Raw genomic sequence first — 49,073 nt, 5'->3', positions numbered from 1 at the left:
CGTTCGCTCGGCGGGGCTTCGACCCTTTGGATTACTCCGCGGGCCGCCCGCTCCGCTACCTGCTGAACGAGCAATTAACAGGGTAACCTCCTTTCAGGTTACAAGATCAGCCAGGCTTAGCCTGGCGCACCAAAGACACAGAGAAAAACGAAAATAATTCATTTTAAGGCCCTAAAATAAAACCCCTTTGTGGCTTCGTGGCTTTGTGTGAGTCCCGCCTGGGCGGGATTGGTTGCGGGTATCCGCGTTAGAATCTTTGTTTGCAGTGCCGCCTTGGGGGACACCATGCGGAGAGGTCGGCGCCTTATGGATTAAGATCCGGGGCGTCTTTGTGAGAGAACTTATGGCTTGCGGCCATGCTGCTCCAGGTTAATCCTCACCGTCCTGTGAAAACGGGTTTCCGGTTTTCGAGAAGTGCGCGGATGCCTTCCTTTGCATCATCCATTTCAAAGGTGCGGGACTGGTAGAGGGTATCGATCTCCGCCCGGTTTCGAGGGTCCCACCCGATGCCGCGACGGATGGCGCGTTTGATCATTCTGACGGCCACTGGGGCGCAGGTCGTGATCTCCTCTGCCAGTTCCCAGGCCTTTTTCAGGACCTGATCTCCCTCCAGGACATAGTTGGCCACTCCCATGTCACCGGCCGCTTCACCGGTGATAAGCCGGCCGGTAAAGAGGAGTTCATTGGCCAAGGGAAGCCCTACAATCTGGGGGAGCATGTAGGAGACGGCCATCCCCGAATGGAGGCCCAGCCGGGCAAAATTGGCCCCGTACTTCGAGTATCGATCGGCAATCCGCAGGTCGCAGATGAGCGCCAGTCCGAATCCGCCGCCGATGGCATGGCCGTTCATGGCCGCGATGGTTGGGATTTCAAGGTCCCCAACGGCCAGAAACGGCCCATAGGCATCCATGAGTATCTGATGGGGCAGCCGGTCCTTTTTGTCAAAAATGCCACTCTTGAAATCGGCGCCCGAACAGAAGGACGTGCCGCTTCCGGTGATGATCAGGCATCTCAGGTCCTTATTTTTCGCCACCTCTTCCACCGCATCACAAAAGGGAGGGAGGGTTTCCTCATCCATGCTGTTCCGATTATCGGGTCGGTTCAGGGTGATCTGGGCGACGCTCCCTTTTACTTCATAGAGAATAGGTGCATCCGACATGGTAGACTCCTTGGGCCGCAGACATTCAATAATTTCAGGACGCCTGGCATAGGCCGAGGAGTTCCCGGTGAAACCGGTCCCGGGCCTCGGCTGAGTAGCTGATCCAATCCGGATCGGCCTTTAGATTCGGGACAAGGGCGGAACCCCATATGCCTCGGGTCTTCAGCTGTTCCCTCAAGGCCGCTTGCCGGTCGGCACGCTTCTCATCCAGATCCCCTTGATATGTCAGTAGGAGTTTTTCAACGGGCGTGGGATCAAACCGGGCAACACGCGACAGGATATCCAGAAGCCCCTGGTTGTCCCCCTCCAGGACCATCCGTTCCAGGCATTCTCGCCTCAGAGCCGACATAGCCATCTCATTCCGATCAGGGCCAAGGGCCTCAATCTCCGATTGAAAACCTTCCACGTCCATAAACCCCTCCAGGGCCTTTTGCAGAAGTCCTCTTATCTTTTTTTCCACCTCATGTTTCACAAAGGCCGCCTTGTCTTCGTCCGTCACCTCCACCTCTTTGGCCTTTTCCATGATGATGTCCAAAGTGCTCCGGATCTCTCCCATAGGATAATTTACCTCCTTGATCTTCCTTTATCCAGTATAGCCGCAAACAGGCGCAAAAGCAAAATCCGCGGGATGCGGATTTTGTTTGATGAGGAACCCATGAACCGCAAATGCAGCCGCGTTTAACTCCATGACGACCCGCTCTTCCCACAACACGCCCTATTGGATCAGCCCGAACGCCTCCATCACCCGATCGTGCAGCAGAGGGCGGAAGGCCCGGATCTTTTGGTTTTTTCGCGTCGGATGTATCCGATTGGTCAGCAGAATAACAATAACATCCTGCTCCAGGTCCATCCAGAGGGACGTACCGGTAAATCCAAGATGCCCCACGCTGAAGGGTGAAAAATGCCTTCCCGCGCTTGAAGCCTCAGCAGACGGGGTGTCCCATCCCAGGGCCCACGTACTCCCTTTGACAATATCCTGCCGGGTGAAAAATGTCCTCACGGTCCCGGGTCCGAGATAGTCATCCCCCTCCCCCCGCCAGCGCTCTCTCAGGAGATTCGCAAGCCGATACACCTCTTCTGCTGTGCCGAAGAGCCCTGCATGGCCCGAATACCCGCCGAGGGCACAGGCGTTTTCGTCGTGGACGGCCCCTTGAATGATCCGCTTTCGCCAGGGACACGCTTCTGTGGCCGCAAACCCATCCTGAGTGAACCGGCTGGGAGGCCCGGCGCTGAAAAAGCCGGTGTGCTCGAGGGCAAGAGGGGTATAGAACTCCTGATTCAGAAACCGGGGGAGATCCAGGCCGGCAGTCGCCTCGATCACCCACTCCAGCAGCATGAATCCCAGGTCGCTGTAAAGCGACCGTCTACCCGGCGGAGATACAAGGGGGAGGGTCAGCAGCCGGTTTCTCGATATCGCCTTTCTATCTTTCGGGGCCGCACGATCCAGTTCGAGATAAAAGGGCATCCAGTCGACAAACCCGGCGGCATGGCTCAACAGGAGGCGTGGAGTGATTCCCCTCTTGTCATCCGGCAGGGTACAGGGGAGAAGTGCCTGAAGGGGGGTATCCAGCCCGATCCTGCCGTCATTCACCAGTTTCATCATGGCCATGGTCGTGGCCAAAGGCTTGGTCAGGGAGGCCAGGTCGAACAGGGTCTCCTTTTCCATCGGAAGAGAACGGGGGGCGAGGGCCCGCTTCCCGACCGCGAGAAAAATGCGGATCACACCTTGTGAGGCCGCCAGAAGGACGGCCCCCGGGTAAATCCCTTCTTCCCTCCCCTTTTCAAGGAGGGTCTCTATGCCCGACATGGTCTCATGTTTCATCTGTTGAGTCCGGGTGATCATTACCGGTTGCCGTCGTTTTACAGAAGAAAACGAAGGAAACGAAGAATAGTTTTTTCACAAAAGGCAAATTTTTGTGTCTCTCCCACCCTGCCTGCCCTATGGAATCTTTGTGCACACAATCATAAACAGGGCAATCCACGACCATGGCAGGATGGGTTTGTGAGCCGTTTGCAGAAGGCATCACGGATTGTTGCGGCCATACGGCGTCAAGGCCTCATTTCCTGAATCTTCTTTCACAAAAACAAGGAAGTTAATTTTTTATCTCTTTGTGTCTCCGTGTCTTTGTGTGAGTCATTTTCCTGGTTGTGAACTTTTGGGTACTTCTCCGGCCGGCCGGTCGAATTGGAAAAAATTAGTTGACCATTCAGCCGGAATCGGGTATACGTTCACATTAAAATTTCTTTTCAATTCCGATTCAAGAGTCCATTCGAACGCTAACATAAATCCTGACGGGAGTAAACGCTCATCCATCCTCTGTCAGGGTCATTATATGATGTCTCATGTTTTGATTTCGGGGTACCGTGTGCCCCTGATCTACCAAACCCTTACCATCAATAAGGAGGTCGACATGGGAAAAGGAAGACTTTGGATTGGAATCCTGCTGGCGCTCATCTTAATCATTCCCTCAACATTGTTTGCAAAAGAAGCGGTCCCCGGCGTGACAGACACCGAGGTAGTGGTCGGTTGGACCACCCCCCTCTCCGGACCGGCCGCCCTTTGGGGCGTTACCGGCTTGGGCGCGAAGGCATGGGCCGATTACATCAATGACCAGGGCGGCATTCACGGTCGGAAGATCAAGGTGGACGTGATGGACGACGGCTATAATCCCACCCGCGCCATGGTCAACCTGCAGCAGATGAAGGGGAAGGTCTTTGCTGTCTGCGGTCTGCTGGGAACAGCGGTACTGCACGCAGCCAAAAACTTTTTCCCTGAGAACAAGATCCCGCTGATCACCGCTTACGGCGACATCCGCATCTGGGCTCGAATGCCCAAGGACCAGTTGCGCTATATCTTTATCGCCTATCCGGACTATGAGGATGAGGCCATTTACATCACAAATTACGCCGCCAACACCCTCAACGCAAAGAAGATCGGCCTCTTTTACCAGAATGACGATTATGGAAAGATGGCCATGGTCGGTGTCAAAAACGCCTTGGCCGCAACCCAGGGCAAGGCAGAGCTGGTGGCCGCGGTTCCCTATGAAGTGACGGAAAGATCCCTCGGGACCCATGCCCTCAAGCTCAAGGAGTCGGGGGCTGAAGCGGTCATCATCTATGCAACCCCCAGTCACGGGGCCCTCATATTGAAGGAGATGGCCAAGGCCGACTATCGGCCTCAGGCCCTGACCACCTTTACCCTGGGCGATCCCATCATGTACAAGATCGCCGGCGACGCCTGGGAAGGGACCTACATCGCCCTCCCCGGCAATTCAGGGGTTCCCGGCTCCGAGCCCGCGGCAGACCGGGTAGTTGAAATCCTCAAGAAGTACAATCCCAAGCTGGAGGGGAAGGAATACCTGGCCCTGTTCGGCGCCATGTCCATGATGCACCTGGTGGAAGGGCTGAAAAACGCCGGTCGTGATCTGACCCCAGAGACCATGATCCAGGGAATGGAAAAAATCAAGGACTGGAAACCCGAAGGCATCGGCGCGCCGGTGACCTACAGCCCGGAGAGGCGGCACGGCAACAATGCCTCGCGCATGGGCCGGGCTGAAAAGGGGAAACATGTGCCCCTCGAGCAGTTCACCATCCATCCATCCCACTTCTAATACCGTCTTATTACGTTGAGACTGTAATATGGTTCGGCAGGGAGCGGGCCACGCATCCCTCTCCCTGCCTTGAACACGGTGCAGGCGATCAAGGATTCCAAGGCATCCTATGGCATTATTGGAAATCAGCGGTCTCTCCATCAGCTTCGGCGGCATTCAGGCCCTGATGAATTTCGACCTGGGTATGGAAGAGAAGGAGATCCTGACCATCATCGGTCCCAACGGTTCCGGAAAAACCACCCTTTTCAACTGCGTGTCCGGTGTTTACCATCCCAATAGCGGCGACATCCTGTTTCAGGGGAAACGGCTCATCGGACTCTCGCCGGATTTCATCGCCCGGAGGGGGGTGGCCCGGACCTTTCAGAATCTCCGCCTGTTCCTCCACATGACCGTGCTGGACAATCTCCTCCTGGGACGGCATATCAAATTTCATAAAAATCCATTCAATGCCTTTCTGCGGTTGCGAAAAGAGGAACTCCGCCACAGGGAGGTTGTGGAAGAGATCATCGAGTTTCTGGATCTTCAGGCCTATCGGCAGGCCCGGGTCTCGGATTGTCCCTACGGGGTCCAGAAGCGGGTCGAGGTGGGACGCGCCCTGGCAACGGAGCCGAAACTGCTCCTCTTGGATGAACCGATCGCCGGTCTCACCTCCGAAGAAAAGGAGGAGACGGCCTACCGGATCACTGAGATCCGCGGCAGATACGAGACCGCCATACTTCTGGTGGAGCACGATCTCAGAATCGCATCGAAACTTGCGGACCGGATGGTGGCCCTCGATTTCGGTCAGAAGATCGCCGAGGGGAGTCCGGAAGCGGTTCAAAAGACCCCGGAGGTGATCAGGGCCTACCTGGGGGATGAGGCGGACCACAAGATGGATCATTGACGATTGTCGATTGATGATTACCGGAGACCGGCGCCTTGACAGTGGAAAGCCAGGATAACCATTTGAAGCTTATATTGAAAGAGACCCCATGGCCCCGTTGTTGAAGATCCAGAGCATCGAGACCCTTTATTACGATCGGATATATGCCCTGCACGGACTCTCCCTGGAGGTGAAGGAGCGGGAGATATTTGCCGTGCTGGGGCCGAACGGGGCAGGAAAAACCACCCTGCTCAAGACCATTGCAGGGCTGTTGAAGGATCAGCCCAAGAAGGGGAGCATTGAATTTGCCGGAAAGCGGATACACCGCCTGGCCCCTGAACGGATCGCGGCCCTCGGCATCGTGTACGTCCCTGAAGACAGGGGTCTTTTCCGGGAATTGACGGTCAGTGAAAACCTGGATCTGGGCTGCTGGGGGAGAAAAGACAAGGGAATCCAGGAGGACATGGCCTTTGTGTTCGGGCTTTTTCCCATACTGAAGTCCCGGGCCCATCAGCAGGCCGAAACCCTTTCCGGCGGAGAGCAGCAGATGCTCGCGGTGGCCAGGGCCATGCTTCGCCGTCCCAGGCTCCTGATGCTGGATGAGCCCTCCCTGGGCCTCGCCCCCAAGGTCTCCCGGCATGTATATGACGCCCTGTCCCAGATCAGCCAAAAAGAGACCACCCTCCTGCTGGTGGAACAGAACGCCAAAATGGCCCTCAGCATCGCCACCTTCGGGTATATCATGGAATCGGGGAGGATCGTGCTGGAAGGAAGCGCAACCGAGCTGAAACAAAACGAGGATGTGCAGGAACTTTACCTCGGCATCGGCGGGGAGACCGCTTCGCCCAAGGGGTGGCGTCTCTACAAGAAAAGGAGGACCTGGTAGTGGCGAACCCGCCTGCAAACTTCCCGGCACTCTTTTTCGAGCAGGTATCCGCCCGTAAGGACCGTGTGGCCCTCCGGCGGAAAGAACACGGCATCTGGAACCGGATCTCATGGAAGGAATATGGGGAAAAGGTCCTGGAGACAGGAGCGGCCATGCTCGCGCTGGATATCCAGCCCGGAGAACGGGTGGCCATCCTGGGGGACAACCGGCCTGAGTGGCTCTTCTGTCACCTGGCCGCCATGGCCATCGGATGCGTAACCTGCGGGGTCTACTCCACGTCCGCTCCGGATCAGGTCAACTATGTGGTGGGCCATTCGGAATCAAAGATCCTCTTTGTTGAAAACGAGGAGCAGGTGGACAAGGTCCTCCAGATCCTCCCGGACCTCTCCGTGAAACAGATCGTGGTCTGGGACCCCAAAGGCCTCTGGGGATTTGCCCACGAGGCGATTCTCTTTTTTGATGAATTTCTGAAAACAGGCGCCGCCTATCTGGCCGCCCGCCCCGATGCCGTCTTCCGTCGCATGGAGGGGATCCATCCCCACGATACCGCCATGATGATCTATACCTCCGGGACCACGGGCCGGCCCAAGGGGGCCATGATCACCCATCAAAACATCCTGAGCATCACCGAATCTTTCACGGAAGCCACCCCGATGTACCCTACGGATGAACTCCTCTCCTACCTCCCCCTGGCCCATATCTATGAGAACCTCATCTCCCTGTTCCAGGCCATACGGGCCGGGGCCACGGTCAATTTTGTGGAGAGCATGGACACCCTCCCCCAGAATCTTCGGGAGGTCTCCCCAACGGTCTTTGCCAGCGTCCCCCGGATCTGGGAAAAGTTCGCCTCCATGGTGGAGATCCGGATGTCCGACTCCACATTGGTGAAACGGGCGTGTTATCGCCTCGGGGTCGGGGCCGGCCTGGCCTATGTCCGGTCCGCGGCACAGGGGAAAGGGGAACGGTTCCTCCGCTCCCTTGTGTACTGGCCCTTTTACTGGCTGGTCCTCTATCATCTCAAGCGACAGATGGGCCTGGAGCGGGTCCGCTGGGCAGTATGTGCGGCCGCTCCCGCCTCTCCGGATCTTTTTCAGTACTTCAATGCCCTCGGCGTACCGCTGCGGGAGGGGTATGGCCAGACCGAATCCACCGGGGTGATCGCGGTCCAGAGGATCGACCGGCCCCGCTGGGGATATGTGGGAGAACCGCTCCCGGGGGTGGAGGTCCGGATTGCAGAAGACGGCGAGATCCTGTGCCGGGGGGAAGGCGTCTTCAAGGGATATTTCAAGAACCCCGAACTAACGGCCGAGACCGTTATTGACGGATGGCTCCACACAGGGGATGTGGGGGTCATGGAAGACGGTTTTCTCAAGATACTGGACCGCAAAAAGGACATTATTATCACCGGCGGCGGCAAAAACATCACTCCCGCCTTCATAGAGAACAAGCTGAAATTCGGCCAGTACATCCAGGACGCGGTGGTCATCGGAGACGGCCGCAAATATCTGACCGCCCTCATCCTGATTGACGAAGACAACGTGACCAAGTATGCCCAGGACAACCGGGTCCCATTTACTACCTTTGCCGACCTGACCCAGAACCCGGAGATACGAAAGTTGATTGAGGGCGAAGTTCAGAAAGTCAACAAAACCCTCTCCAAGGTGGAGACCATCAAGAAGTTTGAACTCCTCCCCCGGCGGTTTTACGAAGAGGACGGCGACGTCACGCCCACCAAGAAGGTCAAACGACGTTTCCTGGAAGAACGTTACAAGGATCTGATAAATAAGATGTACGGGAAGTAGGCGCAAGGCACAAGGCAAGCAGGGAGCAGGGAGCAGGGGGCAGGGAGCAGAGGTCGGAAGTCGGAAGTCGGAAGTCGGAAGTCAGAGGTCAGCAAAAACCGGACGGATTCAATAAACCCCAAAAACGGGCAAGCAGGAATCGCTACGAGTAAGCAGTAAACAGTAGGCAATAAGCAGTGAACGGCAACGAGTAATTAGTAACGGCATCCAGCAACGAGCAAAAGGTGCGCCCAATACCCAGTACCCAACCAAAGGTATTCAGGAATTCTGGAATTCAGGGATTTGGGAATTCCTCAATCCCTAAATTCGCAATCCCTAAATTGGTTTACATCACATGGACCTGATCGAAAGTTACCGGGAAGAACTCCAGCTCATCCGAAAGACATGGACCCGTGTCTGGGTGGGGCTTTTTGTCCTTTGTCTCCTCTTTCTCCCCTGGTTCGTCCCGGAGCATGTCACCTACATCACCACCATTATCTTCATCTACGCCATCGGTGTCCAGGGACAGAACCTCCTCATCGGGTATACGGGTCAGATTTCTTTCGGGCAGGCTGGATTTCTCTGTATCGGGGCCTTTACCTTCGGTCACCTCAACCTGATGGGAGTCCCCTGGCCCATAGGGCTTTTCGCCGCAGGCCTGACAGCAGGGGTGTTCGGGATACTGGTGGGCTTTCCCTCGCTGAGGCTCAAAGGCCCTTATCTGGCCATTGCCACCATGGGATTCGGCATCGCGGTCTACCAGGTCTTTGTCAATTCAGAGCTGCTTTCAGGCGGCCGGATGGGCATTATTGTGAACAAGCTTACCCCTGTGTTCGGTCTCTCGGATATCGCCTTCAACTACTACTTCAATTTTGTGATCGCCCTTGTCTTCACCCTGTTAAGCTACAACATCGTGTCGTCCTACATCGGCCGCGCCTTTATTGCCATCAGGGACAATGATATTGCCGCCGAGGTGATCGGGGTGAGCCTCACCCGTTACAAGCTGTTGTCCTTTGCGGTCAGCTCCTTTTATACCGGGGTCCAGGGGGGGCTGTACGGTCTTTTCCTGGGATATCTGGAACCCAACATGTTCACCTTCATGGAATCTATCACCCTGTTTGTGGCCGTGATCATCGGGGGTCTGGCCTCTGTGGAAGGATCCATCATGGGGGCCGCATTCGTGATCCTGGTACCCCAATTCTTCAGCGCCTACAAGGAGATGGTCCCGGTCGTCTACGGCGTCACCATACTCATCGTCCTGATTTTCGAGCCGATGGGGCTGTATGGCAGATGGTTCAAGATGCGGCTGTATTTCAGGAACTGGCCATTCCGCTAAGAGCAGAGGAGCACATCCCATGACCCAGTTTCTTCAATATGCGGTTTCAGGTCTCTCCACAGGCGCCATCTACGCCCTGGTGGCACTGGGACTGGCCCTGATCTACCGCTCCACGCGCATCCTCAATTTTGCCCACGGCGATATGACAACCGCCGGCACCTTTGTTGCCTTCATGTTCCTGGGATTCAATCTGCCCTACGGCATCGCCTTCCCCCTGGCCATCCTCTCCGGGGCAGGCCTGGCCATGGCCTTTTATTTCTGCGTCCTGGTGCCGGCCCAGCGCCGCGAGGCCACCCAGCTGGGCCAGATCATCCTGACCCTGGGACTGGGACTGATCATCCAGGGGCTGGTTTCCTACTTTGGGGGTACGGAAACCCAGGCATTTCCCTTTCCCCTCTCAGACACAAAGATCTACCGGGTGGGCGGCATTGTGATCAGCCAATTGAGCCTGGGCACCCTGGGCATCGGTCTGGCCGCAAGCCTCCTCCTGTTTCTTCTGGTCCAGAAGACTCGGCTGGGACTGGCCATGCGGGCCACTTCTGAAAACCTTCCTGCGGCCCAGACCATGGGTATCCCCACTCGCAGGATCCTCGCCCTGAGCTGGGGCCTGGCCGCATCTCTGGGGGTCCTGGCCGGACTCTTTCTGGCGCCATCCCTGCTCCTCGATCCTTTCTTTATGCTGGAGCCCTTCCTCAAAGGATTTGCCGCAGCCATCTTAGGGGGCCTCAACAGTCTCCCCGGGGCCATTGTGGGGGGTCTGATCATCGGTGTGGCAGAAAGCCTGGCAGGGGGCTTCATCTCCGTGGCGTTCAAGAACACCCTGGCCTTCCTCATTATCATTCTGGTCCTGCTGATCCGGCCGGAAGGCCTCTTGGGCACCGAATTCAAGGAACGAGTGTAGAGAATCACTCCCTCGTCATCCGTCCCTTCTGTGGCCTAAGGGTCAAAGGGATCTTCTCCCGGAATATTTCGGTTGCGGGTTGACACGCTCTTTTCCTTTGCCTATAGTCCCCTGACGCAAGGCCCGATGGACGACTTCCTGTGCGCACCGGGGAAGTAATTTTGGAGAACGTCTGGGTTGTCCTGCAAACCATAACGCTGTAAGGCGGATAACAACAAAAAATAGATATACCAATCATTGGGCGCCTTTGCCAAAGGCCATTTTTTTTTGTCCCAGGCGTGTCCGGCATGGAAATACAAGGGGCCTCCGCTGATTTTGTTGGAGGACATCCCTGCAGAAAGGGGAGAGGGGATAATGGACAGCGGTCACATTCGATTCAACCAGAACGTAAGCGGTAAAAGAGAGGTATGGCCAAGACGAATCCGGAAACGCATAAGAGGCAGCGTGTCAGTGGTGTCCGCCGGTCTTCTGTTCTTCTTGTTTGTGGGCATGGCCGGCGCAGATGAACTGATGATGAAAAACGGCGACCGTCTCCAGGGGAGCGTGGTTTCCATGTCTTTAGGCAAGCTGGTGTTCAAGACCTCCTATGCAGGAAAGATCACCATCAAATGGGAAGAGGTGAAAAGCCTTACCACAGAAACGTCGCTGGAGGCCTATCTGCGAAACGAAGAGACACTCATCGGCAAAATTAAAGCAGGAGAGGATAACGTCCTGATCCTGGAGCCGGCCGACGGCAGCCCTCCGGTCCCTGTCTCCACGGCCCAGGTCAAGAGTCTGGAACAGCCCAAGCCGCCGGCCGGGTGGGAATTCACCGGCAACATCTCGGCCGGGGCCGGCAAGGAAACCGGGAATACCAATACTGAAAAGTACAGTCTGATGGGGAACCTGATGGTTTCCAAACTGCCTCATGAGATTAAACTCTACGGGGAATTCCACAAGGAATGGAGCAACGACAAGCTCAGCAAGGACAATGCCCTGGGTTCGGCTACCTACAGTCGTTTTCTCGACAAGAAGTGGTTTGTATTCGGCAACGCCACGGCCCAGACCGACAAATTCAAGGATTTGGACCTTCTTGCCAATGTTGCGGCAGGGGCCGGCTACCAGTTCTGGAGATCGGAAATGAAAAATCTCTCCGCCAAATTGGGACCCGCCTATGCATATGAAAAGTACAGCAGGCCCATGCGATTTTTGAATAACGAAACGCAGCGGGACTATTTTGCCGGCTACTGGGCCCTTGATTTTGATATGTGGTTCTTTGACAAGTTCTTCCAGATTTATCACCATGATGATATTTTATACAGTTTTCAGGACAGCGAAAACTGGGTGGCCCGCACCCGTACCGGGATTCGCATCCCGATGGTCCTGAAGCTTTTTGCCTCTTTTCAATTCAATTATGACTATGACAACCAGCCGGCGGACGGAAAAACCAATTACGACCAGTCCTGGAACTTCGGCCTGGGATGGGCGTTTTAAAAAGAATTGGGAAATTGGGGGATTGAGGGAATGAGGGATTGGGGATGGTGACTTTCCCCTTTGAGCTTTCAGCTTTGAGCTTTCAGCTTCGAGCTTCGAGCTTCTTCCCCCCACCAGGCCTTACCCGATAGTACCGGATTGCGGGTTTAAGGGCCTCCAGGGAGTGCCGGGCCACGGCCTCTTTCCAGTCTGCAGCCGTAGCGTCCTCCCGGGCGAATCGAATCCATGCCTGGCGGGAGTAAAAGGTCCTGAACCGGCCTGCCATGACCGCATCGATTTCCAGCTTCCCAGCCAGGGCCTCGAATTCCCGGGCGTCGGCCTCCCTCACAAAGACAAACCCGTCCAGGTGCTTCAGCCTGTTTTGATCCTCCTCGACCCATGACTGGATCCGTATTGCGCTTTTTTTCATACGGATGGAGAGCATGGAGGGCTGTGAGCTGTTGTATGCGGCGACCGGTCTTGAACCGATGATTTCATCGAGGTCTTCAGGCAGCGCGTTCACCCCCAGGGACGGATAGAGACCGCCCATAATAAGACAGAAGAGGACGGCTACAGAACCTGCCACCATTTGAACATCTCTTTTTGTAAAGGTGAGCCACAGCATCAGGCCCACCACGGCCAAGGCCATCACCGCCGTCGGAACCCCGCGTTCGAACCATATGAAAAAGATGCTGAAGGGAACCGCCACCATGGCCATTAATGACACGGATATGCCCAGCAGCCGGGTTTTCCAGGGGCCTTTCACCTGTTCCAGCCAATAAGCGCAGAGGACGGCTGCCGCGGGAATCAGCGGCGTCATATAACGGGCAAAGGACCTGATGAAGAAAAAAGGGATGACGCACCCGAAAAACCAGGTGAAAAGCCAGAGATCTTTTCGGGCCGAATCGTTTCCTGCCGGGTAGATGGACCGGATCAATGCGGCAAGCAATATCAGAGACCAGGGGAAAACAAGGCCGAACGCCCCGCCCAAGGTGGAAAAGGGGGACTTCACATGCACGGTCCCGATCCCCCTGGCAGCGACCTCGCCGTCAATGATCTTGAGGAAATCGGGCCACAGCCAGGCCATGACGATGGGCCAGGGGAGAGAGACCGCCACAAGGAGGAGGCATGCCCACAGGACGTGACGCCAGTTTGACGCAAGAAAGTGCCACCTCCTGAAAACGATTATTGCACCGGCAGCGGCCACGGCGAAAAGGATGATTCCGACCGGTCCTTTTACCAGAAAAGAGAGGCCCAATGAAAAGGCCGCCCACAGTATCCAGGCCGGGCGGCCCGATCTGCCCCATCGGACGGCAAAGTAGACGGCCAGGGCCGTAAAAAAGGCCAGGGGGAGATCCAGCATGGCCCTGCGGCCCTCAATGGCAACGGAAATGGTGCCCAGGGTGATCAGGCCTGCCAGGATCCCGCTCCGCTTGAACAGCTCCCGGTACAGAAGGGCGGAACAGGCGGCCAGACCCGCCCCTGCGAGCACCCCCCAGATGCGGGCCGCAAAAAGGCTGATGCCGAAGACCTTATAGCTCAACAGCATGGCCCAGTAAAGGAGCGGGGGCTTCTTGAGACGGGGCTCCCCGTTCACCCACGGGGTGAACCAGTCGCCGCGCTCCAGTGTCTCCATGGGTGTTCGAAAGGAGAGCCAGTATTCGTCCTGACCGGTGATGCTGGTTTCACACCAGATACAGGGCATCAAAAGAAGAACCCCCAGGACAAATATGAGGAGTACGTCATGTCGCTGAAGCATCCCTTCCACGAAAGCCGATGCAATATCTTTTATTGCGATAGGTCTGTTCCCCCTATGGCGGCCTACCGGCCGCACACAAAACCATTCTCACACAAAGCCAGTAGAGACACAAAGGTTCTCTTACTGGATGTTCACAAGTGCGCCAATAGGTCGCACAGACTCCCCTGCAAGCTACAGAAAGGGTATGGGGTCGTATTATATGGGAAACCCGATGAAAATCAAGCCGTTTCAAACCAAAGGACCGAGGCTTTTGATTGACCCGGCGTCGACAAGTCGGTATAAACATACAGACTCACAACCCTATGGATGAGTATTTGTATATGACCGCGGAGAAACCCACCATCAGCGTGGCTGTTATAGCCAAGAATGAGGCGGATCGGATCGCTCGCCTGCTGACAAGCGTGGGGTTTGCGGACGAGATCGTGGTGGTGGATTCAGGAAGCAGCGACGATACAGAGGCTGTCTGTGAAGCCCATGGCGCCAGGGTCATCCACCACCGATGGGCGGGTTATGTCGCCCAGAAGCAATTTGCAATGGCGCAGGCGACATCGGAGTGGATCCTGTGCCTCGATGCCGATGAGGAGATATCGGACGGCCTTGCTGAAGAGATTCAATACCGCCTGAATAATGCGGCCTTGGACATATGCGGCTTTTCAATGCCCAGATTGTCCAGATACCTGGGAAGATGGATCAGGCACGGCGGGTGGTATCCGGACCGCAAGGTACGTCTGGTCCGAAGGGGAAAGGCAGCCTGGGGCGGCATCGATCCCCATGACAGGCTCGACGTCGATGGGAAGGTGGCCGCCCTGTCAGAGCCGATCTTTCATTATGTCTATCGCTCCATCAGCGATCAGGTGGATACCATAAACAGCTTTTCCAATATCTATGCCCAGCAGCACGGCCCTGCAGGCAGCCTCTTCATTTTGACGGGCGCGGCGCATCTGGCGGGCAAATTTCTGGAATGCTATCTGTGGAAATTAGGGTTTCTCGACGGCCTCCCCGGGTTTATCATTGCCGTCAATTCTGCATGGTACGTCTTTCTCAAACACGCCAAGGCATGGGAATTAAGGATAAGGTAAATATCCGGGTTCAGAAGACCCGGCATCCGACGCCCCGAAAGGGGCTGCTTGAAAAATAATTTCATCTCTGTGCCTCTGTGCCTCTGTGTGAGACATCTTTGCCCCCTGCCCCCCGCTCCCTGCTACACTGTAATCCTTTCGCTCTTAAATCAACCACTTGTGGCATTGTCCTGCCGGACGGCAAGGCTTGCAAATCTTCCGAACTTATCCCTTGTAAATCCACGGAGGGAGTAAAGATCGAGGCCTGATTCCCTAACGGTTTTCTTGGCGATCGGCGCATATTCGGTGATATGGACGTCGTCCAGGATCACCCATCCCCCTGGATTGGCGAGGCTCAATACATAGGGAAGGGTTTTTGCCCTTGTTTCCATGGATCCGAGGTCATGGAGGATCAGGTCAAACCCGCCGTGGCCTTGTGCCACAAAATCGTCCCACGTCAGGACGTTTTCATGATCCAAACCGTGCCGGTTCAGAAACTCCAGTGTCTTCCCCAGCCATTCAGTGGAATCATCCACAGACCATACGCAGGCATTCGGACCGGCTTCCCGGGCATACCGGCGTAACACGAAAGAGCTGAACCCGGTTCCCAGATCTGCAATCGTGACAGGCCGGTTGACATCGCAGAACACCGCAAGCAAGGAAGACAGTTCAAGGGAAATGGCCATGTAATCGCGAGAAACCTCAGAGATATATCGCTCATAATACGGCAACAGCTCCTGCTGCTTTGCCTGCGCGTGCCTGCCGGGATCGCGAAACAACGAAATTTCGGTTTTCAGGGAGCGGGTGTCCCTGAGCATTTCGTAAAAATAGTAGCACGCGCATCCCTTTCGGTACATTCGGCGGAAAAATTTCATGGATTCCTCCCATATTCACGCAGCATCTGCATAAAGGGTCGGATCTCCTCGATTTCGGGGGTTTCCCGCGATCAGGATCTTTTCAGTCCCTGTTCACAAAAATAAGGGACTTCCTTTCTCTTGAAATAGTCTATATTAGGGCCTTCCCTCCAGTGTTTATCGCCCAATTCCCTCGGGTGGTAAAGGTGCAGGACCCGGGCATAACGGATGGCTGACCGGCAATAGATCCCCGCCGTGACCAGGCGAATCCCTAAATCCTCATCTTCGCCTCCCCACCCCTCAAAGTTTTCATCATACCCGTTGACACGCTCCATGTCTTTACGGTGGATGGAGTAGTGGCCCCCCATGCTCTGTTTCCTCGGGCTTGCCAGGCGCAATCGCATCAGGAGGGTCCGTTTGATAAATCTTCGATGCGTCTTTACGACCTCTCTTTTTGGGAGTTGTCGGTCGATGTCCAGCAATACATCCCTGGAGAGTGCGGAACCCAGTAATCGGGAGGTGATTCCTTCATCGAGATTGATGTACCCCCCTGCGATAAACCGACCGGGCTTCGCCGCTTTCAAATGGGCGTTGAGGGTGTCCGGGAGAACGACGAAATCACAATCAAGAAAAATCAGGTAGTCTCCCCGTGCATGCCGGATGCCGTTGTTGCGGGCTGCCGCCACCCTGAATCCTCTATTCGGCTGCCACACATGACGTATTGAAAACCCATACCCGGCAATACATTCCCTGACCTTATCCACTGTCTCATGGCAGGAGCCGTCGTCCGTGACGATGACTTCATCAAAGGCACTCGAGCACAATGATAATGCGTCCAGACAACACCTCAGGTGTTGGAGTCTTTCGTAAAAACTGATGATGACACTGACCATAATGCCTCATCCGGCCGGCAACGGCGGGATGGCCCCGGAAGGGTCAGAGCGCTTTTTGACCACCTGGTAAAGGATCAGTCTTCCGGCATCGGCATGATGCCAGGACCCCATCTCTTTGAGATGGTCAGGGTGTTTTTTGTCCAAAAAATTGAATCCCCCTTGAGGCCAGGCCGTCTCTTCCCAAAGGAAGTACCCGATGTCGCCTTTTCTCAGATAATGGACAAATGCGTCATAGTCTTTGAATACCGTCTCCTCAAATTGGGGCGCCTCCATGCCGAAGTCGATCATGGGGCACGACACCCCCTCATACCCGAGATTGGCATAAAAAGGGGTCCAGTTGGGCGTTCGCAGAGATTTCAGGATCCGGATCTCTTTGCCTCCGCCTTCTCTCTCGGCAATATGCTCGCCGATCCGCTTGTATACCATCTTGTCCGCCTCCCTCCCCCTCAGATCCTTGGGCAATGCGGAGACCAAGATCAGGACGCACATTATGAAGAAGGCGATGGACGGTTTCAAGTGCCATTTCCCGGTCATGATGAGGCGGGCCTTGTGCACGCCGAACCCGATGACCACGAAGGCGGGAAGGATGAAAATCGCCCAGAACCGGTCGAACATCATCCATGTCTGCAGGACATGCACATAAAAGAGGATAACCACCGAAAGAGAGAGGACACAGAGATATAAGATTCGCCGATCCTCCCGTAACCGATGCCACATCCCTCCCAGGCCCAGAACAAAAAAGATAAAAAAGACATAAAAGTACGCCCTGATCATATACCTCACAACGGTCCCGAGGGCCACCAGCCAGACCATGTTGCGGGCCTTGTGGAGGAAATGGGGGATGACGCCCTCCAGCGGCTGTTTCATCAATTCCGCCAAATCCGTCCTGAGGACCTCATAAGAAATGATCGGGGCCCACAGCTTATGGACCATGTCATGCACCCGCAAGGTGTGGAGGAGCGGTTGGTCCAGGAATACGACGGCGCAGAAAATAAGGATCAGAGCGCTGATCAGGGGCATGGCAAACCATGCCAGCCTCCTGATCCTCTGTTCCTGGGGAACCAGCAGCAGAAAGATGAAACTGACCAGGATGAACAGAAAAGACTCGACCCTGGCCCAGGTGGCCATCAGAAAAGAAAGGCACGAAAAGAGAAGGAGAAGCCGGAACTTCTTCTCATATGAGGCGACAAAAAAATAGAGGCCGAACGATAGGAAAAACCAGCATACAGGATCCCGGATCACCTCTCCGCTCCCGATAACAAAGAGCGGAAGGAGGGCGACTACCAGGAGGGTCAAGGCACTGACATCTCTGGTGAAAAAGCGCCTGCACAGAAGATAGAGGGGGACCAGGGTCATGGAACCGAAAAGGAGCGAGACCAACTGGGCCGCGGCCACCCAATCATGAATCAGGGGATATGCCCCGGCAATAAAGAACGGATAGCTGGATACGAAACTGAGGCAGCACGAGGTCAGGTTATGCCATTCGCCGTAATAAATGGCCCTGGCCTGGTGGATGTAATAGACCCCGTCGGGACTGATGATATAGGTGTGCCCGCATGCAAATAGCCGTATGGCAACCCCCAGCAGGAATATCAGGACGATGCCCGCTCCTGCCGCGCGGCCGGGGGTATGGGGATCGTGGTTCGAAGATGTGGCGCGAAAAAGCGATTGGGGCACGATCAAACCTTATCAAGGGGTTTTTTGACAACGGCAAAAGGATTATGCCCGGTTTTCATCCACCATTGTTGGCGCGTGGCACGCCCGGGCATTGAGAGACCTCCAGCCGGAAGCGAGTATATGGAAACCGTGAGGATGTGTCAATGACACAGGTTCCGGTCCGGCCGTTTGAAATTTCATCAGCAGAAATGGCGGGTTTGTGGGGTCTTGCCTGACATGGAACCGGATGAACCAAGGATCGGCGTGGGCCGGCCCCTCGGCCCCCGCCAAAAGGCCTCAGCCGGACTTGACCTGGATCCGGGAAAGTAATACAGTGCCCGGGTAAGACAGGATACGGCCCGGCGAAAGCAACACGGAAAGCACCTGAAAAGAACCCGGGTCTGCCCGGACAAACGTGCAGGCCCTTTGGAGGACCATCTCCTTGAAACTGAGGTTTTTTCTCTCCACAGACACCAAAGCGCCCATCAGACAAAAAAATTATCTATGGACTTGAAGACGTTTCATTTCCGGAAGGTTTCGTGGTGGGTGCGGGCGGCCCGTTGCGGGCGGCAAGGTATCGGTGGCGGCTTCCGGGGTGTGAGAGATGACCTCTCATAATGAACATGCAGGAATCCACGAGTCGCTATCGGCCGGAGGCGATCCTCACATGAAAATTGCCGTTGTCATCCCTAAATACGGCCTGGTGGGGGGGGCCGAGGGCTTTTCATATGAACTGACGGAACGGCTGGCCATGCGGAAGCGGTTCGAGATGCATCTCTTTGCCAATCAATTTCGCCGGGGAACGGCGCCCATCATCTTCCATAAGGTCCCGATACTCCCTTTTCCACGATCCCTGCGGCAGATCAGCTTCGCCTATTGGGCCGAGCGCCGGATTAGGCGGGGCGGATTTGATCTGATCCACAGCCACGACCGGATATTTCGAATGCACCTCCTGACCATGCACGGCATCCCCCATAAAACATGGATCCGGAAGGTGAGAAACAAACGGATGACCCTTTTTGACAGGGCCATGGCATGGGTGGAGCAGAGGGGAGTGACCGGCCCCAACCTGCGGATGGTGCTCCCGGTTTCCGGGCTGGTAGCGGAGGAACTCCTCCGGATGTACCCGATCCCGTCCTCCCGAATGGCCGTGATCCACCCCGGGATCTCCCAGGAGCGTTTCGCTTCCCTTGACAGGACGGCCTGCAGGCGACAGATCCGGAATCGCCACGGCCTGTCTGAATCGGATGTGGTGGTCCTCTTCGTGGGGATGAACTTTGAGATCAAACAGCTCGGTCTGGTCATTGAGGGGATTGCCCACCTCGTCCAAAAGGAAAAGGGGGCATCGGGACTGAGGCTGTTGGTGGCAGGCAAGGGAAACCCGGCCCCCTACCAGGCCCTGGCACAGCGTCTGGGGATAGGGGACAGGATTATCTTTGCCGGCGTCACCCGTGAGGTGGAAACCCACTACCTGGCCTCTGACATCTTTGTCATGCCGTCCCTCTTCGACGCCTTCGGCATGGCCGTCCTCGAGGCCATGGCCGCCGGGCTTCCGGTGATCATCACCCGGAACGTGGGGGCCAGGGACCTCGTGACAGACGGCGTTCAGGGCTTTGTCCTGGGTGAGCCCCCTGAGCCCGCAGACCTCGGCAGAAAGATCGCCGTTCTTCTGGATCCGGAACAAAGGATCAAGATGGGCGATCAGGCCCGGTCCATGGCCCTCCGGCATACCTGGGACAGGGTGGCGGATCAGGTGGAAGCGGTCTATCTGATGCAAAGAGGGCTTGACTTTGCCGGGGAAGATTGACTATTGACTATTGTCAGCTCTCGACGGATGGTAGGAGACGGCCTGGACACCCCAAACGCCACACTTCAGGCACCCTTGTTCACATTAGTCTTTTCGAGGAGACCTTGACCATGAACCGATATCTGCCCCTGATCCTCCTGGGGGTGTTCCTGAATGCCTTTGCCCAGATCGCACTCAAGCAGGGGATGCGGACCATAGGTCATTTCGCCTTTTCCCTGGAGAATATCCTCCCGGTGGGGACCCGGGTGATGCTGAACCCGTTCATATTTGCCGGGCTCCTCTGCTACGTCATCAGCGTGGTTGTCTGGCTTCTGGCCCTGTCGCGGGTGGAGGTGAGCTATGCCTATCCCCTCCTCAGCGTCGGCTACATCGTGGCCGCCTTTGCCGGGCAGACCCTTTTTCACGAGGCCTTGACCCCTGTGCGCTGGGCCGGCATCCTGGTCATCTGCTTCGGGGTCTTTCTGGTCACCAGGAGCGCCTCATGAGGCCGGAGTTTCTCCCATTTTCCAGGCCCTCCATCTCCGAAGCGGATATCGCCGCCGTGGGAGAGGTCCTCCGTTCGGGATGGATCACCACCGGTCCCCGGACAGCGGCCTTTGAAGAGGCTTTCAGCAGATATGTCGGCTGTTCAAGGGCCATCGGCCTCTGCTCGGCCACGGCCGGAATGCATCTGGTCCTGAAGGCCCTGGGAATCGGGCCCGGAGATGAGGTGATCACCCCCTCCATGACCTGGGTCTCCACCATCAACCTGATCGTCCTGGCCGGGGCGAAACCGGTATTCGCGGATATCGACAGGGATACGTTGACGATCCTCCCCGATGCAGTAGCGGATGCAGTATCCCCCAGGACCCGGCTGATCGTACCGGTCCATTTTGCCGGCGCCGCGGCCGACATGGCGGCCCTGAAGCGGATCGCCGCGCAGAGCGGCGTCCCGATAGTGGAAGATGCGGCCCATGCCCTGGGGACCCACTATTCCGGGAGGCATGTGGGGGGAGAAGGGACGTCGATCTTCTCCTTTCATCCCATCAAGAACATCACCACCGGCGAGGGCGGGATGTTCTGCACCGATGACCCTCAACTGGCGGAACGAGTCAACCGGCTGAAGTTTCACGGGCTGGGGATGGATGCCTATGATCGGGAGGCACAGGGACGGGCCCCCCAGGCCGAGGTATGGGAGCCGGGGTATAAGTACAACCTGACGGACATGGCCGCTGTGCTGGGGCTGGGACAGCTGGGCCGTGTGGATGAATTCAACAGGAAGCGGGAAACCCTTGCCATGATATACCGGGAACGTCTTTCCGAGGTGGATGAGATCCTTCCCCTTGTGGTCCCGTCCCATACCACCCGGCACGCCTGGCATCTCTTCATTGTACGCCTGGATACAAACAAGGCAGGGCTCAGCCGGGATGATTTCATGGCCGGACTCAAACAACGAAACATCGGAACAGGGCTCCATTTCCGTGCCGTTCACCTCCAGAAATACTACAGAGAATCCATGGGCATGCACCAGGGCATGCTCCCCAACACGGAATGGAACTCAGACCGGATATGCTCCCTCCCCCTCTTCCCGGACATGACAGAGGACGACGTGGACGATGTGGTGGAGGCCATCAAGGACGTGTTGAGCAACCGATGAAACCAGAACAGGCCACACTCTCCGTTGTCATCCCCGTGTTCAATGAGGAAGAAAACCTCACGGAACTCATGGACCGGTGCCTGAAGACCTGTGAGGGGATCAATAGGAATTTTGAGATCATTCTGGTGGATGACGGGAGTTCGGACGAATCCCGGAACATGATCAAGGCCGGGGCCGCCCGATACCCCGGCAAGATTATCGCGCTGCTCCTGAACAGAAATTACGGGCAGCACTCGGCCATCATGGCCGGATTCGCGCAGGCAAAAGGCGATATCGTGGTGACCCTGGATGCCGATCTTCAGAACCCGCCCGAGGAAATCGCCCGGCTGGTGGCCAAGGCAGAGGAGGGGTTCGATGTGGTGGGCACGGTCCGAATGAACCGGCGCGACACCTTTTTCAGGAAGGTGGCCTCCCATATGGTCAACAGGGTTGTGCAGATGTCCACCGGTGTGGACATGCATGACTACGGCTGCATGCTCAGGGCCTACCGTCGTCCCATTGTGGACGCCATGCTGAAGTGTCATGAACGGAGCACCTTCATCCCTGTCCTGGCCAACAGCTTTGCCGCACGTACGGCCGAAATCGACGTTCACCATGCACCGCGGTCTGCCGGCGACTCCAAGTATGGACTCTGGAAACTCATCAATCTCCAGTTCGACCTGTTGACCGGCATGACCACCTTTCCCCTGCGCCTTCTGAATGTGCTGGGCGTGCTCATCTCCGCCCTCGGGGTGGGTTTCGGCATATTTCTATTTGTCATGAGATTGATTTACGGTCCTGACTGGGCCGCTGCCGGGGTCTTCACCCTCTTTGCCATCCTCTTCATCTTTGTCGGTGCCCAGTTCCTCGCCATGGGACTGCTCGGAGAATATATCGGCCGGATATACAGCGATGTGAGGGCCCGTCCCAGATACTTTGTGGAGGAAATCGTCGGAAAAAGCGGGCTGGAAAACAGACAGTGAACGTCACTTACGAAACATTTCTTTGATGAGGATAATCACAATAAACATATTTTTTTTACAATATCTCCGTGCCTTCGTGTCTCCGTGTGAGATTATTTCAATTCCGGCTTGTCCGGGCAGAATATTTAAGACAAGGATATACAGATGAAAGCAGTCGTCTTGGCCTATCACACCATCGGATGCAGGGGGATTGAAGCCCTCCTCCGAAACGGTTTTGAAATTGTATCGGTCTTCACCCACAAGGATGTCCCGGGGGAAACCATCTGGTTTGAATCGGTCGCCCAACTGGCTGCATTCAAAAACATCCCGGTATATGCCCCCGAAGACATCAACCATCCCCTCTGGGTCAAAAAGATCCGGGAGATGGAACCGGATATCCTCTTCTCCTTTTACTACCGTCATCTGGTGCAGTCGCCCATACTGGAGATCCCGCCCGGAGGGTGCCTGAATCTCCATGGGTCCCTCCTCCCCAGATACCGGGGACGGGTCCCGATCAACTGGGTCCTGGTGAACGGTGAAACAGAGACCGGGGTGACCCTCCATTATATGACGCCCCGTCCTGACGACGGCGACATTGTCCATCAGAAACAGATCCCCATATCCGGGGAGGACACGGCAAAAACCCTTCATGAAAAGGCGGCAACCGCTACCTCAGAGATGCTGGATGAGATTCTCCCCCGGATCGTGGCGGGCACGGCCCCGAGGACGCCCCAGAATCACGCGGCCGCCACCTATTTCGGAGGCCGGTCTCCCCGGGACGGCGAGATCGACTGGACCCGGTCTGCAACCCAAGTCCGGGACCTGGTCCGGGCCGTAACGCTCCCCTACCCCGGCGCCTTCAGCCATGTGGGTGACCGGAAATGCCTGTTCTGGGCGGTTTCCGAGGAGGAGGGGAGTGACCGGGGCGCACGGCCGGGAACCATCGTGTCCACTGATCCCCTGGTGATTGCCTGCGGAGAGGGCGCCATTGCCGTCGATTTCGGCCAGACAGAGGGCGGGGTCTACATGAGCGGGTCCCAGTTGGCTGCGGAACTGGGTCTGGTGGAAGGGATGTCCTTTGGAGAACATGCAGCCAGCCGGGCCGAGGCCATGAGGAAAAAGAGCGTCCTCATCCTGGGGGTGGACGGGTTCATCGGAAATGCATTGAGCGAGCGGCTCTTGGAGAGCGGAAGATACGAGGTGCATGGGATGGACCTGCGGTCCGACTATATCCAGCGGCTCCTCAAGAATCCGCAGTTTCATTTCGACGAAGGGGACATCTCCATCCATCGGGAGTGGATCGAGTACCACATTCGAAAATGCGACATCGTTATCCCCCTGGTGGCCATCGCCACGCCCATAGAATACACCCGAAACCCCCTGAGGGTGTTTGAACTCGATTTCGAAGAAAATCTGAGGGTGGTGAGGTATTGCGTCAAATACGGGAAACGGATCATCTTTCCCTCCACTTCCGAGGTCTACGGGATGTGCGACGACGCGGATTTTGACGAAGATGATTCCAGACTGATCCTGGGTCCCATCCGGATGCAGCGATGGATCTATTCCTGCTGCAAGCAGCTGCTGGACAGGGTCATCTGGGCATATGGGGCACAGAAAGGTCTCCAGTTCACCCTGTTTCGGCCCTTCAACTGGATCGGTCCCCGGCTGGACAGCCTGATGTCGGCACGCATCGGCAGTTCACGGGCCATTACCCAGTTGATCCTGAATCTGGTGGAGGGCTCCCCCATCCAGTTGATCGATTCCGGCAATCAGAAGCGATGCTTCACGGACGTGTCCGACGGTGTGGAATGCCTCTTCAGGATTATCGAAAACAAAGGGGAGGTCTGCGACGGCCGGATCATCAATATCGGGAATCCGGACAATGAGGCCAGCATTCGGGAACTGGCTGAACTTCTGGTACGGAAATTCAAGGAACACCCCCTCCATTCCAGGTTCCCGCCCTTTGCAGGATTCAGGGAGGTGGAGAGCAGGGCCTATTACGGTCAGGGCTACCAGGATATGGCCCACCGCAAACCGAGCATCCGGAACGCCGGACGCCTCTTGAACTGGACCCCTGTGGTGGAACTTGAAAAATCGGTGGAAGACACCCTGGATTTCTTCCTGAGAGAGGCCATCCGTTGCGGCGAGTTTGAGTTGCTGACCGGGGAATCCCTGGTATGCGGCGACACAACATCCCCCAGAGGAGCGCAGGATTCATGAAGGTCGGCCTGAGGATCGATGTGGATACCTTCAGGGGAACCCGGTACGGGGTCCCCGGCCTCTGCAGGGTCCTGGCAGATCATGGAATCGTGGGATCCTTCTTCTTTTCGGTCGGTCCGGACAACATGGGCCGGCACCTTTGGCGGCTGATCCGTCCCGGATTCTTGTTGAAGATGGTCCGGACACGGGCGGCCAATCTGTACGGGTGGGACATCCTCCTGCGAGGGACATTCTGGCCGGGTCCTGTAATCGGCCGAAAGCTCGGTCCTGTGATCCGGTCTGCTTCCGACGCCGGCCATGAGATCGGGCTGCATGCATGGGATCACCATCAATGGCAGACCAAGATCGACCGGATGACCGGGGATGTGATACGCCGCACCATCGAGAAAGGGACGGCGCTTCTGAGGGAGACGATCGGGCTCACCCCTGTGGGTTCCGCGGCCCCCGCATGGAAGTGCAACGACCGGGTTCTCCTGGAAAAGATGAAATTCCCCTTCACCTATAACAGCGATTGCCGGGGCCGCGACATCTTCTATCCCCTGGTCCGGGGAAAGGCCCTCCCGCAACCCCAGATACCGGCGACCCTCCCCACCTATGACGAGGTCATCGGCCGCAACAACATATCGGACAAGACATACAACGACTATCTGATCTCCCTGTTAAAACCGGAAGGCCTCAATGTCCTGACCATTCATGCAGAGGCCGAGGGGATAATCTGCCTGGAGATGTTCGACCGGTTTCTCGAAAAGGTCCGGTCCATCGGAGGGACCCTGGTGCCGCTCGGAGAATTGCTGATGGATGCCCGTGATATCGGAGAGGCAAAAATGGTGCCGATGGAGATTCCCGGTCGCGAGGGATGGGTTTCCTGTCAGGAAGAGGTCGCGTAGGGCTCTGCCATGAGGAAGCATTCTCTTGCCGTCATCTCTCTCTTTCTGATCCTCTACATCCTTCCCCTCGGATGGCGGCCCCTCGCCATCCCCGACGAGACACGATACGCCGAGATTCCCAGGGAGATGATCGCCTCCGGAGACTGGGTGGTCCCCCGTCTGAACGGTCTCAAGTACTTTGAAAAACCGGTTTTGGGATACTGGCTCAATGCCCTCTCCATTATGGTGTTCGGCGAGAACCCATTTGCCGTCCGCCTCCCGTCCGCCCTGTCCGCAGGGATGACGGCGATGATACTCTTCTTTCTGATGCGGCGATTCGGCACAAGGGCTGAGGCCGCGCCCCTCGGGGCCGCCGCCTATCTGACCGCTTTGCTGGTCCTGGCCCTCGGCACCATCAGCATCCTGGACAGCATGCTCACCCTCTTTCTGACCGGGGCCATGGCGTCCTTTTTTTTCGCCTACCAGGAAGGCCATCCTCTAAAAAGATCCGGGTTTCTCGCCCTGTTCGGGGCATTCTGCGGGCTTGCATTTCTCATGAAGGGATTTTTGGCCTTTGCCGTCCCCGGCATCGCCATCGTCCCCTTCCTGGTCTGGGAACGCCGTCTCAAAGAGCTGTTCCGGATCCTTTGGATCCCGCTGCTGGCCCTCCTCCTGGTCACCCTCCCCTGGGGCATCCTGATTCACCTGAAAGAGGGCGATTTTTGGAATTACTTCTTCTGGACCGAACACATCCGCCGGTTTATCTCCCCGGTTCCGGGCCAGCACCCGAAACCGTTCTGGTACTTCCTCCCCATACTGGCGGGGGGCGCCCTCCCCTGGCTCTTTCTTGTCCCTGCTGTGGTTTCGGAAACCACCGCCGGGGTGCGCCGCCGGGACCCCCTCGTCCGTTTCGCCGTCTGCTGGTTCCTGTTTCCCTTCCTCTTCTTCTCGGCATGCAGCGGCAAGCTCATCCCCTATATCCTCCCCTGTTTCCCCCCCTTTATAATGATCATCGCCATGGGGCTCGCAGACTACTTTGAGAAGGGGAAAAAACGGGCCTTTAATGTCGCTGCCTGGTGTTTGGCGGTTCTCATGGGGGGAATCGCGATTGCCCTGATGCTGAACCAGACCACCCGGATCCTCTGGGTAAGGGTTTACGATCCCTTGGAGTCCTGGAAGTGGGCCATCGCTGCAGGCGGTTTCCTGGCGTGGGGGGCCGGCGCCTTTTTTTCCGCGGTCCACCCGGACTGGAAAAGGAAGCTATTGTTTTTCATCCTTGCGCCTGTCCCCCTGTTATTCAGTGTGCATTTTGCCCTTCCGGATCACGTCCTGGAAGACAGGACCCCGGAACGTCTCCTTTTGCGCAACCACGACCGGATTTATCCCCACACGCGGATCGTCACCGGACCTCATCTGGTCCATGCGGTCTGCTGGTTCTATAAGCGGGACGATATCCATCTGCTGGAAAAGGCGGGTGAACTCCGGTACGGGGTGGACCGGGACGATTCACATCCTTCCAGGCGCTTAACCGTGACGGACCTTCGGGAACTCATTTCGGGGGATTCCGATAGGCGGGCGGTGGTCCTTTTCCTGGAAACCAAAGACTATCTGAAATATAAGGACCGCCTTCCCGAACCCGATGTAAAGGATACGGACAGCGCCTTTGTATTCCTGGTATTTCAGCCATGAAAATCCGTCCCCATCGCCATGACCTGAGAAAACCCCATGTCTCACGACAAAGTTAGGGGGATACCAAAATAGGGAGAATTCTCAATCTCTCCGTGTCCCTGTGCCTCTGTGTGAGATAGGTTTGATTTGGGCTGCCGGGTGGTGGGCGTGTCTACCGGTTCACGTTTATCATGAGGTAAACTCCGAAAAAAAGAAAGAGGCTGTTTGCCAGCCATGCTGCAAGGATCGGGGGGAGGATCCCTGCAAATCCGAGGGTGCGGGAAAGCCCTAACACAAGGAGGTATATAAAGCAGAGCGCAATGCCGATGGAGACGGCCATGGGCGTGCCCATCTCTTTTTTCCACAGGGCGATCGGGATTCCGATCAGGGCCATGATCAGGACCACAAAGGGGAAGGCGATCTTGATATGAAGGTCCACAAAATAACGGCTGGCGTCGTATCCTTCCACCCTGAGCCTTTTGGCAAACCGTTTCAACTGGTTATAGCCCATCTCTTCGGGCTCGATTTCCTTTCTCACAAAGTCCGTCGGCCCTTCGGGGATCTTCAGTTCCAGTCGTTGGAACCGGCTCAGATCGTAGCTCCCGTCTTGTTCACGGTTTTGAACGATGCCTTCCCTCAGCTGCCACACCCCGTCCACCCAGGTTCCTGACCGCGCATCGATCCTCCGGATCAGATGAAAAGAATCATCAAAGAAGTAAAAGGCAGGATCGATCATGGTACGGGTCTGGTCATCGAACTGTCTCATCCAGTAGATGCCATTATCCCCCTTGTACCAGATATGACGCTGCCCGTGGAACTGGCCGGTCTTTTCCTTTTTGACTTCCTCCCGCCATATCCTGTTGGCGTGGGAGCTGGTATAGGGGACAAGGGTTTCTGAAAGGAGGAACATGGCCATGGAAAGAAATACGGCCGTGACAATAACCGGCTGAGAGATCTTCCAGACATGGGTCCCGCACGCCCTCAGGACGGTGATCTCATTGTTTCGTTTCATCAGGCTGAATGCGATGATGACGGTGGTGAGGGTGGCCACAGGGAGCATCTGCACAGTGATGGCGGGGATCTTGTACAGAAAGTAGGAGACCACCACGCCCCTGGGCGCCTGTGCCTTTATGAAGTCGTCGATCCCGCTGGTAAAGTCTATCATCAGATAGATGGCGATAAACACCATCTGGCAGATGATAAAGAGTTTGAAAAACTCCTGGACAAGATATCGCGTTAAAATATTCATATTTGGTACCCGAACGGAATCCTGGAAAATCAAGAAACAGTGAAATATGAGAAGAGGTTTGTTAATGTAAATTTCGTTCCATCAATTTTCAATTTTCAATTCTTGAATATTCAATAGTGCCTGAATCACGCCAAGGCGTGATTTTCGTTCAGGCACTATTTGGTAAATTCCAGTCACCTGCCCACTATCCGTTCGTATCACTCCGGCTTTGTGATAAAAAAACCGCTTAACATTGCGTTCGCAGGGGGGTCTCATTTAAACCGCTGCAAAAATCTGAATTGCCCGTGGGAACGGCGGTCTCACCCGTTCTTCCCCGGACTCGGAGACCGCGGCATCAGGAGCAGCGGAGGCGGTGTCATTGCATCATCCGGCCATGGAATCAGCCCTGCAAGACGGAAAAAGGCGTCATTCCCTACCATCACATTGGTGCTGTTGGCCGCCGCCGGCCGGAACAGTCCCCACTCCCGGACCCTGGGCCAGTCGCCGGGCCGCAGATTCACCAGGAGAGGCCCTTCCCTTCCAAGGCGTTTCAGATTCTCTTCCCCCTTTAGAAAAAAATCAGCATGATCCCCCAGGGTGCTTCCAAATCGGAGTTCGCCCATATTGTCCACCAGAATGGTGCGGCGCCGGGTGTAGAAACTCAACCCCTGGTCAAAGGTGCGCCATTCTGCCACACGTATCTCCTTGGGCAGGGGCAGAGGCATCTCCTTCATGAGCCCCCCCACCTTTCTGTAGGTGGCCGCTACCGGAACCATCATCACCATGCCGGGGATGAGCATCACCAGGACCAGGCCTGCGGCGGCCGGTATCATGCGACGTTTGAACATTGCCATGACCAGGAGGGCGCCGCCCAGCAACAGGGCGCCCTGGGCCAGCCTGACAGGCCATTCCAGTGCGGTCCCAGGGAGCATGTCCTGGGACCGGGCGTAATAGGAGACCACCGGAATCGCCGCCAGGAGGAAGACTCCCGTGATCCCGGCGCACCATCGGGCCGACCTCCTTGCCAGCCCCCCGTTTACCAGGTGGAAGGCCATCAGCATTGCCATGGCCGGGTAGGCGGGGAGGATATAGGGCACGAGCTTGCTTCGGCTCAGGCTGAAGAGACCGACCACGGCCCCGGCCCACAGGATCAAAAAAAGAATCCCTTCGGACTGCCGGGCGGCGTTCGGATCGTCCGGAGACTTATCCCTCCCTTGGAACAGGACCCGGGGCAGACGAACGGCTTTCATTCCGCGCCTGAGGCTCGACAGCGCCGAGGGGAAAAAAAAGGCGGTCCAGAACAGCATGCCGAAAGGGAAGATGACCAGGAAAAACCAGAACGGTTTGGCATGTTCTTCCTGCATCAGACGCCCGAAATGCTGGACCACAAAGTAAAAATGAAAAAACTCGGGATTGCGGAATCCTGCGGCCAGATGCCAGGGGAGGACAATGACGGCAAACACCAGGAGACCGGGAATCCAGCACAGGGACCCCAGGGCGCGCCAGTCCGACCTCAGGGCGATAACGCCGAGGACGATCCCTCCTGTCAGGGCAATGGCCGCAACCCCTTTGGTCATGACGGCGAGGCCCATGAGGGCCCAGGCCGCAATGTACCAGCGCCGCTTGGCTCCCCCCGGCAATGCCCGGTACCCGCACCACCATGTCCCCCAGGTGGCGGTGAGAAGGAGGCTGAAGAGGCCGTCGATGATCGGGAGGCGGGCCAGTATCAGGGGAATGACGCTGGTGAGGTACACCCATCCCGCCATAACCCCCACGCGCCTCCCGAAGAGACAATTTCCGAGGGCCATGATCAGGACCACCGTCAGAAAGCCCGCCAGGGCAGGCACCATGCGCACCACCCATTCCGACTGTCCGAAAAGCGCCATGGCGCCGGCCACACACCAGTAAAAGAGGGGGGGCTTCTCAAAATACTTCACATAGTTGAGGCGCGGGGTGATAAAATCGCCGGTCTCCAGCATCTCGCGGGAAATCTCCGCGTACCGGCCTTCGTCCGGATCCAGAAGCGGATAGCCGTCCAGACCGATGAAGTAGATGCCTGCGGCCAGGACCGTCACCAGGATCATGACCGCAATGACCCCTCCCCCTTCCCTTGAACGAGGCCTATCCGCCGGCAAGGTGTATCATCTCCTTTGACGTGTATTCGGCCACATCCGCCAGGCCGTCGAGGGGCATGAAACAGAGGGCGTTGGCAGAGAAGAGGATAGTGGCGGCAGCGGGAAACTCCTCGTCAGCGAGATAACATATATAGGAGAGCGCAATCTTGGGGAGGGGATAGAGGATCAGGGAGAAGTCGCCCCCGACCCCGTCTGCTCCGCCGAATGCCGCCTTGAGGGTCCCGGCCTTTTCCTTGATCCGGGGGACATGGGGAGCGAGCACCTGTTCGCTGTTAACGCCGAATGCCCCCTGATAGGGCATGCTTCCCTGAAAATCCCTGAACGAGGTAAAGGGTTCGATCCGGATCTCCTCAGGAGCGGCGTGTCGTGCATACAGGGAGACCAGGAGGGCTTTGGGATCCACACTCGGGGCCCCGGACAGGATTATCTTGTCGGGATCCAGACAACACGTCTGTCCAAAGGCACGGAAGAAGAGGGTGCGCCCCCTCCTTTCCGCCCCCATCGATCTCTCCAGTTCCGGGAGGGGACGGGAAAAGGCCTCTTGGAGGTTGTCGCGGATAATCTTCTCATAGCCGGTGGACACGAAGCGCGCCTCCTTGAATGACTTGCCTGGCCCGCTTACCAGAGGCCCCTGACAGCAGAATAGATCAATTTCTGGTATTCCATAATGGCGGCGCTCACATATCGATCCCTTTTCCACCAGGTATCGGCCTTGAAACCGGAATAGCGGGAAGGAGATATCATGATTTCCGCCCCTTCCCCCTCCAGGATGTTCCTGAAGACCCGGTAGGTTCGCCTGGCGCTGTATGGGGGGGTGACCACGATCATGGACCGGATCTCTTTTTTTTGTACCCGCTCCTTCAGTGCTTCGGCCTCTTCCCTTAGACTGTCCACAACACCCTTGCCGACAATATATGCGGATTCAGGGACATTCAGGGACTTCAGCGTGTCCACGAACAGCCGGCGGGTCTCAGGATAGCGACCCCCCTTCTCCCTCAGGATGTCCAGGCCCGCCGGAGGGGGTTCTTGAGGGATGAAGATCCGGGGGGCCAGCCCCTTCTGAAACAGCTCGGCCGCGGTCAGGCTTTGTTCCAGGGGAGGACCCGGCGTACATACGATCAGATCGGCCTCTTTGAGGGGATGATCCAAAATAAGATAATCCCCCATGGCGGTCAGAATGGGAACCCGGTAATAGGAGATGACCGCGTAACCGACCACCAGGAGGAACAGGAGCCATTTCCATATGCTCGGCCCTTTCGACCGGCCCCCCTCCGGTTCTATCGGCCTGTTTTCCGCAGACGCCGGGTACTCGCTCCCCCCGCTCCCTGAATCCCCCTGCCGGGCCTCCTCTTGCGAGTCCGGACCAATCCATTTCGAGAGAATACCGGTCAGATCCCCGGCACTTCCATCTTTGTTTGACGCCTTCATGCTGCACCTCTCTGGATGGGAGACCGCATCACAAATGGTAGGCGGTCATCATATCAGATTTTGACCGTTCCTCCAAATGAAATACGGATCCCCGGCCTCAATTCTCATGCTGTTTAAGGCTTGACCTGATTGCGGTTTGTTTTTATAACTCTATGGGGATGTGGGATAACAAAGATTTGAATCCCAATGCGCAGACCCGCACATCCCATATCGCATATCGCAACTCGGATGGAGGGAAACATGGATGTATTGATCGTCGGCAGCGGGGGCCGGGAACACGCCCTTGCCTGGAAGGCAGGCCGGTCACCCCAGGTTCAAAAGGTATTCGTGGCCCCGGGCAATGCCGGGACAGCGCAGGAACCCGGAGTGGAAAACCTCGATATCGGGTCCGATAGCATTGATGCCCTGATCGCCTTTGTCCGGCAGCAGGGGGTGGGCCTTACCATCATCGGGCCGGAGGCGCCCCTGGTGGCAGGCATCACGGATGCATTCCACGAGGCGGGGCTTACCTGCTTCGGACCTACCAGAGATGCGGCCCGGTTGGAAGGCTCAAAGGCCTTTTGCAAGAACTTCCTGGCCCGTCACCATATCCCTTCGGGCGAGTACCAGACCTTTACCGAATTGGCACCGGCCGTCGCCTACATCCGCAGACACGGGGTCCCTGTGGTGGTCAAGGCCGATGGTCTTGCAGCGGGCAAGGGCGTCATCATTGCAGGGTCGGAATCCGAGGCCATCGCCGCGGTTGAAGGGATGCTCTCCGGAAAGGACTTTGGCGAGGCCGGGAAAAAGGTGATCATCGAGGAGTGCCTGGAGGGGGAAGAGGCCAGCTTCATTGCCATAGTGGATGGGGAGCACATCCTCCCCCTGGCCACGTCACAGGATCACAAGGCCCGTGATAATGGCGATAGAGGCCCCAACACCGGAGGGATGGGCGCCTACTCGCCCGCCCCTGTGATCACGCCCGAACTGTTCGACCGGGTCATGAAAGAGATCATCCGGCCCACGGTCAGGGGGATGGCGGCCGAAGGCTGTCCCTATACCGGGTTTTTGTATGCAGGTCTGATGATATCCGAGGATGGGACCCCCCGGGTACTGGAGTACAACTGCCGGTTCGGAGATCCTGAAACCCAGCCCATTATCCTGAGACTCAAGTCCGATCTGGTGGATATCTGCCTGGCCGCCCAGGAGCGGCGCCTGGATGAGGTGGCGGTGGAATGGGATCAGCGGGTTGCCTTGGGGGTGGTCATGGCGGCCGGCGGGTATCCGCTCAATTACCGGAAAGGCGACCGGATCTACGGTCTTCCCCAACATGAGGCGGAGGGGATAAAGATCTTTCACGCCGGGACCCGGATGGAAAACAATCAGGTGGTCACCAACGGCGGAAGGGTCCTCTGCGTCACCGCCCTTGGGGCCACGGTCCGTGAGGCCCAGGCCAGGGCGTATGAACAGGCAAAGGGGATACAGTGGGACGGGGTCTACTACCGCACCGACATCGGGTACCGGGCCGTGGCAAGGGAATATAAGAAAGCCTGAAGCGTAAAGATGGAAGCTCAAAGCTCAGAGGATAGTTAAGCCGGCTTTCAGCTTTCAGCTTCAGGCTTCGAGCTTAACGAGGAAAGCCTGAGGCGCAAAGATGGAAGCTCAAGGCTCAGAGGATAGTTGCGCCTTGCTTTCCGCTTTCGGCTTTCGGCTTCGAGTCGAACGGGGCTACCCGCACTTGGTAAACCCGCAGAAGTGACAGGTCATACACCCCTCTTCAAAACTGATGGTCTGCCCGCACTCCGGGCACTTTTCCCCCAGGAGGCTGTTCTTGGGCCTGCCGCCATTCCGCTTCACGGGCTGGCCCTGCATATACCTTTTTTCAAGAACCCTGCTGATGGCGTCGGGGATGGAGAGGACCAGGCCGTCCTTTTGAAATACCGGATGCTCGCCCCCGATCCCTTTGAGTTGTTCCACGATCTTTTCCACCTGAACCCCGGACCTCAGGGCCAGGGACACCAGCCGGCCGATCGCCTCGGTCTTTGCAGTGGTGGACCTCCCTGACTTGCCGATGGTGGCGAAGACCTCGAAGGGCCGGCCTTCGTACTCCGTCACGGTCACATAGAGGGCGCCCATGCCGGTCATCATCTTGGTGGTGAAGCCTTCCAGGGTCTCGGGCCGCTCCTTTACAGCGGTCATGAATCCGCTCTCCTGGGGGAGTTTATCCGTGTCGGCAAAAGAGAGTACCTGGTTCTCCTTGCTCCCGTCCCGGTAGATGGTCACCCCCTTGCACTGAAGCTCATAGGCCAGGTCATAGACCTTCTTGACATCCTCGGCGGTCGCGTCCCGGGGGAGATTGACCGTCTTTGACACGGCGTTGTCCGTGTATTTCTGAAAGGCCGCCTGCATGCGGATATGCCATTCGGGGATAATGTCGTGGGCCGTCACAAAGACCGCCCTCTCCTCTTCGGGGATCTCCGTCATCCCCCGGATACTCCCCTTCCTGGCGATGGCGTCCATCAATTCCGGGCTGTAAAACCCCTTTTGTCTGGCGATTTTTTCAAAGTGGGGGTTCACCTCCAGCAGTTTGTCGTTGTCCATGACATTGCGGACAAAACTGAGGGCGAAGAGCGGCTCGATGCCGCTGGAACACCCGGCGATGATGCTGAGGGTGCCGGTGGGGGCGATGGTCGTGGTGGTGGCGTTCCGAAAGGCGCATCCCTCACGGTCCTTGAATATGCTCTGGTCGAAATTACCGAAGACCCCCCTCTCCCGGGCCAGGTCAGCGGAGGCCAGGTGGGACTCCTCCTGGATGAACCCCATGACCGCCTCGGCCGTTTCAAGGGCCTTTTCAGAATCATACGGGATCCGCAGCTGGTACAGCATATCGGCAAACCCCATCACCCCGAGACCGATCTTGCGGTTCCCCTTGACCATGGCGGAGATTTCAGGAAGGGGGTATTGGGACATATCGATGGTGTCGTCCAGAAACCGGACACTCCACCAGACCACCTCCTTGAGGCCGTCATAGTCGATGATGGGACCTTCCTCGGTCCGCATGACGAACTTGGCCAGGTTAATGGACCCCAGGTTGCACGCCTCCAGGGGGAGCAACGGCTGCTCTCCGCACGGATTGGTGCTCTCGATCTCTCCCAGCCCCGGAGTGGGATTGTCCTTGTTGATCTTGTCCAGAAAGACGATGCCCGGGTCTCCGTTCTCCCATGCCTGAGTCACCAGGGACCCATACACCTCTGCGGCATCCAGGGTCCCCGCCTTTCGATCGTCCCGGGGATCTTTCAGGTCATAGGGGACGCCCTTCCTGGCGCTTTCCATAAAGTCATCGGTAACCGCCACTGAGATATTAAAGTTGTTGAGTTCGCGGTTCTGCTTCTTGCAGTGGATAAATTCCATGATATCGGGGTGATCCACCTTGAGGATGGCCATGTTGGCCCCCCTGCGGGTCCCCCCCTGCTTGACCTGTTCGGTGGCGGTATTAAAGATCCTCATGAATGACACAGGACCTGAAGCCACCCCTCCGGTGGTGCCCACCCGGGCTCTCTTGGGCCGCAGGCGCGAGAAGGAGAAACCGGTCCCGCCGCCGGATTTATGGATCAGGGCCGCATTCTTCAGGGCATCGAAAATCCCGTCCATGCTGTCATTCACCGGGAGGACAAAGCATGCGGCCAATTGCCCGAGCCGGCGGCCGGCGTTCATCAGGGTCGGGGAGTTGGGGAGGAACTTGAACTCGGTCATCATCCTGTAAAAGATCTCCTCCATCTCCTTTACCCGGGCATCCCCCCCATAGGCCTTCTCGGCCTTTGCAATATGCCCGGCCACCCTGGCAAACATCTCTTCCGGGGTTTCGATGACCTCGCCTTCGCTGTCTTTTCTGAGATACCGCCGCTCCAGCACACGGGCGGCGTTTCCTGAAAGCTCAAGGCCCCTTCTTACGAAGATAGACTTGTCCAGACGGATCGGCGTGGTCTTTGAGAGCCCCCACTCCAGGAGTTTGGCCTCGATCATACGTTCTATCATCGGCATGGTAATGGTCTGGAGCTCCAGCTTCGCGATCTCCTCGCGCAGGAACCGGCTGATGTCCATGGCCTGGTCTGCATTGATAGGGTTGGTCCGGATCAGAAGATCGGAAAACCGGTCGTCATCCCACCTGTATGCGCGGAGGTCAAATGAATCCTCCCCTGTAACCAAGATTTTTTCCTGCTGTCCCATGTACATCCTCCTCCTGTTTGGATTCGACTTACGCCCCGCCACGACCTGCATTCACCTTTGGGGACCAGAGTCCCCCGACCTCGCATTGAACAAATCCGTTTCAAACGTGACCCACCGTGCGGTCCTGCCCTTGCCTGTAGTGTGGTAATGAATTATATTAACACTAAAACAACGCGTGCGGATGGCCGAATATCAATGGAAATCCGCCTGTCGGCCGCACGCAAGTCTTGAAATTCGGAAAGCCGGTCAGATGATCCATAATCTCCCAATCCGGATCCTCGGATGTCCGCAAGAAGGATGTGTCACCCGCCTTCCGGCGGAGCGCTTTGATGCAGTCCATGTGCCTGCAGGCTGAGCAGCCAAGGGAATTGATGGTGTCATTTACCAAATGAGGGTTTCATTTTATACACAATATATAGTGTGTCAAGAAAAAAAAGATACAACATCTAAGCCTAAAATGGCTGGGAGGCTAATCCTTTGAAAATTCTGAATAAAAAAATCAAGGCACGGTTGCGCCATCGCCACGCGCTCCTCATGCAGATGTTCTGGGTCATTCTCATCCTTTTCCTCACCGCCCGGCTTCATGCCGCCTCGGTGACGGACGGGGCCCAACGATTCACCCTGGATAACGGATTGACCGTCATTCTCAAACAGGACAAGAGCGCGCCCGTGGCGGCCATCCAGGTCTGGGTCAAGACCGGAAGCGCCAATGAAACCGCTGAAGAGGCAGGGATCACCCATCTCATTGAACACATGATCTTCAAGGGCACCCCGTCCAGGGCCACCGGAGAGATCGCCAGGGCCATCGAGTCCGCCGGGGGCCGTATCAATGCGTACACCTCCTTTGACAGGACCGTCTATTTTGTGGAGATCCCCAGCGCCGAGTTTGATACGGGCCTGGGCGTCCTCCTGGACGCGGTCCAGCACTCCCTGTTCGACCCTGAGGAGCTGGAACGGGAAAAGGAGGTGGTCCTGGAGGAATACCGGCGTTCCCTGGATATTCCTGAGACGCAGTTGGCGTGGGACCTGATGGCCCTCTCCTATCAGGCGCACCCTTATGGGCGGCCGATCATCGGAACCGAAGAGACGATCCGTTCCTTTGATCGCCAGGCGATTCTCAATTATATGGACAAATGGTACACCCCCCGCAACATGGTGCTGGCGGCAGTGGGGGACTTTGACACGGAAAAGGCGCTCAAGACCATCACGGCCCTGGTCAAGGATTTTCCCGAAAGGACCGGAAAGGCCCCTGACAGGCCCCAGGAGCCCCCCCAGACAGGGCTCAGGAAGGTCGTCAAGAACGACCCGGTCCAGCAGGTCTACCTGAATCTGGTCTGGCACATCCCCTCCTTGAACCACGAAGATATCTACCCCCTGAATGTCCTTGAAACCATACTGGACCACGGCAAGAGTTCCAGACTCTATACCCGCCTTAAAATGGATGCCAATTTGGTATACAGCGTGGATGCGGGGACCTATGCCCTGGAAGACCCGGGCCTCTTCTCCCTGGATGCGGCCCTCGGTCCTGACAAGCTGGACCCCGCGCTCAGGGCCATCGGGGAGGAGATCTCCAGGATTGCCGCGGAGCCGGTCTCCGATGCCGAGTTGGCCCAGGCCAGGACCATTTCCGAGGCCGATTTTGTCTTTGATATGGAAGACATGGGAGGACAGGCCCGGACCCTGGCGTTTTTTCAGACCATGACCGGCGATATGTATCACGCGGACAGCTATACGGAGCGGATCCAAAAGGTGACCCGGGCCGATATTCTCCGGGTCGCCCGCACCTATTTGAAACCGGAAAATCTCACTATCGGGATCATGGCCCCCGAGGGGACCCGGATCGCCCTGGAAAACCAGGCCATCGCGGCCATGTTTACACCGCCGGAAGCGGAAGCCTTACAGGACGTCGTCAAAAAGTCCGAAAAGGAACCCAAGCCCGTCATGGAGGTCCTTCCAAACGGCATGCGGCTGATCTTAAAAGAGGATCATGGCATTCCAGGGGTATCCATGACCGCCGCCTTTCTGGGGGGAACGCGGCTGGAGACCCCGGGCAAGTGGGGCATCTCCGGGTTTACCGCCGCCATGCTGACCCGGGGGACCCAGGAGCGGACCGCGGCCCAGATCGCCGCCACCGTGGAATCGTGGGCAGGGAGATTGAACGGGTTTTCAGGGAGGAACAGCCTCGGCGCTTCAGGGAGGTTTCTGAGCAAAGACCTCTACGCCGGGCTGGAACTCCTGGCCGACGTGCTCCTCAACCCGGCCTTTCCCCCGTCCGAAATCGACAAGGTCAGGGAGGACATCCTCGCGGGCATCAAGGCCAAGAAGGACCGGCCCACCCGGGAGCTGTTCGACCTGTTTTATGAAACCCTGTATCCCAATTATCCCTACGGACACCCCCAGTCAGGGACCCCGGAGACCATTTCATCCATTTCCCGGTCAGACCTTGAAACATGGTACCAATCCGTGGCCATCCCCTCCAATCTGGTCCTGACCATTGTGGGAGACCTGAACACGGACCAGGTGATCCCTTATGTAAAGACCCTCTTCGCCACCTTTTCGCCCACAGACAGGAAACTCCCCCATATCCCGGCGGAACCTCCCCTCAAACAGGCCCGGATGGCCCATATCCAGCGGCCGGGGGCCCAGACCCATCTGGTGGTGGGATATCTGGGGGCAGGGGTCGGGACCCGGCTCGATGCCCCCATGTCGCTCATCAAGACGGCCCTGGCCGGTCAGGGGGGAAGGTTGTTCACCGAGCTGAGGGACAGGCAGAGTCTGGCCTATGCGGTCATGGCATTCAGGAGTCCGGGCCTTGAAACCGGGGCCTTCGGCGCCTACATGGCAACGGATCCCGCCAAAGTGGAGGCCGCCGCAAAGGGGATTTTCGAAGAAATGGCGCGGATCAGGGAAGAAGGGTTGACAGAAAAGGAACTGGCGGCGGCCAAGAGCTATCTTTTGGGGAACCTCCAAATAGGACTTCAGACCAACGGGAGTCAGGCCATGCAGATGACCCTGGACGAACTCTACGGCCTGGGCTACAACCACCTCCCTGACCACATCAGGGACATTGAGGCGGTCACCCTGGAGGATATCCGCCATGCAGCCCAAGAGATCATCCTTCCGGACAGATATGTGCTGGTCACCGTGGGACCCGGTGACGGCCCCACGCAAGCTGGATCTCTCACAGAGCACACAGAGGCACAGAGGATTTCATCTCGGTGATCTCTGTGAACTCGAGCGAAGCGGGTGTGAGGAGGATATTAAAGAAGGCTTTCAGCTTTGAGCTTCCAGCTTTTAGCTCCTATAAAGATCCTTCGCTGCAGGTGGTGTCAAACCCCCCGCGCGTATTGTAGATGGTGGTCACCTTCAACCGGTTCGTGGACAAGGTCTCCTTCAGGTCAGTGTAGATCCGTTTGGTCACGCCCTCCTGAAACAGACCCACCGTCCGGAAGCTGACCACATAATATTTAAGGGATTTCAGCTCGATGCATTTCCCCCCTTCAGGATAATACTCGATAATCAGACGGCCCACGTCCGGGAGCCCGCTGAAGGGGCAGGCGGCGATCAGTTCACGCGTCTCTGTTTTGATGTATTGATGGGGACTGTCAAACGCAAATGTCTCCAGAAAATCGGTCCGGATCTTTTCCGGGCCCTCGTATTCAAAGATCTTCCCTTCCGCCTCAGCCATTCACGTGTTCTCCTTTCTGTTTACGGCCACAGTTAACCACATTTTGTTCGCCCTTTCAACATGAGATCCAGCGGTTTTAGCGGTTTCCGCATTCAAATGAATTGACAATGTATATACGGCCCATTAAAATATTACCATGGACATCATCTGGGACAAGGCGAAAAATATTTGGCTTCAAGCCAACCGGGGAATTTCTTTTGAAGAGATCGCCGACAGGATAATGGATAACAGCTACTTAGAAATCCTTGAGAATCCAAGCAGAGACAACCAGATGGTGTTTTTACTGAATATCCATGACTACACATGGGTGGTTCCATTCCTGATGGATGACAAAGACAGGATCGTCCTGAAAACCGCCTTTCCAAGTAGAAAATTTCATGGCAGATATGGAGGGAAACATGAAGACTCTAACCAATGAAGAACGGGCTATTGAAAACAGCGTGGATTCCATGGTGCCGGTGTCAGGTGACAAACGGAAACGGGTTGAGTCGATTCTCGGCCGGGCCAAAAAGAATAGGGCCATCAGCCTGAGAATCGCTGAGTTTGACCTTGAAAAGCTTAAAGAAAAGGCCGAAAATGATGGGATCCCCTATCAGACGCTCATCAGCATGATCCTTCACAAATACATCACCAACCAGTTGGTTGAAAAGAGCGAAGTGCTGAAATCCATTCAGCTCCTGCAAGACCAGGAAGGGATCTGATGGGTGGATGAGGTGAGATCGGTCCCCAGGGATCTGCAATCCTTATAAGCGTTCATCGCCCGTCAGGGCTGGGGCTGTTCAGATCCTGAGCCTCGTGAAATTCATGCAAATGACAGCGAAGCGCATTTCGCTGGGGCCTTTCTTCCAGGATCAGAACAAACCCACCAAAACCCTCTTCGCGTACTTCGCGTCTTTGCGGTTCAACCAGAGGGCCTAACTCCCCACATCCACAATCGGCCTGACCTCGGCAATCTTGAACCGGATGGCTGCGTGGATCATGTCTCCGGCCGCCTTCCCGGCCACCTTGGTGATATTCTCCTTAATCTGCTCGTAAAACCCGCCCCCGGTTTCCACGTCCAGGGCCTCCAGATAGACCCTGGCGCCTTTCCAATCCATGAGGGTATCGCCCGGTTCCATCACAATAAAGACAGCATGGGGGTTTTCCTGCAGGTTGTTAAAGGATCGATTCTTGCCCATCCCCATGACCACGGTATTCTCGTCGATCATCTGCGGTGATCCGAACACGGCGACATTCACCTCGCCTCTTTGGTTTGCCGTGCTCAAGGTTCCGATCCGCGGCCGCTTGTTGAACAGCTCCATGACTTCGTTGCGATTCATGATCCTCCTCCTTGGCTATGGGTTGATGTCTTTCCACTCATCACGGATTCTCCGGCCTTCACCAGAGGATCACCACCTTCCTCCCATCCCGCATCTCCCCCCGCACCTTCTCCATGTGCCGGAGGGCCGCGATCTCCCTTTCCAGGTCCGAGGGTTTTAATTCCAGCCGCCGGGCCAGGGCCCCAGGCTCGATGCCGCCCGTCTCTTCCAGTATTTTGAGGATCTCTTCCTGGACCGGCGTGAGCTGGGCGGCTCCGGGCTGCTCCTTGATGGATTTGGCCGTATACACTGCCCAGGGGTCGCAGGCCTTGGCCGGGGATAATGCATCCATATAACAGTCCTCACACAAGATCTGCCCGAAATACTCCCTCTCCTCTCCCGCTTCGATCACGGCGTTACACTTTTCGCAGTTCATATGATCATCCCTCCTATTACGCTAACTCCGTGCGATTATGGCTTTTTCTCATGGCATAAACCCATTAACCGCGAAGAACACCAAGGATGTCTTGGTTGTCTTTATGTCCCACTGCCGGAGGCATGGTGGTTTTCGTTTGTCAGGCTCTCAACGACAAACGAAAAAAACAAATACCTTTGCGACCTTGCGGTTCAACAAACATACCACAAATCCCCCGCCTCTCGAACCTATAACATTATGATAATACAAGAAGCCGGCACCGCACGTATTTTTCTTGATATTTCCGTTCCACCCATATAAAATGTCAATAAATATGGCTAAGGAGGTAGCGCACATGCCCAGAATGGTCAAGAAAACCATTGAACTGGATCAGGATCATATCGATATGGCCCGCCGGATCTTTGGGGTGAGGACCGACAAGCAGGCCGTCAACAAGGCCCTGGAGATGGTGATTATCGATGATCAGATTATCGAGGCCCATGAGTCGGTAGCCGGCAAAGGGGATCTGATTGAGGATATCTTCAGATGAAGGTGATGTTCGATACCGACATCTACATCTCTTTTATCCGCAACAGGACCCACAGCACCGAACTCCTGCGCCGTGGAACCACCAAGTACCTCTCCGGAGTGGTTTTAATGGAGCTTTGGGCCGGAATCAGAAACAAGCGGGGGGAAAGGCTCCTTAATCAACTCCAAAAACCGTACATGGATGCCGGTCGGATGGTTACGTTGACTCCTGAGCAATACATCCGGATCGGAGAATTTTTTTCAGATCTCCCTCCCATGTACAAGGCCCTCTCCAAAAAAGCGGATTTCTTGAACGATGTTCAAATTGCACACACGGCCGTTTCCATCGGTGCGGTTCTTTACACAGAGTACGCCGCCCACTTTGATATCATCGCGAAGTCCATGAGACAGCTTAAGGTGGCCTATCTTTAGTACTATATCACTGGTCTTCTGTCATGAAAAACAAGAAAATATGGCCATCCTTCCACTGCACGTTTACCTTCCGTCATTCCGGCACGGTTTTGGCCGGAATCCAGGAAAACCGGTGGCAAAACCCATTCCTTCTTATCAGGTGTACAAAGGCACGGTTTTCGATCTCGTGGATCAGGCCAAGGATTTCGTGCTCTCCAAGATAGACCTCTGGGTGGGAACAAGAGCGGAAAGCACCCAGGCGCCGACGAAATACGAAATTCCGCAGGAAGTTGTCGCCGAAGCCATCGTCAATGCCGTCGTGCATCGCGACTACACCAGCAATGCCAGCGTGCAGGTCATGCTCTTTAAAGATCGGCTCGAAGTCTGGAATCCCGGAACCCTGCCGCCGACCCTGACGCTTGAAAAACTGCGCGGCCCCCATGCCTCAGTACCCCATAATCCGCTTCTGGCCGAGCCCATGTACCTGACCAAGTACATCGAACGCATGGGCACCGGAATCCGTGATATGATCCGGCGATGCAGTAAAGCCGGGCTTCCTGAACCTGAAATCAGGCTTGACGGAGGGTTTTTTGTGTTGACGATCCGGAGGAAAAAGCCTGAGCCATGGGCCAAGTCGGGGCCAAGTCGGGACCAGGTCACCCCGCAAGTCACCCCGCAAGATACCCTACCAGTCAACCTACCAGTCACCCCACCAGTCGCGGTGGTTGTTCTGATTCGTCTGATCGGCTCAAGCGGGCCTCTCGGAAACTCAGAAATCCTTGCAAATCTGGGACTTAAAGATCGTACGCATCTTCGTGAGCATTATATCGACCCAGCCCTTGCAGATGGACTGGTGGAGCGCACCATTCCCGAGAAACCCACCAGTCGCCTCCAGAAATACCGGCTCACGGAAAAGGGCCGCAGGTTACTGGAACAGTTGGAAAAGGGAAAGAGCCGTCCATGAAGAACATTGCGGCTACCGGACAAGTGAGCGGGCAAGTCGAGGCCCATGAGGCCATAGTCACGCTACCAGTCGCCCCACCAGTCGCGGTGGTTGTTTTGATTCGTCTGATTGGCTCAAGTGGCCCTCTCGGAAACTCGGAAATCCTTACAAATCTGGGGCTTAGAGACCGTGCTCATCTCCGTGAGCGCTACATCGACCCAGCCCTTGCCGACGGACTGGTAGAGCGCACCATCCCCGACAAACGAAAACCACCATGCCTCCGGCAGTGGTGTATAGAAACACCCAAACCACTCTTGGCGTTCTTTGCGGTTCAACAAAAATCCCGAAAACCGCCCACCTCTTGATTTCATAATAATGTGATAACACGGAATTGTTAACGATCAACCACCCAACCCACGAAATGAGTCAAAAAGGCCGCTGCCCCAGGCCTTGTAATAGTCTATCAAACCGTTCTTATTTGATTTTAAATTTGTTGACATTATCCATTTCATTCGCCTATTCTGACATAAGAAGCATTCACAGCAGCGGTGCGACCCCGGATTATTCCCGCTGTTCAACTTGGTACCAGGAATTCAGCAGATTTGAATCCGGTGATGACGGAAGGCGCTGGGAGCCAATAGGAGAAGATCTTTGCTTTCAGAGGTTGATCAGACAAGGCTGACCGTATCAAGGGCCATGGATCCCAAAAGGAAGTCGCAGTTCGGTCAGTTCTTTACCCCCGCATCCATCGCCCGCTTCATGGCAGAAATGTTTGACGTAGGCGGAAAGGAAGATTGTCGACTCCTTGACCCAGGAGCCGGGATTGGGTCTCTTTCCGCAGCGTTTTTGGATAGATGGGTGTCTGGTGGCCTCAATTTTCGGCGAATTGAACTCCATGCCTTTGAAATTGACAAGGCCCTCCTGCCGTATTTGAATAAGACGCTTGCGGCATATGAGGACCAAGCCGGTTTGGTGCCGCTGATCCGAAATGTCGATTTCGTTCACGCCGCGGCAGATAGCCTTTTTGGTAATCTCTTCGCCGCGGCACTACCTGGCTACACGCACGCAATCTTGAATCCGCCTTACAAAAAAATAAGAAGCGACTCCGCACACCGGGCCGCATTACGGAAAGTGGGAATCGAGACTGTCAATTTATATTCTGCCTTTGTCGCCTTATCGCTGTCTCTCCTTGATGACCAAGGAGAACTCGTTGCGATCATCCCCCGCAGCTTCTGCAATGGGCCGTATTATCGCCCTTTTCGCAATTTTATGCTTGAGCAGGCCGTGATCAAACAGATTCACCTGTTTAGCTCGCGCAACAAGGCATTCAAGGACGACGATGTCCTGCAGGAAAATATCATCATTCGATTGGAGCGTGGTGGTCGCCAGGGTCCGATACGCATTTCAACGTCAACAGACGAGAGTTTCGATGACTTAACCGTTCAGGAATATCCATTGGAACGGATCATTTTTCCGGACGATCCCGAACGATTCATTCGCGTGCCCACCTCGTTTGAAATAAATGCCATTGAATCCTCCCCGGCTATCCGTTATTCCTTGAATGACCTCAACATAAGGGTTTCCACTGGACCGGTGGTTGATTTCCGCGTAAAAGAACACTTGCGTCAAATGCCAGAGGCGGGTACCGTGCCGCTGCTCTACCCCGGTCATTTTAGTAGCAAGGGGACTGAATGGCCTAAGCCGGCCATGAAGAAACCGAATGCCATCCGGCGAAACAGCGAAACCGAAAAATGGCTTTATCCGAATGGATGTTATTGCGTGGTACGCCGATTTTCGTCCAAAGAAGAAAGAAGACGGGTTGTGGCCAATATTGTCGACCCTTCCAAATTCGGGGGCTCCCCCTTGATTGGCTTCGAGAACCATCTGAACGTCTTCCATCAAGACAAGAAGGGGTTACCAAAAGCAGTGGCCGCCGGTCTCGCCGTATTTCTTAACACGACCGCGGTTGACGAGAATTTTCGGGCGTTCAACGGCCACACGCAGGTTAACGCAACGGATCTTAACCGGATGAGGTATCCGAGCCGTGAAACGCTGATCGCCGTCGGTGAATGGGCCTTGGGACGCTCGGAACTCAGCCAGGAAACCATCGATGAGAAATTGGAGGGCATGGCAGCATGAGTGACAAAGGTGCCCATGTGGGGGATACCAATTATTTCCGGCCGCAAATGCTGGCCTGAGATCTTGCCGATATTGCATGGGAGAGGGAGGTATGGGTTGGAGACGCCCCACCTCATTTGATACATTTTGACGGTGAACGGTTTTTTGGACCCTATGAACAAGGATGGAAGTGAGTCGGACACGATTGTGCGAGGGTGATCGATGCAAAGCCCTTAAGGTCGCACGATACGATATCGGGACCTGCATCCCAGCTCTCTTTCATTAGAGTTAAGAGGCAACTGAACACTGTGTATACCAAAGACAAAACTTTTTTGAGGGTTAGGAACAGTATAGCTGAAAACGTTCATCGCCTTTTAGAAGATTATGAGGTTCTTTCAACAAATCTATACACTGCCTTAATCCCACGTTTTTTTAACGTTCGGACTTTGAGTGAAAATGTTGAAGCGGCTGTTATCGCTTCTTCATACGGTCTCGAAAGTATTGATTACGCTAAGAAACGATATTGCGACTCAGAGCCTGTTGATACTTCGTCAGAGGAGAAAAGCGCCAGAATACAATATATTAAAGCATATATGTCCGCAAAACGTTTCATTTTATCAATGATATCAAAATTTGTGGATTCAGATGAAGAGCTACCACTTCCTTCAAATGGTGTCTTTGGTGCATCCGTTGTTCTTGAAAGATTGTTGTATAGTTTTTTCTCTTCACATTTACTGTATTCTCTTGGTCATCGGTATGAAGGCCACGCTGTTTCACGACTAATTTTGGAGCAAATAGCATGGGCACATACAGCATGCTGTTTAGACAACATTGAGGATATAAGCAAAATATCTACAACCAAAACTATATCAGCGCTTAAAAAGACTCAACCTGTGGCAGGCCAGCTTTATGGCTTTTTGAGTAAAAAAACACACATAGATTATAAAAGCCATTTTGATTTCTTGCGAGTTGAAAATGGCAGAAACGTAATAAATCATACGCAGAATGAGTTCTATGAATACGCAGAAATCATTCTTTATCTTGCAGATCTCTATGGAATTGTTTGGGAGATTTCACAACACGATTATCTAACCGAATTGGAATCTATTGAAATAGGCAGTAGTGGTTATTCCATAAAAGAAGATCGCCCTTTCTTAAAAATTATAAATGATCATCTGAATAAGATTGAACGGGCAGCTAACAACTCGCTGGAAAAAGCCGAGAACCGCTAAGGGCATTCACTCGTCTCACTCAAACGTTATCGCAGCAAGTTGCTGTAAGGCGCGGAAAAACTTTAATATCTGCTCATACGGGCAGTATTCTCTTCAAATACGGGAGCGTGCTACATATTAACCGTCTCATAATAGTATTGACATAGTAAAATCCGTTTTTATGAAAAAAAGCTTTTGCCGGAAGTGCTTGTGTAGTTATTTTTTTGAGACGGTTAATATGGCACGCTCCTATTTCGCCAGTGCAGGTAATAATTGAACCAATAGTGCCAAGCGCGGGAGAGAACAACGGACGATTGCATCATTGTTAGTTCTACGACAGTAATTCGTAAGAGAATGACAGGACCATTGCAAATATCAGAGATACTCCCTGTGAACGTAGACTTTTGTTGTAGGGGTGACGATCAGAGGGAAGCACCACATAGGTTGGTTTTTAAGGTAAATGGTGGTGGAAATGCATCCGTTTACATACTTCGTCATTACGTTAAATAATCTTAGTTCGGTATTTCTTTTCGAGCACAACAGCTCCGACAATGCTGACTTCGTCCAGCGATGGGCCTTTTTCTTTGGAGATGATCGATGGTGAACATTAGACCAATGCAGATTCCCGGCCGATGGCGTACAGGGTACGTGTTGGATTACCACACACTTAGCAGCACGTATCTTGGTGATGACGAATACGGCCATGCGATGTTTGACACCAAGAGAAGCCAGGTCGGCGAGTTGCTATACCGCCTTAAGTACCGCTCGGACAAGAGCGCGCTTAACCAACTTGCTGAGGTCGCTGCAAGATTTGTTCGAGAATGGAATCCTGAAGTGACCATTCTTGTTCCTGTTCCTCCCTCCCGAGTGCGGGCTGAACAGCCACTCCACCTCATCGCGGAGAGGCTTGGAACAACGATCGGCATTCCCGTTCGCTGGAACGGTGTCACGCGAGTCAAGGAGACACCCGAGCTTAAGAACGTTTACGCCTACGATGAAAGGCTCCGTCTCCTCTATGGTGCACATACGGTCGATGCATCGGTCCTCAAAGGGCAGAAGGTTCTCCTATTCGATGACCTGTATCGGTCAGGAGCTACAATGAACGCGATCACAGCAGCGCTCTATGATGAGGGAGCTGTTGCGGACGTATACGCCCTGGCCCTAACTCGAACGCGGAGCAGATCATGACCAAGGTGTTCATAGGAGGATCTCGACGAATATCGCGATTGAGCAAGGAAGTCAGGCGGCGAATTGATCGAATCGTCGAGCAAGGGTTTCCCGTGGTTGTCGGCGATGCCAACGGTGTGGACAAGGCTGTTCAGAAGTACCTACAAAGTCGCGGTTACGAGGCGGTCGAGGTGTTCTGTTCAGGTGGAGAATGTAGGAACAATTTGGGCAAGTGGCCGGTTCGGGCTGTAGCTACCAGTCAGACCCGAAGAGATTTCAGCTACTATGCCGCCAAAGACGAACAGATGGCCCAAGAGGCTTCCGTGGGTCTCATGATCTGGGATGGAAAGAGCGCTGGAACCCTTGCGAATGCCGCACGCCTCTTGCGCCAACATAAGAGCGTCGTGGTCTACGCCGTGCCGGCCAAACGGTTTTTCACTTTGAAGGGCGAGGCTGATTGGCAGGGTCTCCTAATTGGATGTGGGAGGGATGTAAGAGAGAAGGTACTCACAGCTGCGATAGGCCACCTACAAGAGGCAGGCGGGACGCAGAGGAGTTTGTTTTGAGTGACGGCTGCCCAACAATCGCACTAACTCGGGCTTGGCTGGTGGCTGGTGGCTGGGGGTCGGGCCAAATCAAGTGGTTGATATCACTTCAATAGCTATTGATTTTGACGATTAGAACAGGCCTGTATCGAATATTTTGGGGCCAAAAGGGCCGTTTTTCTCCGAACCTTATGGAGATGGGGGACGTGGAGATGGCGGACGGGCATTAATAAATAACTATCTTGAAGAAAGAGGGCGACAGAAAAAGGGGGACAATCCTATATTGTTCCTGTCAAGAAGAAAAATGGATCAGAAAAAAATCAGAGAAAACAAGAGGTTAGAAACTGAATGGGTTTTTGGACACACGTCAACTGTGCCTGAAAGCCAGGTTTTTTTGCTGGCGAGA

General features: G+C 55.6%; 40 protein-coding genes and 2 pseudogenes. 27 read left to right on the top strand and 15 right to left on the bottom strand.

Annotation, left to right across the window (positions count from 1 at the left end; translation table 11 throughout):
• Positions 1 to 376 precede the first annotated feature (376 nt).
• The 3 genes from K9N21_18005 to K9N21_17995 all read right to left on the bottom strand — a co-directional run bounded on the left by K9N21_18005 (position 377) and on the right by K9N21_17995 (position 2,981).
• Positions 377 to 1,159, bottom strand: coding sequence for an enoyl-CoA hydratase/isomerase family protein (locus tag K9N21_18005; GenBank protein ID MCF8145807.1), 783 nt, complete (start codon positions 1,157 to 1,159; stop codon positions 377 to 379).
• Positions 1,160 to 1,193: 34 nt separating this feature from the next.
• Positions 1,194 to 1,715 carry a hypothetical protein gene (locus tag K9N21_18000; GenBank protein ID MCF8145806.1) on the bottom strand — a complete coding sequence of 174 codons (522 nt, stop codon included), beginning with the start codon at positions 1,713 to 1,715 and terminating at the stop codon, positions 1,194 to 1,196.
• Positions 1,716 to 1,874: 159 nt separating this feature from the next.
• Complete coding sequence (locus tag K9N21_17995) at positions 1,875 to 2,981, bottom strand: beta-lactamase family protein (protein MCF8145805.1); 1,107 nt, start codon at positions 2,979 to 2,981, stop codon at positions 1,875 to 1,877.
• Between the two features lie 589 nt (positions 2,982 to 3,570).
• Between K9N21_17995 and K9N21_17990 the strand changes: the two genes are divergently transcribed.
• From K9N21_17990 to K9N21_17960, 7 genes are all read left to right on the top strand, one after another.
• Entirely contained in the window at positions 3,571 to 4,770 is a 1,200-nt protein-coding gene (locus tag K9N21_17990) for an ABC transporter substrate-binding protein (protein ID MCF8145804.1), read from the top strand.
• Positions 4,771 to 4,879: 109 nt separating this feature from the next.
• A complete protein-coding gene (locus K9N21_17985) occupies positions 4,880 to 5,653 on the top strand; it encodes an ABC transporter ATP-binding protein (GenBank protein ID MCF8145803.1) in 774 nt (257 codons plus the stop codon).
• Positions 5,654 to 5,750: 97 nt separating this feature from the next.
• Positions 5,751 to 6,518 (top strand): ABC transporter ATP-binding protein, encoded by a 768-nt coding sequence (locus K9N21_17980; GenBank protein MCF8145802.1) that lies wholly within the window; start codon positions 5,751 to 5,753, stop codon positions 6,516 to 6,518.
• Positions 6,512 to 8,320 carry an AMP-binding protein gene (locus K9N21_17975; GenBank protein MCF8145801.1) on the top strand — a complete coding sequence of 603 codons (1,809 nt, stop codon included), beginning with the start codon at positions 6,512 to 6,514 and terminating at the stop codon, positions 8,318 to 8,320. The genes K9N21_17980 and K9N21_17975 overlap by 7 nt, the downstream gene beginning before the upstream one ends.
• Before the next feature lie 334 nt (positions 8,321 to 8,654).
• A complete protein-coding gene (locus K9N21_17970) occupies positions 8,655 to 9,635 on the top strand; it encodes a branched-chain amino acid ABC transporter permease (protein MCF8145800.1) in 981 nt (326 codons plus the stop codon).
• Positions 9,636 to 9,654: 19 nt separating this feature from the next.
• A complete protein-coding gene (locus K9N21_17965; GenBank protein MCF8145799.1) occupies positions 9,655 to 10,536 on the top strand; it encodes a branched-chain amino acid ABC transporter permease in 882 nt (293 codons plus the stop codon).
• A gap of 354 nt (positions 10,537 to 10,890) precedes the next feature.
• Positions 10,891 to 12,009 (top strand): DUF481 domain-containing protein, encoded by a 1,119-nt coding sequence (locus K9N21_17960; protein MCF8145798.1) that lies wholly within the window; start codon positions 10,891 to 10,893, stop codon positions 12,007 to 12,009.
• Positions 12,010 to 12,091: 82 nt separating this feature from the next.
• Here the strand turns inward: K9N21_17960 and K9N21_17955 are convergent, their stop codons facing one another.
• On the bottom strand, positions 12,092 to 13,747 hold the full coding sequence (locus K9N21_17955) for a glycosyltransferase family 39 protein (GenBank protein MCF8145797.1): 1,656 nt from the start codon (positions 13,745 to 13,747) through the stop codon (positions 12,092 to 12,094).
• 320 nt (positions 13,748 to 14,067) lie between these two features.
• Here K9N21_17955 and K9N21_17950 point away from each other — a divergent pair, with 320 nt between their 5' ends.
• Positions 14,068 to 14,826 carry a glycosyltransferase family 2 protein gene (locus K9N21_17950; GenBank protein ID MCF8145796.1) on the top strand — a complete coding sequence of 253 codons (759 nt, stop codon included), beginning with the start codon at positions 14,068 to 14,070 and terminating at the stop codon, positions 14,824 to 14,826.
• Between the two features lie 149 nt (positions 14,827 to 14,975).
• On the opposite strand, the gene K9N21_17945 is transcribed toward K9N21_17950, so the two are convergent.
• The 3 genes from K9N21_17945 to K9N21_17935 all read right to left on the bottom strand — a co-directional run bounded on the left by K9N21_17945 (position 14,976) and on the right by K9N21_17935 (position 18,229).
• Positions 14,976 to 15,680: a class I SAM-dependent methyltransferase gene (locus K9N21_17945; GenBank protein MCF8145795.1), complete on the bottom strand. Its 705-nt coding sequence runs from the start codon at positions 15,678 to 15,680 to the stop codon at positions 14,976 to 14,978.
• A gap of 71 nt (positions 15,681 to 15,751) precedes the next feature.
• Entirely contained in the window at positions 15,752 to 16,552 is an 801-nt protein-coding gene (locus K9N21_17940; protein ID MCF8145794.1) for a glycosyltransferase, read from the bottom strand.
• A gap of 6 nt (positions 16,553 to 16,558) precedes the next feature.
• Positions 16,559 to 18,229 carry a glycosyltransferase family 39 protein gene (locus tag K9N21_17935; protein MCF8145793.1) on the bottom strand — a complete coding sequence of 557 codons (1,671 nt, stop codon included), beginning with the start codon at positions 18,227 to 18,229 and terminating at the stop codon, positions 16,559 to 16,561.
• A 646-nt stretch (positions 18,230 to 18,875) separates the two neighbouring features.
• Here K9N21_17935 and K9N21_17930 point away from each other — a divergent pair.
• The 7 genes from K9N21_17930 (at position 18,876) to K9N21_17900 (ending at position 27,367) form a co-directional block, all read left to right on the top strand.
• A complete protein-coding gene (locus tag K9N21_17930; protein MCF8145792.1) occupies positions 18,876 to 20,015 on the top strand; it encodes a glycosyltransferase family 4 protein in 1,140 nt (379 codons plus the stop codon).
• A 110-nt stretch (positions 20,016 to 20,125) separates the two neighbouring features.
• Positions 20,126 to 20,500: an EamA family transporter gene (locus tag K9N21_17925; protein ID MCF8145791.1), complete on the top strand. Its 375-nt coding sequence runs from the start codon at positions 20,126 to 20,128 to the stop codon at positions 20,498 to 20,500.
• Entirely contained in the window at positions 20,497 to 21,651 is a 1,155-nt protein-coding gene (arnB, locus tag K9N21_17920; protein ID MCF8145790.1) for a UDP-4-amino-4-deoxy-L-arabinose aminotransferase, read from the top strand. The genes K9N21_17925 and arnB overlap by 4 nt, the downstream gene beginning before the upstream one ends.
• Positions 21,648 to 22,613, top strand: a complete 966-nt coding sequence (locus K9N21_17915) for a glycosyltransferase (GenBank protein ID MCF8145789.1) — start codon at positions 21,648 to 21,650, stop codon at positions 22,611 to 22,613. The genes arnB and K9N21_17915 overlap by 4 nt, the downstream gene beginning before the upstream one ends.
• Before the next feature lie 144 nt (positions 22,614 to 22,757).
• On the top strand, positions 22,758 to 24,812 hold the full coding sequence (gene arnA, locus K9N21_17910; GenBank protein ID MCF8145788.1) for a bifunctional UDP-4-amino-4-deoxy-L-arabinose formyltransferase/UDP-glucuronic acid oxidase ArnA: 2,055 nt from the start codon (positions 22,758 to 22,760) through the stop codon (positions 24,810 to 24,812).
• Positions 24,809 to 25,699, top strand: coding sequence for a 4-deoxy-4-formamido-L-arabinose-phosphoundecaprenol deformylase (locus tag K9N21_17905; GenBank protein MCF8145787.1), 891 nt, complete (start codon positions 24,809 to 24,811; stop codon positions 25,697 to 25,699). The genes arnA and K9N21_17905 overlap by 4 nt, the downstream gene beginning before the upstream one ends.
• Before the next feature lie 9 nt (positions 25,700 to 25,708).
• Complete coding sequence (locus tag K9N21_17900) at positions 25,709 to 27,367, top strand: phospholipid carrier-dependent glycosyltransferase (GenBank protein ID MCF8145786.1); 1,659 nt, start codon at positions 25,709 to 25,711, stop codon at positions 27,365 to 27,367.
• A gap of 151 nt (positions 27,368 to 27,518) precedes the next feature.
• On the opposite strand, the gene lptG is transcribed toward K9N21_17900, so the two are convergent.
• From lptG to K9N21_17880, 4 genes are all read right to left on the bottom strand, one after another.
• The gene (gene lptG, locus K9N21_17895) at positions 27,519 to 28,595 is read right to left on the bottom strand and encodes an LPS export ABC transporter permease LptG (GenBank protein MCF8145785.1); all 1,077 of its coding nucleotides are present in this window, start codon (positions 28,593 to 28,595) and stop codon (positions 27,519 to 27,521) included.
• Positions 28,596 to 28,894: 299 nt separating this feature from the next.
• Entirely contained in the window at positions 28,895 to 30,709 is a 1,815-nt protein-coding gene (locus K9N21_17890) for a glycosyltransferase family 39 protein (GenBank protein ID MCF8145784.1), read from the bottom strand.
• A complete protein-coding gene (locus K9N21_17885; GenBank protein MCF8145783.1) occupies positions 30,696 to 31,292 on the bottom strand; it encodes a DUF3786 domain-containing protein in 597 nt (198 codons plus the stop codon). The genes K9N21_17890 and K9N21_17885 overlap by 14 nt, the downstream gene beginning before the upstream one ends.
• A 35-nt stretch (positions 31,293 to 31,327) precedes the next feature.
• Positions 31,328 to 32,137, bottom strand: a complete 810-nt coding sequence (locus K9N21_17880) for a YdcF family protein (GenBank protein MCF8145782.1) — start codon at positions 32,135 to 32,137, stop codon at positions 31,328 to 31,330.
• Positions 32,138 to 32,377: 240 nt separating this feature from the next.
• Between K9N21_17880 and purD the strand changes: the two genes are divergently transcribed.
• Positions 32,378 to 33,670: a phosphoribosylamine--glycine ligase gene (gene purD, locus K9N21_17875; GenBank protein ID MCF8145781.1), complete on the top strand. Its 1,293-nt coding sequence runs from the start codon at positions 32,378 to 32,380 to the stop codon at positions 33,668 to 33,670.
• Positions 33,671 to 33,844: 174 nt separating this feature from the next.
• Here purD and K9N21_17870 read toward each other — a convergent pair whose 3' ends face one another.
• Positions 33,845 to 36,139: a vitamin B12-dependent ribonucleotide reductase gene (locus K9N21_17870; GenBank protein ID MCF8145780.1), complete on the bottom strand. Its 2,295-nt coding sequence runs from the start codon at positions 36,137 to 36,139 to the stop codon at positions 33,845 to 33,847.
• Between the two features lie 681 nt (positions 36,140 to 36,820).
• On the opposite strand from K9N21_17870, the gene K9N21_17865 reads away from it, so the two are divergent.
• Positions 36,821 to 39,565: an insulinase family protein gene (locus tag K9N21_17865; GenBank protein ID MCF8145779.1), complete on the top strand. Its 2,745-nt coding sequence runs from the start codon at positions 36,821 to 36,823 to the stop codon at positions 39,563 to 39,565.
• A gap of 79 nt (positions 39,566 to 39,644) precedes the next feature.
• Here the strand turns inward: K9N21_17865 and queF are convergent, their stop codons facing one another.
• A complete protein-coding gene (gene queF / locus K9N21_17860; protein MCF8145778.1) occupies positions 39,645 to 40,031 on the bottom strand; it encodes a preQ(1) synthase in 387 nt (128 codons plus the stop codon).
• 136 nt (positions 40,032 to 40,167) lie between these two features.
• Here queF and K9N21_17855 point away from each other — a divergent pair, with 136 nt between their 5' ends.
• Both K9N21_17855 and K9N21_17850 read left to right on the top strand, forming a co-directional pair.
• Positions 40,168 to 40,449 (top strand): BrnT family toxin, encoded by a 282-nt coding sequence (locus tag K9N21_17855; protein ID MCF8145777.1) that lies wholly within the window; start codon positions 40,168 to 40,170, stop codon positions 40,447 to 40,449.
• Positions 40,430 to 40,732, top strand: coding sequence for an antitoxin (locus K9N21_17850; protein MCF8145776.1), 303 nt, complete (start codon positions 40,430 to 40,432; stop codon positions 40,730 to 40,732). Before K9N21_17855 ends, K9N21_17850 begins: the two co-directional genes overlap by 20 nt.
• A 213-nt stretch (positions 40,733 to 40,945) precedes the next feature.
• On the opposite strand, the gene K9N21_17845 is transcribed toward K9N21_17850, so the two are convergent.
• Together K9N21_17845 and K9N21_17840 are read right to left on the bottom strand one after the other, a co-directional pair.
• On the bottom strand, positions 40,946 to 41,332 hold the full coding sequence (locus K9N21_17845; protein MCF8145775.1) for a pyridoxamine 5'-phosphate oxidase family protein: 387 nt from the start codon (positions 41,330 to 41,332) through the stop codon (positions 40,946 to 40,948).
• Between the two features lie 76 nt (positions 41,333 to 41,408).
• The gene (locus K9N21_17840) at positions 41,409 to 41,765 is read right to left on the bottom strand and encodes a hypothetical protein (GenBank protein ID MCF8145774.1); all 357 of its coding nucleotides are present in this window, start codon (positions 41,763 to 41,765) and stop codon (positions 41,409 to 41,411) included.
• 334 nt (positions 41,766 to 42,099) lie between these two features.
• Between K9N21_17840 and K9N21_17835 the strand changes: the two genes are divergently transcribed.
• From K9N21_17835 to K9N21_17800, 8 genes and pseudogenes are all read left to right on the top strand, one after another.
• Positions 42,100 to 42,294 (top strand): type II toxin-antitoxin system VapB family antitoxin, encoded by a 195-nt coding sequence (locus K9N21_17835; GenBank protein ID MCF8145773.1) that lies wholly within the window; start codon positions 42,100 to 42,102, stop codon positions 42,292 to 42,294.
• A complete protein-coding gene (locus tag K9N21_17830; protein ID MCF8145772.1) occupies positions 42,291 to 42,704 on the top strand; it encodes a PIN domain-containing protein in 414 nt (137 codons plus the stop codon). Before K9N21_17835 ends, K9N21_17830 begins: the two co-directional genes overlap by 4 nt.
• A gap of 112 nt (positions 42,705 to 42,816) precedes the next feature.
• Positions 42,817 to 43,647: pseudogene (locus K9N21_17825) on the top strand (transcriptional regulator).
• A gap of 675 nt (positions 43,648 to 44,322) precedes the next feature.
• Positions 44,323 to 45,765: an Eco57I restriction-modification methylase domain-containing protein gene (locus tag K9N21_17820; protein MCF8145771.1), complete on the top strand. Its 1,443-nt coding sequence runs from the start codon at positions 44,323 to 44,325 to the stop codon at positions 45,763 to 45,765.
• 62 nt (positions 45,766 to 45,827) lie between these two features.
• Positions 45,828 to 45,938 (top strand): annotated as a pseudogene (locus K9N21_17815) (hypothetical protein).
• A gap of 114 nt (positions 45,939 to 46,052) precedes the next feature.
• The gene (locus K9N21_17810; GenBank protein ID MCF8145770.1) at positions 46,053 to 46,976 is read left to right on the top strand and encodes a hypothetical protein; all 924 of its coding nucleotides are present in this window, start codon (positions 46,053 to 46,055) and stop codon (positions 46,974 to 46,976) included.
• Positions 46,977 to 47,552: 576 nt separating this feature from the next.
• Positions 47,553 to 48,143: a ComF family protein gene (locus K9N21_17805; GenBank protein MCF8145769.1), complete on the top strand. Its 591-nt coding sequence runs from the start codon at positions 47,553 to 47,555 to the stop codon at positions 48,141 to 48,143.
• Positions 48,140 to 48,688 (top strand): hypothetical protein, encoded by a 549-nt coding sequence (locus tag K9N21_17800; protein ID MCF8145768.1) that lies wholly within the window; start codon positions 48,140 to 48,142, stop codon positions 48,686 to 48,688. Before K9N21_17805 ends, K9N21_17800 begins: the two co-directional genes overlap by 4 nt.
• Positions 48,689 to 49,073 lie beyond the last annotated feature (385 nt).

Source organism: Deltaproteobacteria bacterium (assembly GCA_021737785.1).
Lineage (GTDB): Bacteria > Desulfobacterota > DSM-4660 > Desulfatiglandales > Desulfatiglandaceae > AUK324.
This window is presented reverse-complemented; position numbering and strand designations above follow the sequence as displayed.

Bases quoted from the DNA above. Each gene is read 5' to 3' on its own strand.
- K9N21_18005 (MCF8145807.1), bottom strand. From the start codon at position 1,159: ATGTCGGATGCACCTATTCTCTATGAAGTAAAAGGGAGCGTCGCCCAG.
- K9N21_18000 (MCF8145806.1), bottom strand. From the start codon at position 1,715: ATGGGAGAGATCCGGAGCACTTTGGACATCATCATGGAAAAGGCCAAA.
- K9N21_17995 (MCF8145805.1), bottom strand. From the start codon at position 2,981: ATGAAACATGAGACCATGTCGGGCATAGAGACCCTCCTTGAAAAGGGG.
- K9N21_17990 (MCF8145804.1), top strand. From the start codon at position 3,571: ATGGGAAAAGGAAGACTTTGGATTGGAATCCTGCTGGCGCTCATCTTA.
- K9N21_17985 (MCF8145803.1), top strand. From the start codon at position 4,880: ATGGCATTATTGGAAATCAGCGGTCTCTCCATCAGCTTCGGCGGCATT.
- K9N21_17970 (MCF8145800.1), top strand. From the start codon at position 8,655: ATGGACCTGATCGAAAGTTACCGGGAAGAACTCCAGCTCATCCGAAAG.
- K9N21_17965 (MCF8145799.1), top strand. From the start codon at position 9,655: ATGACCCAGTTTCTTCAATATGCGGTTTCAGGTCTCTCCACAGGCGCC.
- K9N21_17960 (MCF8145798.1), top strand. From the start codon at position 10,891: ATGGACAGCGGTCACATTCGATTCAACCAGAACGTAAGCGGTAAAAGA.
- K9N21_17955 (MCF8145797.1), bottom strand. From the start codon at position 13,747: ATGCTTCAGCGACATGACGTACTCCTCATATTTGTCCTGGGGGTTCTT.
- K9N21_17950 (MCF8145796.1), top strand. From the start codon at position 14,068: ATGACCGCGGAGAAACCCACCATCAGCGTGGCTGTTATAGCCAAGAAT.
- K9N21_17945 (MCF8145795.1), bottom strand. From the start codon at position 15,680: ATGAAATTTTTCCGCCGAATGTACCGAAAGGGATGCGCGTGCTACTAT.
- K9N21_17940 (MCF8145794.1), bottom strand. From the start codon at position 16,552: ATGGTCAGTGTCATCATCAGTTTTTACGAAAGACTCCAACACCTGAGG.
- K9N21_17930 (MCF8145792.1), top strand. From the start codon at position 18,876: ATGAAAATTGCCGTTGTCATCCCTAAATACGGCCTGGTGGGGGGGGCC.
- K9N21_17925 (MCF8145791.1), top strand. From the start codon at position 20,126: ATGAACCGATATCTGCCCCTGATCCTCCTGGGGGTGTTCCTGAATGCC.
- arnB (MCF8145790.1), top strand. From the start codon at position 20,497: ATGAGGCCGGAGTTTCTCCCATTTTCCAGGCCCTCCATCTCCGAAGCG.
- K9N21_17915 (MCF8145789.1), top strand. From the start codon at position 21,648: ATGAAACCAGAACAGGCCACACTCTCCGTTGTCATCCCCGTGTTCAAT.
- arnA (MCF8145788.1), top strand. From the start codon at position 22,758: ATGAAAGCAGTCGTCTTGGCCTATCACACCATCGGATGCAGGGGGATT.
- K9N21_17905 (MCF8145787.1), top strand. From the start codon at position 24,809: ATGAAGGTCGGCCTGAGGATCGATGTGGATACCTTCAGGGGAACCCGG.
- K9N21_17900 (MCF8145786.1), top strand. From the start codon at position 25,709: ATGAGGAAGCATTCTCTTGCCGTCATCTCTCTCTTTCTGATCCTCTAC.
- lptG (MCF8145785.1), bottom strand. From the start codon at position 28,595: ATGAATATTTTAACGCGATATCTTGTCCAGGAGTTTTTCAAACTCTTT.
- K9N21_17880 (MCF8145782.1), bottom strand. From the start codon at position 32,137: ATGAAGGCGTCAAACAAAGATGGAAGTGCCGGGGATCTGACCGGTATT.
- purD (MCF8145781.1), top strand. From the start codon at position 32,378: ATGGATGTATTGATCGTCGGCAGCGGGGGCCGGGAACACGCCCTTGCC.
- K9N21_17870 (MCF8145780.1), bottom strand. From the start codon at position 36,139: ATGATCGAGGCCAAACTCCTGGAGTGGGGGCTCTCAAAGACCACGCCG.
- queF (MCF8145778.1), bottom strand. From the start codon at position 40,031: ATGGCTGAGGCGGAAGGGAAGATCTTTGAATACGAGGGCCCGGAAAAG.
- K9N21_17855 (MCF8145777.1), top strand. From the start codon at position 40,168: ATGGACATCATCTGGGACAAGGCGAAAAATATTTGGCTTCAAGCCAAC.
- K9N21_17850 (MCF8145776.1), top strand. From the start codon at position 40,430: ATGAAGACTCTAACCAATGAAGAACGGGCTATTGAAAACAGCGTGGAT.
- K9N21_17845 (MCF8145775.1), bottom strand. From the start codon at position 41,332: ATGGAGCTGTTCAACAAGCGGCCGCGGATCGGAACCTTGAGCACGGCA.
- K9N21_17840 (MCF8145774.1), bottom strand. From the start codon at position 41,765: ATGAACTGCGAAAAGTGTAACGCCGTGATCGAAGCGGGAGAGGAGAGG.
- K9N21_17835 (MCF8145773.1), top strand. From the start codon at position 42,100: ATGCCCAGAATGGTCAAGAAAACCATTGAACTGGATCAGGATCATATC.
- K9N21_17830 (MCF8145772.1), top strand. From the start codon at position 42,291: ATGAAGGTGATGTTCGATACCGACATCTACATCTCTTTTATCCGCAAC.
- K9N21_17820 (MCF8145771.1), top strand. From the start codon at position 44,323: ATGGATCCCAAAAGGAAGTCGCAGTTCGGTCAGTTCTTTACCCCCGCA.
- K9N21_17805 (MCF8145769.1), top strand. From the start codon at position 47,553: ATGGTGAACATTAGACCAATGCAGATTCCCGGCCGATGGCGTACAGGG.
- K9N21_17800 (MCF8145768.1), top strand. From the start codon at position 48,140: ATGACCAAGGTGTTCATAGGAGGATCTCGACGAATATCGCGATTGAGC.